A 57,340-nucleotide genomic window follows, 5' to 3' on the forward strand; every position below is an offset into this window, starting at 1 on the left:
TGGCAGCGATGGCAGTTGCAGGCGAGAAGGAAGTCGCCCAGGGCGGCGGTGCGTTCGTCGTTGCTGGTGTAGGGCCGCTGGTAGGCCCATTCGTCGGGCAGGGTGCGGTTGAAGCGTTCGACCTTGCCGTTCGTCTGGGGTCGGTAGGCGCGGGCCGGTCTTCCTGTCGCACCCATCTCGGCGAGGGCCTGTTTCCAGGCCAGGCCCTTGCGGTAGGCCCAGGCGTTGATGCCGTGCGGGTGAGGAAGCCCGCGCAGGTTGCAACCTTCTCGTCACCGTGGATCTCGCTGTAGGCGAGGCGGCTGTGGTCGTCGGCGGCGGAGCGGACGTAGCCGAAGCCCACGCTGCTGCGGGCGGCGCCGCCGGCCTGTCGGCCCAGGACCATGTGGCCGCCGCCTGCCGTGAACGGTCAGCCGGGCATCACGGTGGGACACGAAGACCTCCGTGCGGTGCAGTCCCAGACAGCTCCACCACACCGGAGGTCTTCGCCATGATCAAGCACCGGCGAGTGTCAACAACGCTCGTGATCAATACAGCTAGCGCCGCCGTCACCCGCCCGCACCCGGGCAGCCGGCCACGGCCGCCCACCGCGGACGAGCCGTGGCCGCCCACCTGACGGCCTTTCCCCCAGCCAACTGAAGTCCCCTGGAAAAGAGGACAGGCGCATGACCGACATCGGGATCCTGGGAACGGGCGCCTATGTGCCGGACCGAGTCGTCTCCAACGACGAAGTCAGCGCGGCAGCAGGGGTCGACGACACCTGGATCATCCGCAAGACCGACATCCGCCAACGCCGCTGGGCCGCCCCCGACCAGGCCACCTCGGATCTGGCCACGGCCGCCGGACGCGCCGCGCTGGCATCGGCCGGCATCACCGCCGACCAGCTGTCGGCGATCGTGGTCGCCACCTCCACGCCGGACCGGCCGCAGCCGCCCACAGCCGCCTACGTGCAGCACAACCTCGGCGCGGCCGGCGCGGCAGCATTCGACATCAACGCCGTGTGCTCCGGCGAGGTGTTCGCGCTGTCCGCGGCCGAGAGCGTGCTCGCCCGCCGGGGCGGCTACGCACTGGTCATCGGCGCGGACCTGTACTCGCGCATCCTGAACCCGCTCGACCGCAGGACGGTCGTGCTGTTCGGCGACGGCGCCGGCGCCATGGTCCTGGGCGCGGACGGCCGGGGCGCCCGCATCCGCCACCTCCAGCTGCACACCTACGGCGAACTGGCGGACCTGATCCAGGTGCCCGCAGGCGGCAGCCGGCTGCCCTGCGACCCCGCCGCCATCGAAGCGGGCCTGCACTACTTCACGATGGACGGGCGCGCAGTGCGCCGCTTCGTCGAGGACCGCGTGCCGCAGCTGACCAAGCAGTTCCTGCACGAGGCCGGTGTCGTACCCGACGACATCAGCCACTTCATCCCGCACCAGGCCAACGGCGTCATGCTCGGCACGGTCTTCGCCGACCTGGCCCTTCCCCACGCCACCATGCACCTGACACTGACGCGCTACGGCAACACCGGAGCCGCCTCCGTCCCGATCACCCTGGACGAGGCCGCCCGCACGGGCGCCTTCCACCAGGGCGACCTGATCCTCCTGGCCGGCTTCGGCGGCGGCATGGCAGCGGGATTCGCACTGGTCGAGTGGTGAGAAGAGCCCTGCCTCCCGCCGCGCCCCCCGCACTGTTCGCGGAGACGCAACCGCGCGCGCCGTGACAGAACGGGCCTGGGCATCCGCCCGGTTGAGGGCCTTTCAGGACCACCGGGGCGGGAGAGACGAGCAGCACCGTCCGCAGCTCCTCTCCACACCGCCCCCCGTGACCCGGGCAGATGGGGCGGCACCGCCGCCCCGCACCGCGGCAGCGGCGCGCAAGCGGCGGCCCGCCGGGCGCGGCCCTCGCTCTGTTGCCCGACATCGGCAGAAACGGTAGACATGACAGCGAGACATCGCACGGTGTGCGTGATAGGTGCCGGACCGCGCGGGCTCTGCGTGCTCGAGCGGCTGTCCGCCAACGCCCGCTCGATACCCCAGGGCAGCACCGTCCACGTCCATGTGGTCGACCCCTACCCGCCGGGACCCGGCAGGGTATGGCGCACCGACCAGTCCCCTCACCTGCTCATGAACACCGTCGCCGGACAGATATCGGTGTTCACCGACGCCAGCGTCGACATGCGCGGCCCCCTGGAACCCGGACCGAGCCTGCACGAGTGGGCCGTGGCGCTCACCGCGGGCGAGAGCGGCGACGACCACCCGGCACACGTCCTCGAAGAGGCCCGCGCCCTGGGCCCCGACACCTACCCCACCCGCGCGTTCTACGGCCGCTACCTGCGATGGGCCTACCGGCGCATCGTCGACGGCGCGCCCGCCGGCCTCACCGTCACCTCCCACCGCTGCCGCGCCGTGGCCCTGGACGACGCCCCCGACGGCCCGCACGGCCCCCGCCAGCGGGTGACGCTCGCCGACGGAACCCTGCTGGAGGATCTCGACGCCGTGATCCTGTGCCAGGGACACCTGCCGGCCCGCCCGGACACCGCCGAACAGGAACTGCTCTCCCAGGTACGCCGGCGGGGGCTGTGCCACATCCCTCCGGCCAACCCCGCCGACGTCGACCTGGACGTCCTGGCCCCCGGCACGAAGGTGCTGCTGCGCGGACTCGGACTGAACTTCTTCGACTACCTCGCCCAGCTCACCGTCGGCCGCGGCGGCTCCTTCACCCAGGTCAGCGGCCGGCTCACCTACCACGCCTCCGGACAGGAGCCGCTGATCCACGCGGGCTCCCGGCGCGGCATCCCCTACCAGGCCCGGGGCGAGAACGAGAAGGGCCCCCACGGCCGCCACGAGCCGCTCCTGCTCACCCTCGATCGCATCGCACAGCTGCGCCGTACCCACGACGGCTCCGGAGCCGACTTCAAGGACGACCTGTGGCCGCTGATCTCCCGCGAGGTCGAAGCCGTCTACTACGCGACGCTGCTCAGGTCACGCGGAGACACCCTCCACGCACAGCGGTTCCAGGCCGACTACCTGGGAGCCGGCTGGGGACAGCGGCACACCGACGCCGTCCTCGACGCGTACGGCATCGGCGACAAGGACCGCTGGGACTGGGAACTGCTCGCCAAGCCCTACCGCAACCGGGAGTTCACCGGCCCGCAGGACTTCACCGGCTGGCTCCTGGACTACCTGCGCCAGGACGCCGCGGAAGCGAAGTCCGGCAACGTCAGCGGCCCGCTCAAGGCGGCCCTCGACGTCCTGCGGGACCTGCGCAACGAGATCCGCCTGGCGGTCGACCACGGCGGCCTGCACGGCGACTCCTACCGCACCGACCTGGACGGCTGGTACACCCCGCTCAACGCACACCTGTCGATCGGCCCGCCGGCCCGGCGCATCGAGGAGATGGCGGCGCTCATCGAGGCCGACACGCTGCGGATCGTCGGGCCGGACATCCAGGTGGCCGTCGACCGCACCGGATACACCGCCAGTTCACCGCTCGTGCCCCATTCGGCGGTCCGGGTCGACGCCCTCGTCGAGGCACGCCTGCCCGTGATCACGCTGAACCGCACCGATGACACACTCCTGCGCCATCTGCTGGACACCGGACAGTGCACCGCCTACCGCATCCGCACCCGCTCCGGAGACACCTACCAGACCGAGGGCATGGCCGTCACCGAGCGGCCGTTCCGCCTGATCGACGCGAGCGGACGCGCACATCCGCGCCGCTTCGCCTTCGGGGTGCCCACCGAGTCGGTGCACTGGGTGACGGCCGCCGGCATCCGGCCCGGCGTCAACTCGGTGACACTCACCGACGCCGATGCCATCGCCCGCGCGGCACTCGGCTGCGACACCGCACACGGACAGGACGCTCCCACCGGACAAGGACTCGCACATGCCCAGTGACACCACCCTCACCGCGGACCCGGCCGCCGGCCCGGCCGCGGCGCAGCCGGACTGCGGCCTGCTCTCGCCGGTCTGGGCGGACGCACCCATCGCGGCCGCGGTGTCCGACAGCGCCTGGTTGCAGGCCATGCTGGACGCCGAGGCGGCACTGAGCCGGGCGCAGGCCCGCCTGGGCACGGTGCCCGAGACAGCCGCACGGGTGATCACACAGTCGGCACGGGCCGACCGCCTGGACCTGATGTCCCTGGCCCGGCAGGCACGCCAGTCCGCCAACCCCGTGGTGGCGCTGGTACGGGAGTTCACCGCGCTGGTGGCGGCCCGGGACGCCGACGCGGCCGCGTACGTGCACCGCGGGTCCACCAGCCAGGACATCCTCGACACGGCGACCGTCCTGGTGGCCCGCCGGGCCCTGCGGCTGATCCGCACCGACCTGGAACGCATCGAGCAGGCGCTGGCCGCACTCGCCCGCGAACACCGCGACACCCTCATGGCAGGCCGCACCCTGGCCCTGCACGCGGTGCCGACGACCTTCGGCTGCAAGGCCGCAGGCTGGCGCCACCTCGTCCTGGACGCGGCACAGAAACTGGACCGCCTCACCGGCCGGGACCTCCCCGTCCAGCTCGGCGGAGCCGCCGGAACCCTGGCCGGATACCTCCAGCACGCCCAGGGCGCCGAACCCGCCGCCTACGTCCAGGACCTCACCGAGGCGTTCGCGGCCGAACTGGGGCTGTCCGCCCCCCTCATCCCGTGGCACACCCTGCGCACACCCGTGGTGGACGTGGCCACCGCCGCGGCGTTCACCTGCGGCGCCCTGGGCAAGATCGCCGTCGATGTGCTGTCACTGACCCGCACCGAGGTCGCCGAGGTGCACGAGCCGGCGCCCCCGGGCCGCGGCGCGTCCTCGGCCATGCCGCACAAGCGCAACCCCGTCCTGGCGACGGCGATCAGATCCGCCGCGCTACAGACACCGCAGCTCGCGGCGACCGTACTGGGCTGCCTGCTGAGCGAGGACGAGCGCTCCGCCGGCGCCTGGCACGCCGAATGGGAGCCGCTGCGCGCCCTTCTGCGGCTGACCGGAGGAGCGGCGCACCAGGCGGCGGACCTCGTCTCCCAGCTGTCGGTGGACACGGCACGCATGCGTGCCAACACCCAGATCACCGGGGGACAGATCGTCTCCGAGAGGATCGCCGCCGTCCTCGCGCCGCTGCTCGGAAAGGCGCGGGCGCGGGAACTGCTGAACGAGGCATCCGCCCGCTCGGCGCGCACCGGCGAGCCGCTGGCCGAGATCCTCGGCCAGGACGACCGGGCGTCGGCCGTCCTGTCGGGCGCCTCGCTCACCGACCTGTTCGCGGCGCAGGCGTACACCGGGGCCGCCGGCCCGCTGACGGAGCGCGCGCTGTCCCGGTCACTGCCCCCGCAAAGCACGAAATAGACCAGACCGGGCCGGGTCGGCCCCGCCGGCCGGCGCACGGAAACGGAGAGCCCGGCCGGGAACCCGGCCGGGTCAGTGCCGACGCTGCAGCGCGATCTCCGTGAGCTCCTCTATGTCGAACTCCGAGCGCCCCGGCGTGCCGTAGCGGGTGATCTTCCCCCGGCTCACCCACTTCCGGATGGTCGCCTCGGACACGCCCGCGGCGAGGGCGGCCACATTCGTCGGCACGAGCCTGTGGCGTGGCGGTCTGTTCATGCGGCATCCTTTCGCTGCCGATTCATGAGATGACGCAGGGCAAGCCACTCGTGCATCTCCCATGAATGTCCCGAAGAACAGCTGATGCTGCTCTTTCCCGCACTCCCGCCGCTCTGCGGTGAGGCGTTGATGATCCCCGGGCAGTTGTCCATGACGCACTCCCTGATCAGGGCACGGAGGTTGCCCGGCTCAGGGTCGATGGTGCGCAGCAGCTCAACGTGGAGACTCTCGACCTCGTCCGCGAAGTCTGCCGCCGGAGGCTGGGCGGCAAGCCATTCAAGGTTGAGTATCAGAAAGCGCGCGAGATGCGGAACGGAGCGAGTCGGAAAAACGGTTTCGAGCTCCTCCACGATGATTTCCGACCATGACTCCAGGATGGCGAGAATGTTGTGCCGGGTGTCGAGTGCGGAAACATTCAGATGATCTCGCCTGCGGCTCCCCGACACTTTCGTCGGATTGTTCATCCGCCTGGATGTCGATGCTATGTGGTGCAGACATTCCTGATGGAGCCCGGGAAGTGCGCGCAGGTTACGTTCCACCTGCCTGATGCAAGGGGCGCAGAGGAAGGATCCGGCGGCGGCACGGATTTCCTGGGCATGGCCCCTGGGGCATGAGTGAAACTCCATTGAATCTCCTTCATGAGATGGCTCGCCCCGCAATCGTCATGGATCGCACGTATCCCATACGGATTGCTGCGCAATCAATGCATTATCGGAGCCCCGGGGGAGTGGGCGGTATTTCTTGATCCGCACGCCGAGGTCGCTGGAAGACATCGCGGATGTAAATGAAACGGGCCCGTCCAGAGAATCCCGGAAAGGGTCCTGATCATTCCTGGCGGGCGCAGGCCCAGACGCGTTCCGCGGGCAGGACTGCTCTGCGCGTTCCGTTCCCCCGATACTGCGCAGCCCCCTCCGATGCTTGTCCATGCGAATCTCTGGGATTACTGGGAGAGTTCCATGGGCGCTCAGGGGTGTCAACGTTCACCCCACCAGGACGAGAGCGATAATCTAGCAGTTGTAAATTTCCCTTTTCGTCACTGATCGCCGCCCGGAGCCCGTGCCGCGATCTTGTGGAATGCCCTGGTCGGGCCGTCACCACCGCGACGCCGGCGACGTCACCCCCGCACCCGCACCCGCACCCGCACCCGCACCCGCACCGGGAGAACGCCGCACCCGCCCCCGAACACGCCGAGGAGCGCCGCCATGCCGATCCCGCAGCCGCCCGCGCGCAAGGCCGAGTTCGCCTCCCGGGCCCGGGCCGAGGCCCTCGCCATGGCCGGCGCCGGCCCGGACGTCCACCACCTGCCGGGCGCACTGGCGGCCGCTGCGCTGCGGGCGCACAGCACGCTGTCGGCGGGGACCGGGCGGAGCGTCCCGGTCACCGTGTTCGCGGCGGGCGGCGACGGGGTGCGAGGGCTCGCCGCCTTCCTCGCGGTGTACGCAGCCGAGCAGGAGCGGCAGGAGCGGCAGGAGCGGCAGGGCGTCCAGGGCCTCGGTGCGGCGGCGTGAGCCGGAGCATCGCTGCAGGTGAGCTCGAAGTTCCGCAGCGCGTAAGGGGCTTGTGGATCAGCCGTCCCTAGGGTGAAGCCTGCAAACCCCCCAGCGCGCCCGCCCGCCTCCATCCCCCGAGGGCGGGCGGGCGTACCGACGTGCGCGCCCCCCGGGGGCGGCCGCGGCATCCCTCCCCGGGTCCCCGGCCCCCGGGTCCTCGTCACCCGTCCCCTCTCCCGGGAGGACGGATCGTGAAATCCCTGTTCAAGCAAGCGTTCATGCCGACACCTGGAGGACAAATGCCCGGAACTGCCGGGGTGGAAGAGGTCTACGCGGCCATCGAGGAAGCGGCCGCACTGCTGAACGTGCCCTGCTCACGTGACACGGTCGGGCCGATCCTGACCGCGTTCGCGCCGTTCGAGGGCGGGGTCATCTTCAGCGCATCGGCGGGCGAGCGCCACGCGGGAGACCTCGACCTCACCATCCAGGTGCCCCGACGGATCGCTGATCCCTACGCCCATGCTCTGGCGAACGGCTTTCTCGAGAAGACCGACCATCCCGTCGGCTCCCTGCTCTCGGACCTCCATGAGCGGTGCTCCATCGACGAGTACCTCATCGACTTCGGAGTCGTCGGCGGGTTCAACAAGGTCTATGTGCACTTCCCCCGTGACGTGCAGTCGGTGTCACAGCTCGCCGCCGTCCCGTCCATTCCGCCCGCTCTGGCCGAGAACGCCGGGTTTTTCGCCCGGCACGGCCTGGACGACGTCGCGATGATCGCGATCGACTACCGGAACAGGACGACGAATCTGTACTTCCAGGTCCCCGGCATCGAACCGAAGGTCATTCTTTCGATGCTCCAGGAGCTGGGTCTGCCGGAACCGGAGCAGGAGCTGCTGGAGTCCGCCGGCAAAACGTTCAGGGTCTACGTCACCCTCGGCTGGGATTCTTCGAAGATCGAGCGGATCAGCTTTGCCCGAAGCCTGGACCTGCCGGTGATCCAGGCCCGGGTCGAGCCGGAGATCAAGCGGTTCGTGACAGGCACCCCGTACACGTACGAGGGGGAGCGTTTCAGCATTTCGATCGTCAAGTGGTCGCCTGACGGTGAATGGTTCAACGTCGGATCGTACTATCAATTCGGTCCGTTGCAGTGGGAGGTTCTGCGGAAAATCCTCAGGTGACAGCCGGCGCGCACTCCCATGGCGGCGCCGGGCCGCCCGGACGCCGCGGAAACCGAGGGGCGCGAGGCCCTCGGACCGTCAGACCCTTCCCACAGCAAGGAAATCATCGGGCCCATGACTGATCAGAGTGATGACACAGACCTGCCGCAGGCGGCGGACCCGGACGAGCAGCGCCGGCATGCCGTTCGCGTCGTGCACGCCTTCTACGGCGCCCTGGAGGCCAAGGACCTCGACGCGTTCGCGGAACTGTGGACGGCGGACGCCGTGTACCGGGTTCCCGTCACCCCGTACGGCGTTCCCGGGGAGTTCGCCGGGCGGGACGCCATCGTGGCCGGGCTCCGCCAGTTCTTCGCCCTCTTCGGCACGACACGGTTCACCTGGGACGCCGAACCGATGGCCGATCCCCGGCGGGTGCTGGCCACCTGGACGCTGGAGATCGAACTGCTCGGCGGAGGCACCTACCGCAACCGGGGGGCGTCGATCTTCCGGCTGGAGCACAACCGGATCGCCGAGTTCACCGAGTACGTCGACACCGCCGCGTTCCTGGGCGTCTTCGCCGCCAAGGTCGGCACGGCGCACCGGTTCTTCGAGCTGCTGAACGCCAAGGACCTCGACGCGTGGGGCGAGCTGTGGCACGACCAAGGTGTGCTCACCGTGCCGTACTCCCCCCAGGGGAGCCCGTCCCCGACCGAGGGCAAGGACAAGATCGTCGCGGCGTACCAGGAACTGTTCGCGGTGTACGAGACGTTCGGCACCGAACTGACCGGTGTCCACCCCGCCGTGGGCTCCGACGCGATCTGCGTGCAGTACAGGGTCCGCGCGACACTCGCCGGCGGAGCGGTGTACACCAACGACAGCATCGCGGTCTTCCGGTTCCAGGACGGGCTGATCAGCGCCTGCCACGACTACTTCGACCCGCGCCGCTTCCAGGACGTCCTCGACGCCCTCGGGTGAAACCGGCTCTGCGGCGGCACCGTTCCCGCCTGTTTACGCGAGGGACACCTCTCAGCCGCCGCAAGCCGGATCCTTGACGGAATCTCAAGCTCCCCTTCAGCGGTTTCTGACGGTGAAAGAGAAACTCACACACTGCTAGACGATTGCTCTCGCTCCGGTAGAAAGAACGTTGACACCCCCGATCGCCCGTGGAAATCTCCCAGTGCCCCGAGTCACGTATGGGCACACAACGGGGGATCTGCGCAACAACGGGGGAACGGAACACGCATGACAGCCGTATTCACTGAACATGTCAGGGCCTGCACCCTCCAGCATGGATCCGAATAACCTAGCCACCGGAAATGGGCTCCGCTTCCGCATTGCTGTCAGGAGGTGCAAGTTGTCTCTGACCGAGCAGTTGACATATCCGACTGCCGATCTCGACGAGATCGAGTCGTCGGCGATCTGGATCGAATCGCACCCGATCACCCGCGTACGGATCGGCTCGCTCGTCTTCGAGGACTCTCCCCGTCTGGACGGAGAGGACCAGGACCACGTACGGATGCTCGCCGAGGCCGGGGACGCCCTGCCCCCCATCACCGTGCACCGCCCCACCCTGCGCGTCATCGACGGCGCCCACCGGGTGCGCGCGGCCCTGCTCAACGGCCGGGGCGGGATCGCCGCCCGGCTGCTGGACTGCGACGAGGCCGCCGCCTTCGTCCTGTCCGTGAAGGCCAACGTCACCCACGGTCTGCCGCTGTCGCGGGCCGACCGGGCGGCCGCGGCGGCACGCATCATCCTGACCCACCCGCGGTGGTCGGACCGCGCGGTCGCCGCCGCCACCGGGATCTCCGACAAGACCGTCTCCCGCATCCGTTCGCAGTCCTCCGCAGAACAGAGCGGGCAGTCCGGCACCAGACTCGGCCGGGACGGCCGGATGCGCCCCGTCGACAGCGGCCAGGGCCGCCGCCGAGCCGCAGCGATCTTCCTCGACCGGCCCGACGCCGGTCTGCGCGAGGTCGCCCGCGCCACCGGGCTCTCCCCGGCCACCGTGCGCGACGTGCGCCAGCGCATCGACCGCGGCGAAGACCCCGTCCCGGGCCGCTACCGCAGCGTCCGCGACACCCGGCCCGCCACGAACCGCCCGCGCCCGCCCGCCGCCCCCGCCGACCGCGAAGTCGCCCCGGTGGACCGGCAGAAGCTGCTCGCCAAGCTCAGCGAGGACCCCTCGCTGCGGCTCAACGAAGCCGGCCGGCGCGCGCTGCGCTGGCTGCACCACTACTCCGTCGACGGCGACAGCATCGAGACCCTCGAGCAGGGACTGCCCTGCCACTGGGCTCCCGAGGTCGCCGACCTGGCCCGCAGCTGCGCGGCCGCCTGGAGCGAACTGGCGGCACAGCTCCAGCAGCGCGCCGAATAGCCCCCGCGCACACCGCACCGGCACACCGCACACGCACCGGCCGGGCAGCGGACACACCGCCGCCGCGTCCGCCGCACCCGCCCCGTCCCGCTGTGCTCACGCCCCGGGTGAAGCCGCTGCTGCGGCCGGCGGGGATCGGCTGACCGGCCGCGGATGTCACATTCGCGGGCCCGGCGGTGTCTTCATGTTGCACAGGCCGACAGGCCACCGATTAAGGAGAACACCATGACACTGCGTATCCCCAAGGTAGAGCTCCCCACCGAGCTGAGGGAAAGCCTGCTCAAGCAGCTCGGCGCCGTGCCCGAGCCCGTCGAGGTGGTGTACAACGCCCCCGACGTCGCCACGTCCAACCAGGAGTTCTCGGCCAAGGTGGCCCAGTGGGACTACGCCGACGCGGGCCTGAAGACATTCGCCCACATGGCCGTCGCGGCGCAGGTCGGCTGCAGCTGGTGCCTCGACATCAACTACTTCGCGGCACTGCACCAGAGCCTCGACATGACCAAGGCGAGCCAGGTCCCGCGCTGGCGGGACTCGGACGTGTTCACGCCGCTCGAGCGGGACGTGATGGAATACGCCGAGGCCATGACGAACACGCCGCCGACCGTCACCGACGAGCTGTCGGCGAGCCTGCTGGAGCGGCTCGGCGCGGCGGCGCTGGTCGAGCTCACCGTGTTCATCGGCTACGCCAACCTGGCCACCAGGATCAACACGGCGCACGGGATCACCTCGCAGGGCTACTCCGAGGTGTGCGAGATTCCGCTGGCCCAGCGTGCGCAGAGCCCCGCCGTAGCATGACGCCATGACCGATGATCCGTTCGTCGTCCATCGCAGCCTGCTGTTCACCGTCGCCTACGAGATGCTCGGGTCGGCGGCCGACGCGGAGGACGTGCTCCAGGAATCCTGGCTGCGATGGGCCGACGTCGACCCCTTACAGGTGCGTGACCCGCGGGCGTACCTCGTCCGCGTCGTCACGCGGCAAGCGCTCAACCGGCTGCGGACACTGTCACGCAGCCGTGAGGAATACGTGGGCGAGTGGCTGCCGGAACCGCTGCTGACCAGCCCCGACGTCGCCGAGGACGTCGAACTCGCGGAGAGCGTCTCCATCGCCATGCTGACCGTGCTCGAGACGCTCGGGCCGACGGAGCGGGCGGTGTTCGTACTCCGCGAGGTCTTCGACATGCCCTACGGCGAGATCGCCGAGGCCATCGGGAAATCCGCGGCCACGGTACGGCAGATCGCCCGGCGGGCACGCGAACACGTGGCGGCCAAGCGGCCACGGGTGCAGGTGAGCCAGTCCGAGCGGCAGGCCGTGGTCGAGCGGTTCCTGGCCGCGCTGCGCACCGGGAAACTACAGGAACTGCTGGAGGTCATGGCGCCGGACGTGGTCCTGGTCGCCGATGGCGGCGGGCTGGTCGCCGCCGTTCTGGCCCCGGTCCACGGCGCCCAGCCGGTGGCGGAACTCCTCGCACGCGCGAACCGGGTGGTGGCCGCGTTCGAGACGACGGCCGTATGGCTCAACGGCGCGCCGGCGGGCCGCATCGAGTTCGACGGCGAGCCGGCCGCGGTGAGCCTCGAGGTGGAGAACGGGCGGGTCACCCGGGTCTACGTGGTGCGCAACCCGCGGAAGCTGACGCGGATCGACGAACTGGCCGAACTCGCCCGGTAGCCGCCGCCCGTACCCGGCCGGCCCACGGCAGCGGACCGCCCGCCGCAAGAGCAGCGGGCGGTCCACCGGCGGCCGGGTCAGACGGCGGCCGGGAACTTCAGCAGCTCGCCGGTGGTGTCGATGTCGTTGGTGACGTAGACGTCACCGTTCGCGCTGACGTCCAGCCCGAAGGGCACCTTCAGCCGGCTGCCGGTGTCGATCGGGGTGAGGGCGCCCGTCTTCTTGTTGATCCGGGTCAGCGCACCGGGACCCAGGGCGGACGCCGGGCCGGTGCCGTAGGACAGGGCGATCAGGTCGCCGTTGGGGGCCAGGGCGAGGTCGATGACGTCGGTCAGGCCGGTGACGAAGACGGTCGGCGCACTGCCGGGCACATAGCGCCAGATACGGGTGAGGTCCTTGTTCATGCCGCTCATGGTGGAGATGTAGAACGCCCCGTCGCGGCCGCGCACGATGCCGGTCGGCACCGCCTCGGTCTGGCCGGCCGGCGCCGCCAGCACCGTGGCGTCGGCGGACGACTGCGCACCGGAGGCCGAAGCGGCGGCCGGCAGCACGTTGTTGGGGAAGACGAACTCGGTCGTGGTGGTGCCGTCGGGGTGGACCCGGATCAGGGTGTTGCCGGCGGCGTCGGTGACCAGGAAGTCCTTGCCGTCCCGGGCGAAGTCGTGCGGGTTGGAGAAGACGTCGTTGTTGCCGAGCACGGAGTCCGGGTCGAGCCGGCCCTCGTGGTCGGCCAGGTCCCCCAGCACCCTGCCGCCCGCGATGCTCAGCGTGCCCAGCGGCGCCGCGTCCGCGCCGAGCGCCGCACGGTCCGCGGGGACGCCGCTGAGGCCGTAGACCACACGGTAGGCGCCCTTCGCGGTCGCCTCGCTCTGGATCGCCCCGTTGACGCGGGTGAGGCCGTCGCTGCGGACGATCTGCTCGGAGGGCAGACCGGTGACGATACGGCTCTGCGTGGAGCCCTTCACCTGGTAGAGGGAGCCGGTGAAGCCCAGGCACCGGGCCAGGGGGGCACCGACCGGCGGTGCCGCGCAGGGGGCCCCCGAGCCGCTGCCGACCTCGGTCACCACGACCGAGCCGTCGGCCTGGACCCGCACGCCCCGCGGGTTGTGCAGACCGCTCGCCAGGACCACGGGGGCGGCCGCGGCCCTGGGCGCCTGCGAGCCGGCCGCGGCCTGGGCCGGGACCACCGTCGCCGTGAGGCCGGCCACGACCGTCGCCGCCAGGAAGGCCCCCGCCCAGGACTTGGATGCTTTCGACATGACACTCCTCAACTTGACGCCCCCGCAGTCAGGGACGAATCCAACCGGCGACACCACAAATACGAGAGTTCTGCCGGAACGCGGTGTGCAACATCGCGGATTCCGCGATTACCTGCGGCCACGGAGATGAAGAACCAGTGGCCCTTCTGCGCCGTGCGCAGACAAGGACACAGCGCGGACGACAGGATTCCGGAGCGGCTCGGGTGAACAACTCTCCGCCTTGCACAGACACACAAGCCGGCGGATTACCGCGCACGTTGCCGCACGGGGCGCCGCCTTTCGCGTGAAAGGAGGCGAGTTGCTGCTCGGAGTTGAAGGGTTGCTGATTTCAGCCTCGGTGGCCAGTGTTCAACCGCGGAATGTCCGGTGTCGCACACTGCGTTCCGGTGAACTCCTGCGTCTATGGTGACCGCCGGTTGGATTCGCCCCTGACTCGCGGAGGGCGTGCCAAGTTGAGGAGTGACATGTCGAAAGCATCCAAGTCCTGGGCGGGGGCCTTCCTCGCGGCGGCCGTTGCGGCCGGCCTCACGGCGACGGCGATCCCGGCCCAGGCCGGGACCCGGGCCGCGCCCGCCGCCCACCCGCCCAAGGCCGCGCCCGTGGTGGTGGCGAGCGGCCTGCACAACCCGCGCGCGGTCCGGGTCCAGGCCGACGGCTCGGTCCTGGTGACGGAGGCCGGCAACGGCTCGGGAGGCCCCTGCACGACGCCGGGCACCCGGTGCCTGGGCCTCACCGGCTCCCTCTACCGGGTGAAGGGCTCCCGGCAGGGCCGTGTCGTCACCGGCCTGCCCTCCGAGATGGGCGTCCGGGCCGACGGCAGCACCGCGGTCAACGGGGCGATCCAGGCCGAGGCCACCGCGAAGGGCACCTACCGTGTGGTCTACGGCCTGAACGGCACCCCCGCCATCCGTGCGGCCCTCGGCCCGGACGCGGCGCCGCTGGGCACACTGAGCATCGCGGGCGGCAGGGCCCTGGGGGACCTCGCCGACCACGAGGGCCGGCTCGACCCCGACTCCGTGCTCGGCAACAACGAGGTCTTCTCCAACCCGCACAACTTCGCCAGGGACGGCCGCGACTTCCTGGTCACCGACGCCGCCGCCAACACCCTGATCCGGGTCCACCCCGACGGCACCACCACGACCGAGTTCGTCTTCCCCAACAGCATCCTGCCCGCCGCCTCCCCGGCCGGTCAGCCGCTGGCACCGGCCGGCCAGACCGAGGCGGTGCCGACCGGCATCGTGCGCGGCCGCGACGGCGCCTTCTACCTCGCCACCATGGGCGGCATGCACGAGGGCCTCAGCCGTGTCTGGCGCTACGTTCCCGGCAGCCGGCCGACCGTCTTCGCCACCGGCCTGACCGACGTCACCGACCTCGCCCTGGCCCCCGACGGCGACCTGATCGCCCTGTCCTACGGCACCAGGACCTCGCTCCCGCCGGCCGACCCGGGCCCCGGCGCGCTGACCCGGATCAACAAGAGGACGGGCGCCCTCACCCCGATCGACACCGGCAACCGCCTGAACATGCCCGCGGGCGTGACCGTCAGCCGCAACGGTGACATCTACGTCACCAACAACGCACTCGGCACCAGCGGCCAGCTCCTGAAATTCCCGGCCCGCTGACCGGTACAGCTGCCCTTTCCCCGCCACCACGGCACCCACCGCGCAATACACCGGCGGCCACGCCGCGCAAGGCGGGGGAGCCGCTCCCCGGACCACGCACGGAATCCGTTCGTCCGCACTCCGCCCTCACCCGGCGCACGGCGCCGGACGGTTACCGATTCCTGCCCGTGCGGCCGGTGCGCCCACACCCCCCTTTCCGATGTTGCACAGTGCGTTCCGGTCAACTCCTGCGCCTATGGTGACCGCCGGTTGAATTCACCCACTTCTTGTGGGGGCGTGCCGAGTTGAGGAGTGACATGTCGAAAGCAAGCAAGTCCTGGGCGGGGGCCTTCCTGGCGGCGGCGGTCGTGGGCAGCCTCACGGCGACGGTGATCCCGGCCCAGGCCGGGACCCGGGCCGCGTCCGCCGCCCACCCGCCCAAGGCCGCGCCCGTGGTGGTGGCGAGCGGCCTGCACAACCCGCGGGGCGTCACGGTGCAGCCCGACGGCTCGGTCCTGGTCGCGGAGGCCGGCAGCGGCCCGGCCACCCCCTGCACGGCGTCGCCCGGCGCCATCACCCGGTGCCTGGGCTTCACCGGCTCCCTCTACCGGGTCAAGGGCTCCCGGCAGAGCCGTGTCGTCACCGGCCTGCCCTCCCAGCTGATCTACCGCACCGACGGCTCCAGCCTGGTCACCGGAGCACTCCGGTCCGAAGCCGGCCGCAACGGCGCCTACCGGGTGGTCTACGGCCTCAGCGGCCTGCCCGCGGACCGTGCGGCGCTCGGCGCGGGCAGCGGGCCGCTGGGCACGCTGAGCACGGCCCGGGGCAAGGTGCTGGGGGACCTGGCCGGGCACGAGGCCCGGCACGACCCGGACTCCGTGACCGGCAACAACGAGGTCTTCTCCAACCCGGCCGACTTCGCCAGGGACGGCCGCGACTTCCTGGTCACCGACGCCGGCGCCAACGACCTGATCCGGGTCCACCCCGACGGCACCACCACGACCGAGTTCGTCTTCCCCAACAACGTGCTGCCCGCCGCCTCCCCGGCCGTCCAGCCGCTGACCCCGGCCGGACAGGCCCAGGCGGTGCCGACCGGCATCGTGCGCGGCCGCGACGGCGCCTTCTACATTTCCGACATGAGCGCCCTGCGGCAGGGCCTCGGCCGTGTCTGGCGCTATGTCCCCGGCAGTACGCCGACCGTCTTCGCCACCGGCCTGACCGACGTCATCGACCTCGCCCTGGCCCCCGACGGCGACCTGATCGCCCTGTCCTACAACACCGGAACCTCGACCGCCCCGCTGCCCGGCGCGCTGACCCGGATCAACAAGAGGACGGGCGCCCTCACCCCGATCGACACCGGCAACCGCCTGACCGTGCCGCTGGGCGTGGCTGTCGGCCCGCGCGGTGACATCTACGTCACCAACAACGCACTCGGCACCAGCGGCGAACTCCTGAAGTTCCCGGCCCGCTGACCCGGTTCACCCACCCGGGAATCGCCGCAGGAGGCTGCACCGCGGTGCAGCCTCCTGCGGCGCCCGTACCGGCACACCACACCGCCGGTCGGGCGCCCCGTGACGGGGAAGAAGCACACCGAACGGCCGGCCGCCGAGCGCGCAGCGCAGCGCCCTGTACGCCCGGAAGGCCGCGGGCGCACCTCGCCCGCGGCCTCTCACCCGCCCCGGCCGGACATCAGCAACCCGTCCGGCCCGGCGGCCGCTGCCTCACTCTCCCTCGACGGCGATGGCCTGCACCGGACAGGCCCGTACGGCCTCGCGCACCAGCGGCTCACCCGCGCCGTCCTCACGCCCGGGCAGGATCTCGCTGAGACCGTCGTCGTCCTGCGTGAAGACGCCCGGGACGGTGAGCGCGCACATGCCCGCGCCCATGCACCGGTCCTTGTCGATGTGGATCCGCACGCTCATCACCTACCAGGTGGCCGGGAGTTCGATCATGCCCTGCAGAGTGGTCCCCGGTTTGAAGGGGATCTCCCGCGCGGGCACCGCGAGCTTCAGACCGGGCAGCCGCTCGAACAGGGTGCGCAGCGCGATCTCGATCTCGGCCCGGGCCAGGTTCTGCCCCAGGCACTGGTGCATGCCGAAACCGAACGCGAGGTGGTGGCGGTCCGGGCGGTGCCAGTCCAGCTCGTCGGGCTCGCTGTGGACCGCGGTGTCACGGTTGATCAGGGACGTCGACATCATGACGCCGTCGTTGGCGCGGATCGTCTGCCCGCCGAAGTCGATGTCCTGCGTCGCCACCCGCATCCCGCCCTCGGCGACGGACAGGAAACGCAGCAGCTCCTCGACGGCCGCGGGCATCAGCTCCGGGTCCGCGCGAAGCTCGGCGAGCCGGTCGGGATGTTCCAGCAGCGTGAACGTCCCAAGAGAGATCATGTTCGTGGTGGTCTCGTGCCCCGCGACGACCAGCAGGGCCGCCAGCGCCATCAACTCGTCGCGCTTGATGACCCCTTCGGCGAGCTGCTCGTGGATCAGCTCGTCGAGCAGTCCGTCACCGGGCTCGCGCTGCTTGTGCTCGATCAACGCGCCCAGGTAGGCGTCGAGCCGCTCCCCGGCCTGCTGCGTGTCCGCGACCGTCGGGCCGGCCAGCAACCGCCGCGACTGCTCCTCGAAGAACTCGTGATCGGCGTACGGCACACCGAGCAGGAGGCACATCACCTGGGACGACACCGGCAGCGCGAAGGCGCTCACCAGCTCGGCCTGCGGCCCCTGGGCGATGATGTCGTCGATGAGCCGGTCGACGATCTCCTGGACGCGCGGGCGCAGAGCGGAGATGCGTTTGGCCGTGAAACTGGGAATCACCGTCCGCCGCAGCGCCTTGTGCTCGGGGTCGTCCATGCCCAGGAGGGAGAGACGGCGCCCGCGGACGCGGTTCTTGAAGCCCTCGGTCGGCGAGGGGAACGCCTCGTTGTCCTGGTCGGCGGACAGCCGCGGGTCGCTGAGCAGCTCCCGGGCCGCGGCGAACCCGGTGACGAGCCACACCGAGCGCCCGTCGTAGAGCCTGACCCGGGACAGCGGACGGGCCGCACGCAGCGGGTCGTACCCGGCCGGCGGGTGGTAGGGACACGTACGGTCCTGGGGGAAGGCGACGAGTGGTTCCGTCACGGCTTCTTGCGTCATGGATGCCTCGCAACTGTAGAAGCAGGTGAACCGGGGGCAGGCGGCCGGAACTTCAGCGGCACCCCCGCCGGCGTTCGGCGGGTCGCCGCTGACGTGGACGGCGCCGCGCGGGCCGACGGCCGGGCGGCCGCTGTGCCGACCGGGGTGCGGGCGCCCGCCGTGCGGCCGGTCCGGGTCAGGGCGCCGGGCACGGCTGCCGCTGCCGGGAGGACCCCGCCCAAGGCATGTTTGCTCTCGACATGGCGCTCCTCGACTCGGCGTGCCCTCCGCCGCCGGGGGCGAATCCAACCGGCGCCACCATAGACGCGCGAGTCGGCCGCGACGCGGTGTGCAACATCGGAACCTCCGCGCTCGGACACCGGCCGCACGGCCGGGAACCGGCGCCGTCGCGGCACCGTGCGCAGGTGAGGGCAGGTCCACGCGAACCGAACCCGTCAGGGGCTTCGGGCAGCGGCTCTCCACCGCGTTTCCACCGGCGCGAGACGGTGCCTCGAACGGCGGCCGGCGGTCGCTGTCAATCGGGGCTGTCTCCTCAGGTGATCTCCAAGTCCCCCCAGGTAAACTGAGGCGACGCGCCGCCCGGGTATGACGCCTCGTCACACCGGTGGGGAAAGGCGCGGCCGAGGGGGGCGGCGACACCATGAGCGTGCAGTCCGATTTAGGAGACGGCCGGCTCGATCCGGCTCTGAGCGCGGTCCTGAGCGAGCGGCGTCAGCTGATCAATCTCGCGTACCGGTTGCTCGGCTCCGTGGCCGACGCCGAGGACGTCGTCCAGGAGACGTACGTCCGCTGGTACGCCATGTCCCCACGGCAGCGGGAGGACATCGCGTCTCCCGGCGGCTGGCTGACCAGGGTCGCCGGCCGCATCTGCCTCGACCTGCTCGGCTCGGCGCGGGCCAAGCGCGAAATGTACGTGGGCGAATGGGTGCCGGAGCCGCTGCCCGACCGTATGGAGTGGTTCAGCGGGCGGTCCGGCGGCGCCGTCGACCCGGCCGACCGGGTCACCCTCGACGAGTCGGTCAACATGGCCTTCCTCATCGTGCTCGAGTCGATGACCCCGGCCGAGCGCGTCGCCTTCATCCTGCACGACGTCTTCCACTATTCGTTCGCGGAAGTGGCGGAGATCGTCGGCCGGACGCCGGCGGCATGCCGCAAGCTGGCCTCGTCGGCCCGCCGCCGTATGCGCGGGCAGCAGGCTCCCGAGACCGCGGCAGCCCAACGCGCGGGCATCGTCAGGGACTTCAAGCAGGCATGGGAGTCCCAGGACATCGAAGCCCTCATCGGCCTGCTCGATCCCGATGCCACGACGATCACCGACGGCGGCGGCCTGGTCGGGGCTCAGCTCCACCCCGTCGAGGGCGGCGAGCAGGTCGCCCGCTTCTTCATCGATTCCGCGGGCACCGCACCCGACCTGACGATCCTGGAGTGCAAGGTCAACGGCCAGCCCGGTCTGGTGCTGCAACGCGACGGTGTCGCCCTGTCGGTGCTGGCGTTCGACGTGGCAGGCGACCGGATCAAGCACATCTGGGCGGTGCTCAACCCCGACAAGCTCCGGTCCTGGACGCTCTGACGGAGCATCTGCGTGCCCTCGAGCCGGCGCGGGCCGTACGCACTGCGAGACGGCCCGCGCCCGCCGCCCGGTGCGCTCACGGCGTCCGCTGCGCACGGGGCACGGCGGATCGCCGGGTGGGACGGGAAACGCCCCGGGCCGCGGTGTGCGGCGCCCGGGGCGTCCTTGCCGCCGCATGACGCGGCGTCCGTCTCCTGCTGGTTAACCGAGCTGGCCGGGCTGGTAGCTGCCGCCCTGCTGCCGGGTGATGACGCCCAGACGGTTGGTGGCGTTGATGAGGGCGATGAGCGTCGACAGGGCGACGAGCTCCTCCTCGTTGTAGTGCTTGGAGGCATCGGACCAGGCCTCGTCCGTCACACCGCCGGCCGCGTCGGCGATGCGGGTGCCCTGCTCCGTCAGCTCCAGGGCGGCGCGCTCGGCGTCGGTGAACACCGTGGACTCGCGCCAGGCCGCGACCAGGTTGACCCGCACCGTGGTCTCCCCGGCGTGCGCGGCGTCCTTGGTGTGGATGTCGGTGCAGAAGCCGCAGCCGTTGATCTGGCTGGCGCGGAGCATGACCAGGTCCTGAGTTGCCTTCGGCACCGTCGTGCCGTCGAAGATCGCCTTGCTCGCCGAGGCGATGTACTTCAAGGCCTTGCCTGCGAGCGGGCTGGCGGAGAGGTTCAAGCGGGCTTCCATGACGCATCCCTAAATGTTTGTCGGCAGGTACACCTCTACGACGAGACAGCCCCGCAAAATGTGAGGCCGGCGAATGTGACGCGCGTCTCCCCGCGGTGCCGCGGGTGTGCACGGCCGCCGCCGCGCCACCGCCTCGCCCCCCGGTCCTGCGCCGGGCCGACGGGCGCCCGGGCGCCGGGAGCGGGGCCTGCCGCTCCCGGCGGGGTCCGGTGTCAGGGCTGTAGACGGGTGACGGACCACCCCTGGTCCGTGCGTTCGTAGCGGAGCCGCTCGTGCAGCCGGTCGGTGCCGTCGGACCAGAACTCCAGGCACTGGGCGTCCAGTTCGAAACCGACGAAGGTGTCGGGACGCGGGTGCGGAGCCGAGCCGGCGAGCCGGGCCGCGCGCTCGCGCAGCTCCGCCGCGTCCGCCAGCGGCTCGCTCTGCCGGGACGCCACCGTCATGGCGTGGGTGAACACCGGCCGGGCCGCCCACAGGGCGTCCGACGCCGCGTCGGACACCCGCCGTACCGGCCCGCTGACGCTGACCTGACGGCTGGTCTCACGCCAGTACAGAAGACCCGACGCCCACGGGTTCTCGCGCATCTCCCGGCCCTTGCGGCTGCCCCGGTGGCTGGCGAAGAGCAGACCGCGGTCGGTCACCCGCGCCAGCACGACCGTGCGCACCGACGCGCGGCCGCGTGCGTCGGCCGTGGCGAGCGCCATCGCGGCCGGCTCCCGTACGTTCAGTTCCCGCGCCTCCCGCAGCCACCCGCGCAGCAGTACGACCGGGTCCGCGACCGGGTCCTCGTACTCCGGGAACGGCACCTGGAGGGTGCCGGTGAGGCTCTCCGACCTGCTCGCTGTCATGTCCTTCCTTTCCGGCCACGCGGGCCGCTCAGACGAGAAGGGTCCCGCGGGCCACGATCACGCAGTCACCGCCGACCTCGACGCTCGTGAAGTCCTCGCCGCTGCCGCCGATCCGGGCGAGCATGCGGGAAGGGCGGCCCATGTCGACGCCCTGCGTGATCTCGGCGCTCCGGCCCTGGGTGAGGGCCCCGTGCCGCAGCAGATGGATGACCAGCGGGCCGGCGGCCGACCCGGTGGCCGCGTCCTCGACCACCCCGTAGGCGGGCGAGAACATCCGGGTGCGCCAGTGGGCCCCCGAGCCGGCGAAGCAGTTGGCCGCCAGGTCCTCGAAGCGCGACAGGGCGCGGTGGTCGGGGCGCAGCGCGGACAGCGCGGCCGTGCTCTCCAGGCCGACGAACACATGCCTGGGCCCGTTGCGGTAGATGTCCACCGGGAGCGTCGACTTGTCCACGCCCAGCGCGCCGAGGAGTTCACCGGCCCGCTCGAACGGCTCCCAGGTCGGTATCGGCTGCCGCATCCGGGCACCGGTCACCCGGCCGTCCCGGCGGTGCAGTTCGAAGGGGATCGTGCCCATGGCCGTCTCCAGGCGCAGCGTGTCGCCGTCGGTGCGTTCACCGAGCGCGGCGGCCGTCCCCAGCAGCGGATGGCCGGCGAACGGCAGCTCGTTGACCGGGGTGAAGATACGGATCCGGGCGTCGCCGCCGTGCCGCGGGCGCAGCACGAACGTGGTCTCCGAAAGGTTCATCTCCCGCGCGATGCGCTGCATCACCGACGCGGACAGGTCGTCGCCGTCGAAGAAGACCGCCACGGGGTTGCCCTGAAGGCGCACACGGGTGAAAGCGTCCACGACGAGATACGAGTGCATGCCGCTCACCGGGTCCCGGTGCCGGATTCGCGGTGCTGTCCCTGCGGCCGGGTCATCGCGGCCACCCCCGCGCGGTGGTGCAGGCCCGTCCTCGCACCGGCCAAGCCGGCGACCGGGCGGGCCGCGTCGACTCCCAGCGCCGTGCGCACGGCCTGCGCCAGCAGCCCGGGGCCGTCCGGGGTGAGCACGGACTCCGCGTGGAACTGCATCGACGCGAAGTGCGGGCCGCGCAGCGCGTGCACCTCGCCGGTGGCCGGGTCCCTGGCCGCCTCGACCAGCCCGATACCGTCGACGAGCACGCTGTCGCTTGCTCCGTGTGCCGCGTACGTGTTGTAGAAGCCCACCCGCACCCGCTCCCCGAAGAGGTCGATCTCCTTCTGCACACCCTGGTTGGGCAGCTCCCGGCGGATCAGCGCGAACCCCAGGCGCAGGGCGAGCATCTGATGGCTGAGACACACCGCCACGAACGGCCGCCGCCCCTGAAGCAGGGTGTGCACCGCGCCGCGCAGGCTCTCCATACGGGGGTCCCCCGGCTCGGCGGGGTCACCCGGGCCCGGACCGAGCACCACCAGGTCGTATCCGTCGAAGGTGTACGCCTCGTCGAACCGCCGCACCGTCACGACCAGACCCAGCGCCCGCAGCTGATGGGCGATCATCGCGGTGAAGGTGTCCTCCATGTCGACCACGAGGACGGTACGCCCGGCCAGTTCCGGCGGCGAGACGACCGCCGTGCCGCCCGCGTGCAGCCAGAACGGCGCCAGCCGGTCGTTGCGCCGCTCCAGAGCGGCACGCACGTCGGGATGCTGCGCGAACGAGATGCTGTCGCCGCCCGCCTCCAGAGCGGCGATCAGCCCGGCCGCCTTGGCCCGGGTCTCGGCCGCCTCGGCCTGCGGCCAGGAGTGGCGCACCAGCGTGGAGCCGACGCCGATCCGCAGCCGGCCGCCGCCGTCGATCTCCGCGGTACGGATGAGGATGGCCGAGTCCAGCGTCCGCGCGCCCCGCCCGTCGTGGCCGATGAGCGCGGCGACCCCGCTGTAGTAGCCGCGGCCCCCCTGTTCGTACCGGGCGATGATCCGGCAGGCGCTCTCCAGCGGGCTTCCGGTCACGGTCGGCGCGAACATCGTCTCGCGCAGGATCTCGCGCGGGTCACGGCCGGTGCGGCCCTCGATGAAGTACTCGGTGTGCGCCAGGCGGGCCATCTCCTTGAGGTACGGGCCCCTGACCTGGCCGCCGGACACGCAGATCCGGGCCATCATCTTCAGCTCCTCGTCGACCACCATGCACAGCTCGTCGGTCTCCTTGGCATCGTCCAGGAAGTCCATGACGCCGGGCAGGGTGGGCCCGGTCGGCGGATAGCGGTAGGTCCCGCTGATCGGGTTCATCACCGCCAGCCCGTCCTCGACGCTGATGTGCCGCTCCGGCGACGCCCCCACGAAGGTGCGCTCGCCGGTGTGGATGACGAAGGTCCAGTACGCGCCCGACTCGCTCTCCAGGAGGCGGCGGAAGACGGCCAGGGCACTGTGCGGCCCGTAGCCGGTGATGTCCGCGACGAAGGACCGCCTGATGACGAAGTTCGCGCCGGCGCCCGTGCCGATCGCCTCCCGCACGACGTCGCGCACCGTCTGCGCGTAAGCGTCGTCGTCCTGGTCGAAGGACCCCGCCGACAGGGGGGTCGCCACCCGCGGCAGCCGGCTCAGCGCCTCGTACAGGGACACCGTCTCCTGCCCGGTGACCGTCATCGACAGCAGCGGCGCCCCGTCGTCGGGGCAGGCGTAGCCCAGTTCGGCGATCTGCCGGTAGGGCACGACCACCAGCTGCTCGTGCCGGGCGCCGGAACCGGCCAAGGGCGGCTCGGCCAGCGGGATCTCCGCCAGCGTCGCGGGCCGCGACACCTCGCCCGTCAGGACGTCGAGGCGGTCGGGCCCGGTGGCCTCGGGCCGGTACAGCAGAGCGTACGCGGCGGGCGGCGCCGTCAGGATCCGCTCCAGCAGCGCGCTCACCTCACCACCTCCTTGGTCGTCACGACCCTGGCGCACAGCGCCGCGGCGTACTCGAGCGCCTGACGGTGCTGCCGCTCGGAGAAGTCGGCCACGGCGTCGGCGACGAGGAACGTCTCGATGTCGTGGCTGAACGCGTCGACCGCGGTGGCCAGGACCCCGATGTGGGCGTACACGCCGCACAGCACCAGCTGGTCGCGGCCCTGTTCACGCAGCCAGGCCGACAGCCGGGAGCGGTGGAAGGCGCTGTAGCGCCATTTGGCGAACACCGGGTCGGCGGGGCCCGGTTCCAGTCCGGCGACGATCGCGCGGTCCTCGGCGGAGGTGCGCATGCCCGGACCCCAGAAGTCCTTGAGCAGGCCGCGGTCCTTCGCGCTCATGCCGCCGGACTGGGCGGTGTAGGCGACGGGCACGCCGAGCAGCGCGCAGTGCTCGCGCAGCCGGACGGCGTTGTCCAGCAGCTCACGGCGCAGCGGGGCGGGCAGCGCGGCAAGGAAGTAGCGCTGCATGTCGTGCACGAGGAGCACCGCGCGTCCGGGGTCGAATTCCCAGGGGGCGGGGCCCGCGGGCAGCTGGCCCGTGGTCGGAAGCGGATAGGCGGAGATGGCCGGGATGCCGGTCATGGACGGGCTCTCCAGTTCCTCAGGTGGGAATTCCGGCGCGCCTGATCTCCGGTACGGGGATGCCCAGCGAGCGCAGCTGCTCGAAGGGGTTCATGAACTCGCGGTTCTGCACGATCTTCCCGTCGTCGAGGGCGAAGGAGTGCAGGAAGTGGTTCTCGTAGTAGCCCTCCGGGTAGCCCGGGAAGCAGATCTTGCCGTGGCCGTCGCACTCCACCCAGAAGAAGCCGGGGTCCTGCGTCTCGAAAACCTGGATGTTGTACCACTCCCAGTCCGGGAAGCACTTCAGCGACCAGACGCCGTGCTCGGCCAGGCGGTCGCGGCCCCGGATGACGATGGGCGCGCCGGTGTCGTTGGTCCACAGGCCGCCGCTGCCGTCCTCGACGAACAGTTCGTGCCGGCGCAGGCGGCTCTCGCCCTTGGTGTCCGCCAGGTACTTCTCGACGGTGGCACGGTTCTTGCGGCGCAGTGCGGCGGCGTCGGTGAAGCCGTGCGGTGCGGCGTCGGCCATGGGATCCCCTCGCGGCGTAGGTGTGCGCGCGGCGCCGGAGGACGGCACCGCGGCCGAAGGACGAAAAGACGAAAAGACGAAAAGCCAGAAGACGAAAAGCCAGAAGGCGAAAAGACGAAAAGACGGAAGGCGGAAGACGGGGGTCGAAAAGGTCAAAGGGTCGCGGGCAAGCATGTCCTCCCCGACTCGGCCAGGGCTCGGCGGCCGGTCGAGGACGGCTCGACAGCCGCCGCCCGCCCGGCGCACCGGCGCCGCAGCGGGGGCGGCGTCCGCCTGCGGCTCAGGCGCTTTTCGACCGGACCGCGATGCGCGCGGCGCAGGCTGGGGCACGAACGGATCCGGTTGATGTGCCTCGTGAGAGGCAGGAGAGAGGCGAAGCGCCCGATGACAGCTGTTGACCCCGACGCCGCGGAAACCTTCCCCAGCCCGGCCGGCGCGGAAGCGGCCGGCTCCCCGGGCGCCCCCGCCGACGCGGCCGGCGCCCTCGGGGAGCCGACCGAGCAGCTGCTCGAACTGTCCCTGGGCTACCTGTACTCGGCGGCGCTGCACACCGCGGCCCGCTACGACATCGCCGACCTGCTGGCCGACGGCCCGCGCACCCCCGCGGAGCTGGCCCGCGCGGCCGGCGTCGACGGGCCGCAGCTGTACCGGGTACTGCGCTTCCTCGCCACCAAGGGCGTCTTCAGCGAGGACGAGGCCGGCCGCTTCCACCTCACACCGCTCGCCCAGCCGCTGCGCACGGACGCGAAGCGCTCACTGCGCGACTACGTCCTGGTACGCGGCGAGGAGGTCTTCTGGCACTCCGCGGCCCGGCTGCACGAGGCGGTACGCACCGGACGGACCGCCTTCGAGGGCCTGTACGGCGTCCCCTTCTACGACTACGTGGCGGCCGACCCCGAACTGGGGGCGGCGTTCAACGCCAGCATGGCGGCCTTCTCGGAGACACTCACCAACGACGTCGCGGCGGCCTGCGACCTCGACGGCGCCAAGAGCGCCGTCGACGTGGGCGGCGGCCGCGGCGGCCTGCTGCGCGCCCTCCTGCGGCGCCATCCGCAGCTGACGGGCACGCTGTTCGACCTGGAGTCCGTGGTCAGCGCCCATGTGCTCGACACCCCGGAGCTGACGGGCCGCTGGCGCGCCGAGGCGGGGGACTTCTTCACATCGGTCCCCCCGGGGGCCGACGTCTACCTCCTCAAGCACGTGCTGGCCAGCTGGCCGGACGAGGAGTGCGTACGCATCCTGCGCAGCTGCCGCCGGGCGATGCCCGGGCACGGCCGGCTGCTCGTCATCAACGCGCTGGTGCCGCCGGGCAACGAGCCGCACCCCGGCAAGACCATCGACATGGTCATGATGACGGTGCTCAACGGCAAGAGCCGCACGCGCGCGCAGTACGAAGCGCTGCTCGCCGAGGCCGGGTTCGCCGTGGTGAGCGTGGTGGAGGCCTCACCGCACGCCTCGGTCGTCGAGGCAGCCGTGCGGCATTGACGCCGGCCGGGCCCCTCACCAGGTGACGGGGAGTTCCAGCAGCCCCTGCGTGGTGTCGCCCGGTTTGAAGGGGATCTCCTGCACGGGGACGGCCGGCCGCAGCGCGGGCAGCCGCGCGAACAGGCTGCTCAGGGCGATCTCCAGTTCCGCGCGGGCCAGATTCTGGCCCAGGCACTGGTGGATGCCGAAGCCGAACCCCAGATGATGGCGGGCGGGGCGGTGCCAGTCGGGGGCGTCGGGCGCGTCGTACACCGACGCGTCGCGGTTGATCACCGACAGCGCGAAGAGGACGCCCTCACCGGCCCGGATCGTGACACCGGCGACCTCGATGTCCTCCAGCGCCAGGCGTGCCAGTCCGTCCGAGATCGACAGCATCCGCATCAGCTCCTCGACGGCCGCCGGCCACAGCGCCGCATCGGCGCGCAGCTCGGCCAGCCGCTCGGGGTGGGCGAGCAGGGTGAGCGTGCCCAGGGAGATCATTCCGGCGGTCGTCTCGTGGCCCGCGACGAGCATGAGCAGGGCCAGCGAGACGAGTTCGGCCCGCTCCAGGGTGCCCGCGCGCAGCTGGTCGCGGACGAGGTCGTCCAGCAGGCCCTCGCCGGGCGCGCTCTGCCGCTCCTTGCGGTCGATGAGGTCACCGAGGTACTCGTCCAGCCGGCCGCGGGCGTCCCGCGCGTCGGCGCCCGTGGGGCCGCTCAGCATCCTGTGGCACTGGGCCGTGAAGAACGCGTGGTCGGCGTAGGGCACGCCGAGCAGGCCGCAGATCATCGTCAGCGACACGGGCAGCGCGAAGGCGGAGACCAGCTCGGCGGGCGGGCCCTGCGCGATCATCGCCTCCAGCAGCGTGTCCACGGTCCGCTGGATGCGGGGCCGCTGTGCGTTCACGCTCCTGAGGGAGAACGACGGGATCATCATCCGCCGCTGCACCTGGTGTTCGGGGTCGTCGGTGCCGAACAGGGCGGGGCTGCGGTCGCTCTGGATGGCCGCGAGGCGGGCCGACAGCTGGGGGAAGCCGGGGCGGCAGCGGTCCGAGGACAGCCGCTGGTCGGCCAGCAGCGCACGGGCTGCGCCGTGGCCGGTGACCAGCCAGACCTCGCGGCCGTCGTAGAGGGCGACGCGGGACAGGGCCGGCCCGTCACGCAAGGCGGCGTAGGCGGCGGGCGGTTCGTAGGGGCAGCCGCGGTCCTGGGGGAAGGCGACAGGCGCGGCCGCTCGGGTGATGCCGGTCAGTTCCGTCATGAAGACCTCGCAGACGAGAGGAGCCGGATGAGCCGGAGGAGCGAGAGGAGAAGGGTGAGAAGGGTGAGAAGGGTGAGAAGGACGTGTCCCGCGGCCGGTGCCCCACGCCGTGTGCGGCACGGACCCGCGGGGACCGGCCTTCACCCGGGAGACACCGCACTCCCGGCGGACCGCGGCGCCTGCGGCTGCCTTCCGGCGCCGCCGGGCGCCTCAGGGACGCACCCTCCCGGGCCGGCGTGGCCCGCCCGGACCGGCCTTCGCCGGCGGAGCGCCGTACTCCCGGGCGGACCGCGGCGCCTGCGGCTGTTTTCCCGGGCCGCCGGGCGTCTCAGGGACGCACCGGTCCGGGCCGCCCGGACCCGCCCGGACCGGACCCGCCCGGACCCGACCTGCCCGGACCGGCCTCGGCAGCCTGGCCCGCCCGCCCCGCATGGCCCGCCCCGCCCGCCTGGCCGCCCGCCTGGCCGGCGGTCTGGCCGGTGGTCTGGCCGGTGGCCTGGTCGTCCAGGCTGACCCGGCGGCTGCGGACCCGCAGCCCGCCCTGCGCGCGCACCAGGACGTCCTCGCAGACACAGACCTGGTGCACCCGGGAGGCGCCCCCGATCCGGGTGGCGTAGATGACGGTGTACGCGCGCACGTCCAGCGCCCCGTCCGGGCGTTCGTCGATGACGAACATGCCGGTGACGTGGCGGCGGCGCTCCCCGGCGGCCGCGATCGCGGCCGCCGCCGTACGGGCGCCGCTCTCCAGGGCCGCGCGGCCGCGCATCGGCTCCGGGCGTGTCGGCAGGTGGAAGAGGGCGTCCTCGGTGAAGGTGGCCGCCCACCCCTGTGCGTCGCCGCTGTCCAGGCGTTGCATCTGACGGGCGTAGAACCCCGACACCTCCGGGTACAGCGCCGCGCTCGGTGCGGGCGCGGCGTCGGGTCCGGTCGGCCAGGTCATGGGGATCTCCGTTCACTGCGCGCGGCTTGCCGTGCCGCTGTCGTTGCCGGGCCCGTACAGGGGGAGCGCGGCAACGCTTCCACAGCGCACCTGTGACTTGATCGAGAGCCCGTGGAGTGCGGGCGGAAGCGGTCACCAGCAGCACCTGGTCCTCCAGGGGCAGGCTCCGGCGTCGGCCTTCGCGCACCGGGCCCGCGCCCTCGCGGCGTAACGCAGTGATCAGCTTGCGCAAGCAGCGCGTGCTCGGCGCGGAGTACGTAGCTGTCCAGGGTGCTCCGACGCTGTCAACCGGATCGGCACGGGATCCGTCTTCTGGCCCCCGTCGTATTTTGCGAAATCCTGCGGCAGCGCACCACTGAGCATCGTCAAGGACTACATCGACAACCAGAAGCGGCCGACCTGACCGTCACCCCAAAGACGCAGAGAACTCCGGCGCTTCGCGCCTGCGGGCCGAGGATCGCATTCCCGCCCGGCCTGAAGGCCGGGATTCCCTGCGAAGAACAGGGGATGGGCAACGCAGTGTCCGTAGAAGTCCGCGCGCACTCCGAGCACCACCGGTAGGCCGTCTGCGGCGCTGCGGCACAGGCCCTCGATGAACGCCTCCCGTTCGGACTGCTCCTGGCACAGCGTGAACAGCTCCTCGAACCGGTCCACGATCACCAGCGCGTAGGACTCCAGCGGCCGTCGCACGGCCTGGCCGCGCAGCTCGTCCAGCGGACGCCCGGTGGGCGCAGATACAGCACTTCGCAGGCGCCCGGCTGCCACTCCGGCAGGGCCCCGCGGGCCACTGCCGCGGCTACGCCGGCGCGCAGGAGCGAGGACTTGCCGATCCCGGACGGTCCGATCATCGGAATCGAAGCCGAGCACCACGGCAAGCGACTGCCCACGGCGATCAGGTCCCGATGACCGTCGGCATCACACGCCCCGCCGCAGTCCTCCCAGCCATCCCCGCGGGCGCGGGGAGCGGTTGGCCAGCGTCTCCAACGACGGCACGATCCGCCTCTGGGACCTCGACGAGCAACGGGTACGCCGTGCGCTGTGCACCCGCGACCTCGAGCCCGGACATGCCGACTGGGGCCGCTACGCACCGCACATCCGGCCGCCCGCGAACTGCGGTTGACGGAAAGGGCAGAAGACCAGGATCAGGACGACGGCGGCAGGGCGGGGGACCTCTTCGCCGTCATACGGGCCGAGAGGCCGTAGCCCCGGCGGCCCGGAACCGAGCAGGTCCGCCGCCCCGCTCCAGAGCCCGACAGCCGGCGGGGCGTGGGACGTTGCGCCCGCCGCCGGGCGCCCGGCCCACCCACCGCCGGCCCCGCCCGTCGGCCACCTCCCGCACTGGTCGACATGGCGCCGCGGACGACAACACCAAGCCCGCGTCCGTCACTGCCCACGACGCGGACACAGCCCACGACAACGGCCCGGCGCCCAGAACGAGCACGGTTGCAGTACCAGGAGCGCGGCGCACTCGAATCCCGCCGCAACCCTGCTCGGCAGCGGGTCGAACCGCGCTCACGGCGCGAGCGGGACACGAGTTCCTGGTGCTGGACTTGAGCCCGCCACTTCACCTTTTTTCCGGCACGCACCACAGGAGGACACATCATGGTCGCCCGACGCCGTGTGCTCGGCGCAGGACTCGCCATCGGCGGCACGGGGTTCACCGGGGTCTCCCTTCTCCCGGTACTCAACGCGCGCGACGCCTCCGCGGCGGCGCCGCAGCAGGCCGCGGCCCCCGTAGTGACGCCGTTCAGCGTCCCCATGCCCCTGGTCCCCGTGCTCTCACCCGTGTCCACCAGCGGCGGCGTGGACCGCTACGAGGTCACCATGCGCGCGACGAGCAAGGAGATACTCCCCGGTCTCACGACCGACCTGCTGACGTTCGACGGCCACTTCCCCGGCCCCACCATCAAGGCGCGCCGGGGCCGCCCCGTCGTCATCCGCCAGCGCAACGAGACCGCTGTGGACACCTCCGTCCACCTGCACGGCGCCTCGGTGCCGCAGAACAGCGACGGCAGCCCCATGGACGTCATCGCGCCGGGCGCCGAACGCGTCTACACCTACCCCAACAGGCAGCGGCCCGCCTCGCTCTGGTATCACGACCACGCCCACCACGTGGAGTCCGAGAACGTCTACCGCGGCCTGCACGGCAGCTACCTGCTCAGCGACGCCGACGAGGCGGCGCTGCCGCTGCCCAAGGACGCCTACGACGTGCTGATCGGCATCCGCGACGCGCACTTCGACACCACGACCGGCCAGCTCATCTACACCATGAGCGACCGGGCCCGCAGCACCATCCTGGTCAACGGCGCGCCCTACCCGTATTTCGAGGTCGCCGCCCGTAAATACCGGCTGCGCTTCGCCAACACCTCCAACCAGCGCTTCGTCGAGCTGGGCCTGGAAGACGGCAGCGACATGATCCAGATCGCCTCGGACGGGGGACTGCTGCCCGAGCCGTACACCACCAAGACCGTCTACCTGTCCTCGGGCGAACGCGCCGACGTCGTCATCGACTTCTCGCGCTACCCGGTCGGCACGAAGATCGTCCTGAAGAACACCGCGGGCTTCGGCCCGGTCGAGGAAGTCGGCCAGGTGATGCGCTTCGACGTGGTGCGCACGGCGGACGACCCCAGCTCCGTACCCTCCACGCTGCGCACCCTGCCGCCGCTGCCCCAGCCCACCGCCGAGCGCACGGTGGTGCTCAGGATGGACGAGGACGGACGCGTCGACCCGAAGGCCTACATCGACGAGAAGCTCTACGACCCCGAGCGCGTCGACGCCCGCATCCGCTTCGGCGCCAGTGAGATCTGGACGGTCACCAACGCCAACGCCAAGGCCTCGCACAATTTCCATCTGCACCTGGTGCAGTTCCGGGTCCTCGAACGGGCCGGGGCGGCACCCGGGCCCGCCGAGTCGGGCCTGAAGGACACCGTCGTGCTCAAGCCGGGGGAGACGGTCAAGCTGCAGATGACCTTCGACAGCTACCGGGGCACCTACGTGTACCACTGCCACATGCTCGACCACTCGGCCATGGGCATGATGGCGACGATGAAGATCTGCTGACCACGAGCGCACACAACTGCCCATGGAACAAGGCGAGTCGAGCAGGGAGAGCGAGGGTGGCCACCACAGCCGGTGAGGCGACGGGCAGCGCGCACCAGCAGCGCGCACAGCGCCGTGACAGGCGCCGCGCCCTGATCCCGCTGCTGCTCGCGATGCTCCTCTCCCAGCTCGACAACATGATCGTGGGCACCGCGATGCCCACCGTCGCCGGCGACCTCGGCGGCGTGCGGCACCAGACCTGGGTGGTCACCGCCTACACCCTCGCCACGGCCGCCGTCACGCCGGTCTGGGGCAAACTCGGCGACCTGCACGGACGCAAAGGCGCCTTCCTCGGCGCAACCGCCGTCTTCCTCACCGGCTCCGCGCTGTGCGGCCTGGCCCAGGACATGGGCCAGCTGATCGCGTTCCGGGCCCTCCAGGGCATCGGCGCGGGCGGCCTGATGGCCGGGGCCGTCGCGATCGTGGGCGAGCTCGTACCCCCGCGCGAACAGGGCCGCTACCAGGGCCTGCTCGCCGCCACCATGGGGGCCGCCATGATCGGCGGCCCGCTCGTCGGCGGCACGATCACCGACCACCTCGGCTGGCGCTGGGCGTTCTGTATCAACCTGCCGATCGGCGCGCTCGCCCTCGTCCTGACCACGTCGGTGCTGCGGCTGCCCCACCGGCGCTCCCCGGCGCGCATCGACTACCTGAGCGCGGTGCTCCTGATGGCCGGCATCACCGCGATCGTCCTGCTCACCACCCGGGCCGGCGCCCCGTACGCCGGGAACCCGGGCACCCTCGTGGCGCCGGCCGCGGGCGGCGCCCTGTGCCTGGCCGCCTTCGCCGTCCGCCAGAGCAGGACCGCCGTGCCGGTCGTGCCGCTGCACATCTTCCGCAGCCGCAACTACGCGCTGATGTCGGTGATCGCGTTCCTGACCGGCTTCGTGCTGTTCGGCGCCGTGCTCTTCCTGCCCCTGTACCAGCAGGCCGTACAGGGCGCCTCCGCGACCGGCTCCGGGCTGCTGCTGCTGCCGATGCTGGTCTCGATGACCGCGGTCGGCGCGTTCGCGGGCCGGGTCGTCACCGGCAGCGGACGCTACAGAATCTTTCCCGTCGCGGGCGGCGGGCTGCTGCTCGCCGGGACGGTACTGCTGTCACAGATGGACACCACCACCTCCCGGCCGCAGTCCGCGCTGTGCATGACGGTCCTCGGCGCCGGCCTCGGCTGCCTGGTCCAGATCGTGACGCTGATCGCGCAGAACAGCGTCGACAGGAACGACATCGGGGCCGCCTCGGCCGCGGTCACCCTCTTCCGCATGCTCGGCAGCTCGATCGGCGTCGCCCTCATGGGCGCCCTGTTCAACAGCCGTGTCCTGGACGCGATGGCCGAGCGCGCCCCCGGCCGCCCCGCGCTCGACCACGCCCGGCTGGACGCGGCGAGCCTGTCCGCGCTGCAGGCACCGGTGCGCGAGGCCTACCGGCACGCCACCGCCGCCGGCACCCACGCCGCGTTCCTCGCCGCCGCCGGCGCCGGCGCGGCCGTCCTCGTCGCGGGGCTTTTCATCAAGGAGACCGCGCTGCGCCAGACCGTGTCCCCCTCCGACAGACCGACCCCCGCGGCCGCCCCACCCGATGGCGGGTGAGCACGGTACGCGGGGAGTGCCCCTGCGACGCGGGGCCGGGCCCGGCCCGCCCGCCGGTTCCCGCCCCGCCCGCAACCGGCCTTCGGGGCACCGCCGCGCCACTGCGCCCCGCCCCGGCCGCCCCGCCCCGGGCCCCGCCGGCGGGCGCACGTACCGACGCCGTACCGACGCCGCACCAGCCGCCCTGCCCGACCCGGCCGGAACGCGCCCAGGCAGCCGGCCCACCGGCCGGCCGGACGCTCGCCGGCCCGGGCGACCCCAGCTGAGGAATTGAGGTCATGTCTTTCGTGACTGCCGCCGTTCACGGTGCCGCGGGCGCCTGCCCGCCGCCTGACGACCCGAAGGCCGAATCCTGGCGGAGCCGGCCCGCCGCCCACCAGCCCGACTGGCCCGACCCCGCCGCCCTGCGCGCCGCGGTCGACGCGCTCACGGCCCGCCCGCCGCTGGTCGCGGCCCGCGAGTGCGACCTGCTCCGCGAGCGGCTGGCGGCCGTGGCCCGGGGCGAGGCCTTCCTGCTCCAGGGCGGCGACTGCGCGGAGACCTTCGACGCGCTCACCGCCGACCAGCTCGACGGCAAACTCCACACGCTCGGCCGGATGGCCACGGCGCTCACGTCCGCGACCCGCCTTCGCGTCGTCACCGTCGGCCGCATCGCCGGCCAGTACGCCAAACCGCGCTCCAGCCCGACCGAGACCCGCGGCGCCCTGACCCTGCCCGCCTACCGCGGCGACGCCGTCAACGACCGGCGCTTCACCGCCGAGGCCCGCACCCCGGACGCCCAACGGCTCACCCGCGTGTACGACGCCTCCGCCGCCACCCTGAACTACCTGCGCACCCGCCCGGCCGCCCGCCCGGACGACCCGCCCGGGCAGCTCTTCACCAGCCACGAGGCGCTGCTCCTGGAGTACGAGAGCGCCCTCACCCGCTTCGACGCCCGCACCGCAGGCCGCTACGCCACCTCCGGGCACATGGTCTGGATCGGCGAGAGAACCCGCCGGCCCGACGGCGCCCATGTGGAGTTCGCCAGCCGCATCCGAAACCCCGTCGGCGTCAAACTCGGCCCGCGCAGCACCGCCGACGAGGCCCTCGCGCTCGCCGACCGCCTCGACCCCCGGCGTGAACCCGGCCGCCTCACCTTCATCGTACGGATGGGCGCCGCGGCCGTCCGCGACGTGCTGCCGCCCCTGGTGGAGAAGGTGACGGCCGGCGGCGCCCCGGTGGTGTGGGTGTGCGACCCCATGCACGGCAACACCGTGCAGAGCCCCAGCGGCCACAAGACCCGCCACTTCGAGGCGATCGTGGACGAGGTCAGCGGCTTCTTCGAGGTGCACCGTGCGCTCGGCACCCACCCCGGCGGCGTGCACCTCGAACTCACCGGCGCACCCGTCACCGAATGCGCGGGCGGCACCCTGGCCCCCGTGGCCGCGGCCGACGTGGGCCTGCGCTACGAGAGCGCCTGCGACCCGCGGCTCAACCACGGCCAGTCGGTGGAACTGGCCCACCGGGTGGCCCACCTGATGGCCGACCGATGACCGAACCAACCGCCACCCCACCGGCCATCACGCCAGTGGCCGTCGCGCCCGCCGCCGTCACCCCATCGGCCGTCACGCCAGTGGCCGTCGCGTCCGCCGCCCTCACGCCATCGGCCGTCACGCCAGTGGCCGTCGCGTCCGCCGCCGTCACCCCATCGGCCGTCGCGTCCGCCGCCGTCACCCCACCGGCCACCACCCCGCCGGCCGTCAGGCCACGGCGGCGCCCGCCGACGATGACCCGCCGACGACGACCGGGTGGAACATGGCTGGCGCCGCCGGGTTCTTCCGCTGCTCCCGGGCCCGGCCGGGCCGCCCGATGGCGGGTGAGCACGGTACGCGGGGAGTGCCCCCGCGACGCGGGGCCGGGCCCGGCCCCGCCCGCCGGTTCCCGCCCCGCCCGCAACCGGCCTTCGGGGCACCGCCGAGCCGCCGCGCCCCGCCCCGGCCGCCCGCACACCGCCCCGCCGCCGCAGCGGCCCCCGTCCGGCGGCCTGCCGCGTCCTCGACGGCCGCCGGAGTCCTCCTCGTGAATCCCTCGACGTCCGCTCGAACCCCCGCCCCGGAACCGGCGCCGTGCACGGGCGCCGTCCGGCGCCCGCGCACGGCGCCGGACAGGCGCATCCCACCAGGCACATCGCCGCTGCACACCCCCGGCGACCCGCCGTCCCCGCCGCGCCCACCACAGCACCGCCCCCACCCGGCGGCCCCACCGGCCGGCCGGACACACCCTGCCGCACGGCCGGCCCCGCACCGCATGATGCAACCACAACACACAGGGGGGAAAGCCGAGTTGAGTCTGGACGCACGCGCCGTCGACGCAGGCGGCCACGGCCACGCCGTCGTGATCGGCTCGAGCCTCGCCGGGCTCACCGCGGCGCGGGCCCTGGCCAACTTCATGGACCGGGTCACCGTCATCGAACGCGACTGGCTGCCACGCGGCCCCGGGCGCCGCCGCGGCGTACCCCAGGCACGGCACCCGCACAGCCTCACCACCACCGCCCAGCACGGCCTGGAGCAGCTGTTCCCCGGCATCGGCCGGGACCTCACCCGCGCCGGAGCGGTCCGCGTCCGCATGCCCCAGGACATGCTGCTGCTCGGCCCTGCCGGCTGGCTGCCCCGGTTCGACTCGGGCCTGTCGATGCTGAGCGCCGGCCGCGACCTGATCGACTCGGTGATACGCGACCGGCTGCGCGCCGACCCCAAGGTGGCCTTCCTGCCGGCCCACGAGGTCGTCGCCCTGCGGGAGGGCGGCAACGACACCGTCACCGGCGTATGGGCCCGCGGCCGGGACCGGCAGGCCCCCGACGGCTGGACACCCCGGCGCCTGATACCCGCCGAATTCGTGGTGGACGCCTCCGGGCGCGACTCGTCCGCCCCCCGGTGGCTGGCCGAACTCGGCTACCAGCCGCCCGCGCAGTCGGTGGCCGCCGCCCGCACCGTCCACACCACCGCCGTGTTCGCGCCGCCCGTCGGCCATGTCGCCGACTTCAAGAGCCTGTTGCTCATGCCCTCGGCCGGCAACCCGCGCCAGGGCGTGCTCAACCCCGTCGAAGGCGGCCGCTGGTCGGTGTCGCTCAGCTCCAGCGACGGCACACCCCCGCCCACCGACCACGAGGGCCTGCTGCGCGCCGCGGCCGCCCTGCCCCACCCGCTGCTGCGCGACCTCCTCGAGGCCGCCACCCCGCTCGGCCCGCTCTACGGCTACGGCCCCGGCGAGCACCGCTGGCGCCACTACGAGAAACTGCGCCGCTGGCCCGATCAGTTCCTCGTCGTCGGCGACGCCCTCGCCACCCTCGACCCGGCCCACGGCCACGGCATGACGCTCGCCGTGCAGTGCGCACTCGTCCTCGACGACCTGCTGGCCGGCCACGGAACAGCCGTCGGCCTCAGCTACCGGCTGCGCCAGGCCCTCGCCCACCGCGTCGCCCCCGCCTGGCGGGCAGGCATCCGCAGCCTGAACGCGGCGCAGGCGGCCCAGGGCCTGCCGGCCGGACTGCGCGCCCGGCTCGGCAGACGGTACGCGGCCCGGATGGCGGCCGCCGCGACCACCGACCGGCACGCGGCGACGCTGCTGCTCCACCAGCACCAGACGGCCGCCCCGCCCGCCGCCGCGCTGCGGCCCCGCCTGCTGCGGGCCGCGTGGCGCCCCGCGCACGGCCCGGCCCCGGCGGCACCGCCCAGCCTCACCCACGGCCCCGAAGCGCGAAGGCGCCGCCCGGCCGCGCCGGACGTACCGGCCACCGGGCCCGCCGCCCTGGCCGCCCGGCCGCGGCCCACGGGCCCGCAGGCTCCCTGGCCGGCCGCGGCACCCGCAGGCGACCAGCGGCGGCCGTGAACCCCCCTGGCGCACCCGCGTGTTCGAGCCGTACGGCGGATTCGGCCCCATCGCGCGCCGAAGCGGCCCGGACCTACGCTGCGCACATGACAGGAGTGGATCAACCAGCCGCCGACCAGGCCCACTTGAGTGAAGAGGAACGCTCACGAACCGCCAACCCGGCCGTAAATCAAGGCCTGTTGTGGCCGCCGGCCGCAGACCGGATCCCGTCCGGCTCCCAACTCGCCCCGGAATCAACCCGGTACAGACTTGAGTCTCGCTTGAGCGCGGTTGTTCGCCCTCCTCACGCGTCGATAGCGTTCGATCCGCTCCAGGGCACGGGCCCGCTTGCGCCGCGGCAGGCCGCCCCCACCCCCGACCGCTCACCGGCCGGGCGGGGTGTGCCTGTGACGGCCGAGCGGCGACGGGAGGGCGCGCGGGTATGAGCACGATCGAGGAGGCTCCGCCGAGCGGGCGCACCGAAGCGCCCAAGGGCGAGCGCATCGCCGACTGGGCCGACGGACGGCTGGGGATCTACAACTTCGGATTCCTGGCCCGCAAGGTCTTCCCCGAACACTGGTCGTTCATGTTCGGCGAGATCGCGCTCTACAGCTTCATCATCCTCATCCTCACCGGAACCTGGCTCACCCTGTTCTTCGAGCCGAGCATGGCCGAGACCGTCTACCACGGCTCGTACGTCCCGCTCCAGGGCATCCCGATGTCGAAGGCCTACGCCTCCACGATCGACATCAGCTTCGAAGTACGCGGCGGCCTGTTCATCCGCCAGCTGCACCACTGGTCGGCCCTGACCATGATCGGCGCACTCTGCCTGCACACCCTGCGCCACTTCCTCACCGGCTCGTTCCGCAAGCCACGCGAGGTCAACTGGCTGATCGGCTTCGTGATCCTCGTCCTGGTCATCCTCGAAGGCTTCGTCGGATACTCACTGCCCGACGACCTGCTCTCGGGCACCGGACTGCGCATCGCCGAAGGCGTCACCCTCGCCATCCCCGTGGTCGGCACCTACGCGACCATGTTCCTCTTCGGCGGCGAATACCCCGGCCAGGACGTCGTCCCGCGGTTCTACAGCCTCCACATCCTGCTGATCCCCGGCATCATGCTGGCCCTGACCGTCATCCACCTGATCCTGGTCTTCTACCACAAGCACACCCAGTTCCGGGGCCCCGGCCGCACCGAGAACAACGTCGTCGGCCAGCCCCTGATGCCCCACTACACGGCCAAGGCCGGCGGCTTCTTCTTCCTGGTCTCCGGGGTCCTCGCCCTGACCGCGGGCATCGCCCAGATCAACCCCGTGTGGACCTACGGCCCCTACCGCTCCGACCAGATCTCCCAGGGCTCCCAGCCCGACTGGTACATGGGCTTCCTCGAAGGCGCCCTGCGGGCCTTCCCCGCCTGGGAATGGACCGTACCGGGCGGCTACACGGTCAACTTCGGCGTCCTGATACCAGCCGTCATCCTGCCCACCCTCATGATGCTCGTCCTCGCCCTGTGGCCCTTCCTCGAAGCCTGGGTCACCGGCGACAAGGACGAACACCACCTCCTGGACCGGCCCCGCGACCACCCCACCCGCACCGCCTTCGGCTGCGCCTTCGTCGCGCTGTACCTGGTCCTGCTGTTCGGCGGCGCCAACGACATCCTCGCCGAGCGCTTCCACCTCTCCCTCAACCAGATCACCTACGCGGTACGGATCGGGTTCTTCCTCGTCCCGGCACTGACCTACGTCATCACCAAGCGGATCTGCCTCGGCCTCCAGCTGCGCGACCGCGACAAGCTCCTGCACGGCCGCGAGACCGGAAAGATCAGAAGGCTGCCGCACGGCGAGTTCGTCGAGGTCCACGAGCCCCTCGACCGGGGACAGGAGTACGCCCTGCTGTCCAGGGAGGTCCGCGAGACGGCACCGGCGCCCGCGGCCGAGCACGACGGTGTGCCCAACCCGCGGGCCCGCAAGGAGATACTGCGCCACCGCCTCAGCCGCTGGCTGAACAGCGGCCAGATCCCCCACCCGACACCGCAGGAAATGCAGCAGGCCCGCGCACACCTCGACCACGCCCCGGACGGCCACGCCTCGCCGAACGGACACCTGGACACCGCCCGGCCCGGTGCCCTCCAGCCAGGACGCGAACCGGACCAGGAACTGCACTGACCCGGCGGCGCGGGCGGTCAGGGGACAGACCACCCGCGCCGCCCCCGTGCCGCCGGCCCGCACCGGCGGCACAGGCGAACACCCGCACCGCGCGGGCCCCCTCGGCCCCGCTCCGCAGAGAGCCCGCAGGGAGCCTGCTCCGCCCTCTTTTTCCGGCCATCCGGCACTCGAGCCGGAGCGTCCACGGAGGCCCTGATGCGCCGAACCCCCTGGCACCGGCACGGCCCCCGCCCCGAGTCCATCACCCAGGCCCGCACCGGCCTGACCCAGGACGTCCGCGGCCGCCAGCGCCGCTACCTCGCCGCCATGCTCGTACGCAGCGCCTGCGTGGTCGTCATGGCCGCCACCTGGAACCGCTGGCCCGCCCTCGCCCTCTGCGCCCTGGCCGGCGCCTTCCTCATCCCCTACGTCGCCGTGGTGGCCGCCCAGGCGGGTTGGCGCCAGCAGCGGGGCGCACGCCCCGCCCTGACCCGGATCCACGAAGAGCCCGCCGCCGCCCGCGTGCCCCTCGAACCCACCCTGATCCTGCCGCCGGAACACAACACCGCGGCCTGACCCGGCAGCCCACCGCACCCCTACCGGCGGACCGGACCGGCCGGCAGCCAACGAGTGTCCCCGGCCCGCATCCCGCGCTGCCTTTCCAGGCCAGGCCAAACCAAACCGCGGCGGCACCGTCCCGGCACGGCACCTCGGCGTGGCGGCGGCGTTCGGCTCCCGTCGGGCGGTAAGGGTTGCGGGCGGGGCCCGTGCCGGAGCGACGAGAGTGGGAGTCGGGCGTGACGATGGTCGGACTGTTCTGGATCACTCCGGACGCGGTGTACGTGGGGTCGCCGCCGACCGCCGTCGGGGGTGGTGTCCGGCTGACCGCCGACGGGCTGGAAGCCCTGGACCCCGGCGGCTCACGGACGTGGACGTGGGAAGGACTGCGTTCCGCGGTCATCGAGGACGTGCCCACCGAGAACCCGTCGGGCCGTGTGGCGAAGCTCCTCGGCTCGGTGGTCTCGGCCGCGGCCGGCGCCTTCATCGGCGAGGGCCCGACCGCGATGACGCTGCGGCTGGAAACGGAGGACGGGCCGCAGCAGGTGACGGTGTACTCGGCGGCGGCCGGAGGATACGGCGCCGAGGAGACGGCGCTCTCCCAGGACCTGCTCGCCCGCTTCGTGGCAGGAACCGCGGACCTGCGAGCCCTCGAGGCCTGGGGCTGTGAGCACGGCCAGGAGGCAACACCGAAGCCGCACGCGCGCAAGGCCCTGCTCCAAACCTGGACGCAGGAATGAACCGAGCAACCGCCGCGCCACGACCTCGCCGGCCACAGCCACGAGGCGGAGGGCCGGCACCGGCCCCGGGCGGTCTCCTCCCGAACGGCCCGGCACTGTGCGGTACGCCGGAGTGGGCACGTTCACGTGTACCCGGCCGGCCGCTGTCGCGCGTTCGCGGACACGCCCCCACAGACCGAAGCTCCGGGGTCCGCAGCACGCATGACAGGCACCCCGGTCCACAGGTTCCCGGCCCCTGTTCCTGAGCCGATGAACCGGGCAGCCGGGGCAGCTGGTCGGCGGTGCCTCGGCGGCCGTGCAGCGCCCGTTCCCGAGCGGCGTGCCGCGCCCCGGCTTCCTCGTTCTCAGCCGGCTGCGGCCAGGGCGGCAACAGCCCCGGACACGGTGGGCGGGCTCCCGGCGATCACGTGCACAGACGGTCCGCCGCATGGCAGGATGACGGCCGGCCGGAAGACCGATGCCGTGCAGACGTCCGAAGAGGGCTGCGCGCAACGCGGCGGGCCGGGGGAGCGCAGACATGGTCGCCTTCCACTCCTCCGCGCTGAACGGAGTCGCCGCCAACCCCGCCCTCCCCACACCGCTGCTGCTGCGGCTGATCGCCTTCGACGGCGCGGGCGCCAACCCGGCCCTTCCCCCGGACGCGATGGCCGTGGTCATGAACGAGGCCGGGGTGCCCGCCTGACGACGGGCACCCCGAAGCGACGCGGCCGGATGCCCGGGCCGGGGTCAGGAGGCGGTGGTGCCGAGGCGGTGGAGGGTGATGGGGACGCTGGTGCGGTTCCCGGTGGTGTCGATGCCGAAGCGCCCGGTGGCGGCGGGGACGGCGCCGTCGGTGAGGGCGTAGAGGTGGTTGAGGACGGCGTACCGGTTGGGGCGTGCGGTGGTGGGGGTGGTGGCGTTGCGGATGGCGGTGGTCGCGGTGAGGACGGCGTCGTGGGCGAGGACGGGCCAGTAGCCGCGGGTGGCGTGGCCGGCGGGGAACTTCTGCCCGTGGTGGTCGCCGGCGAAGGCCTCGAGGAACTTGTCGTACAGGTTGTGGTCGCTGTTGCCGGGGCCGCGCAGCGCCGCGGCGGCGGGCAGGGAGGCGTACAGGACGGCGATGGGTGCCTCGCCCTCCTGGTTCAGGCCGGTGAGGGTCTTGGGGTCCAGGGCCGCCGTGTCGGACCCCGAGACGACGGTGATGGGCCGGCGGTGGCAGCTGCGCCGGCCGAGGGCCTGGAGGAAGTCGGGCAGGTACTTCTCGCGGGCCGCGAAGTACACGGTGTCGACGGGGCGCTGGGTGTTGCACAGGTTCTGGCCGATGGTGTCCAGGATCGAGGCCGCCCCGCCGCGGGGGTCGAAGAAGAAGTCCGCCGCGGGGTCGAGGTGTTTCTTCAGCCCGCTGACGGTGCGGAAGTCCTGGTAGAGGGAGTCGGTGTAGAAGTCGCGGGTTCCGTTCGGGGTCACGTCGGTGCGCACCAGCGCGGCGGTGCGCGTGTCGCCGGCCAGTTCCTCGCCGAGCGCCTTGAGCTGGGCTGCGTTGGTCAGGGTGACGCGGACCAGCCCGTTGATGCGTTCCGGTCCGCTCTGCGGGCTGTCGATGGTGCCGGTGGTGTCGAATCCGTCGGCGGTGATGAGGTCGGCGACCATGGGGATGTCCTTCTTGCTGAGCGCACGGGCGGCGTCGACGGACTCCTGCTGGCTCAGTCCCATCCCGGTGACGGCGACCAGGTTCTCGACCCCGTCCAGCGCCTCGACGGTGTCCTTCCAGTGCAGTTCGCCGCTGCCCATGTTGGCCAGGACCAGACGGATCTTCAGCGGGCCGTCGTCGGTGTTGGCCCGTTCGACGGCCGTGTAGGCGCCCTCGACCTCCCCGACGAACTGGTCGAGCGTCAGGTCCTTGGCCTTGCCGGCCTGGCCCACCGAGGTCAGCGGCGCCAGGAACGCGATGGTGACGTACTGGCCGCCGCGGGCCGCCCGGTGGTTCTCCGCACCGATGGCCGTCAGCACGGGCTCCAGGGCGGAGCCGAACACGTCGGAGCGGTCGAGGCCGTCGGTCACTCCCGTGCACTCCCCGCCGGCCTCGGTCACCAGCGCCGGGTTCAGGGTCCCGCAGTGCTCCTCGCGGAACTTCTCCTGCCGCTGCCTCTCCTCTTCCAGCTGCTTGCCGCGCCGCACACGCTGATCGTGCTGGTCGACGGCGTACACCCCGGCGGCCACCGCGAGCGCGAGGGCGGCACAGACCGCCACGGCGGCCCGGCGGCGCGCCAGCCCGGCCCGCCACGCCTTCCACCGGCCGCCGTCGGCGGGCGGGATGTCGTCCGGGGACTTGCCCGGCGGCTTGCCGGGGGGCGCTGCCGGAGGCGGCGAAGGCACCGGGGGAGGGGAAGGCACCGGGGGAGGAGACGCGGCTGCTTCCGAACCACCAGGGTCCCCAGCCCCAGCCGGAGTCGGAGCAGGGGCCTGGGCCGGGGCCGGGACGGAAGCCTGGGTCGCGGACACCGCGGCCAGCTCCCGCCAGGCCTGCTGCCAGGGCTGGCGCTGCGCCTCGTCCAGACCGCACGCGGCCAGGAAATCGGCGACGAACTCCCACTCCGGCAGCCTGTCCCGCGACAGCACATTGGAGACGGTGGCCGGCGGGAGCCTCTTGCCCTGCCGCTGGCTGGCCTGCTCGAGCTGGGCGAGCGACACACCGAGCCCGGTGCGCAGTCTCGTCAGTTCCTCACGGAACTGCTGCCGGCTGCCGATCCGCGGCGGCACGGTGTCATGCGCCGCCTGCCGCCTGCCGGGCACCTGGTCCCACGCCATCACACACCTCCCGCGCCGGCGGCACCGGCGGTGGCCGTGCCGATGCCGAGCGCGCCGGCCGGGAACTGCTGCCGACGGAGAAGGCTGTATCGATGCAGCATGAACGAATTCCTGTCTTCCTGGGAGCGACGCCAATTCGCCGCACGGAGCACCCCGTGTCCGGTTACCGGCCGGGACACGAGGCGTTTTGGATTCCCCGACCCTGGAGGTGAAGACGTTCCGCGGCAAGGCTGTTATGCGAGCGGAACTCAAGAAAGCTCGGGGAATCTCCTGCCGCATCAGGATTCCGCTTTTCCGTTACCGGCTGACGGGTATTCCGATCTATTTCTGAAGTCTTCGGTCCGTGTCGCATACTGACCGGCTTCTTGCCGCGCCCGCCGGCGCACCCGGCCGCAGCACAACCCCACCATCCCGACCCCCACCGCTGTGACCTGCATGTACGGCGTTCCGAAACTCCGGCGCCCCTTCCGAAGGCTCCCGAAGAGGCGAACGATCTTGTGGTCACGGCGGTTCGGTGATGAGCTGGGAGACAGCGGCCCGGCCGCACCCCGTAGGAACTGTCCTGTCTTCCTGTCTTCCTGGGACCGGCAGCACGACGTCGGGGATCGAGGGGGTTCCTGTTACCGGCGGGAACCCCCTCCGCGTGCCCGTACGGCCCCACGGGACGAAACCTGTGGATCACGTCGAGTGAGAACGGCTGACGCAATGAGCCGGGGTGGTGGAAATCGGGCTGTGGTCATGCAGGCAACCCTCGGGTGTCCTTGAGGACGGCACCATCGAAACCCGCTGTCGACAGGTTCTTCGCCCCGGTGAGGTCGGCGCCGGTAAGGTCCGCTCCGGTGAAGTCCGCGTCACGGAGACCGGCTTGCCTCAAGTCCGCTCCGCGCAGGATCGCGCCGGGCAGGCTGGCACGGACGAGGCTGGCCCGCTTCAGGTCGGCATCCTCCATTTCAGCCCCAGTCAGGTACGTGTCGTCGAAGTGCGCCCCGGCCGCCTGGATCCGCCTCAGGTCGGCTCGCACGAGGTGCGACCGCGCCGGATCCGCATTGGTCAGGACGGCGTCCGCCAACTGGGCCTCATGCTGCACAACGACATCGCCTGGCAACTGCTGTCCTTGGAGCCGGAGTTCGGCTCGGGCCGGACCTGCCGGCGGTGGCTGGAGCGGTGGCCGCTGCGGCCGTGCGAGCCATCATCGGGGCCCCGGTCACGGAAACGCCGTGACCGGGGCCCCCGGGGTCAGCTACCGCGGAAGGTGTCGACCGCCGTCAGTTCCGGTACCGGAACACGATCCGGCCGCGCGTCAGGTCGTACGGCGGGAGCTCCACCAGTACCCGGTCTTCCAGCATGATCTTGATGTAGTTCTTGCGGATCTTCCCGCTGATGTGCGCGAGCACCTGGTGGCCGTTCTCGAGCTCCACGGTGAACATGGCGCTGCGCAGGCACTCGACGACCTTGCCCTCGACTTCGATGACGTTCTTGTTCTTCGTCATCGCACCAGCTCCAGGTTGCTGTTCATCGGCTGGGCGCCGATGCCCTCGAACAGCGCCGAGGCTGCTTGGTTGGACTCGTGGACTTCCGTACAGGCCGCGACGAACCCGGAGCGGTGCAGTGTCTCCAGCGCGTGGGCCAGCAGCGCCCGCGCGATGCCGCGGCGCTGCTCGCCGGCCCGGACCGCGACCAGCCCGATGCGCGGCCGGTTCACCGTCACCACCCGGATCAGACCCAGGTAGCGGTCCGGCGCCGCGGCCACCGCGTACTTCGACGGGTCGACGATGGTGTCGCCTTCGGGGCGGCGAATCACCTCCGCGGGCATCGACTGCCACCCGACGCTTGCCTCGACTTCGTCGCGGATCGCGCGGTCCACCGCCCGCAGCAGACTCTCGTCCGCCTGCCCGGCGGGCACGATCGTCACGCCCGAAGGCGGCAGGACTGCTTCGAGCCCTGTGACCTGCGGGTCGGTCGGCACGACGTACTCCCACTCGCGGCGCCGGATCGAGAAACCGGCCCGCCGCCAGCCGGCCGTCAGCTCGGCGTCGGCTTCGTCGACCACCGTGTACAGCGGCGCCGGCAGTTCCGCCAGCATCGCCTCGGCGAGCCGGTCGAAGGCGGCGTCGTGCCAGGCGTCGATGCTGACGAACAAGCGTCCGTCAGGCCGGTGCTCCGCATGCCCGCGGCCGACCACCAAGTCGTCATCCAGTGCATGCCATTGCCGGTCCGCGACGCGCGTGATCATCACCGCGTTCTCGCCCAGGCCAGATGTGAAAGGCTTCGTGTTCATCGGAGTCCCTTTCCAGGAGTGCCTCGATCTCAGGCGCTCCTGGCGACACCGAACGTCAGCCGCCGGACCGTGACGGGTTGAGGGAGCACCCATGGGTAACTGTGTTCACGGGGCTCACCTCCATACGACGACTTCACGGTCCATCACGAAAGTAGCAGCGGGGCGCCGCCTCGCTCAAATCCTTTCCTGCGAGCTCATGACGCGATCATGATCCGGTCTTCCTGAGGCGTCTCCAGCAGCTCGTTTGGCAGCAGGCCGAGAGTGTCGGTGACCAGGAACCGCTCACGGCCCTTCGGACCGACCTGCTGACGGTCTCGGCCACGCTCAAGTAGCGTAAGCAGGACGGGCGTTGGCAGCTCGCGCTGCCCGATGGCGGAGCGTTGGGCAGCGATCAGGACCAGGGCCTGTCCTGTCGATCTCGGACGTCAGCGGTCACACTCCGATGAAGCTCACCGTTTCCGTCATGTCCGCCCGTCCGGTACGCAGCCGTGGCACGCCTTCCTTCTCAAATCCCACTGAGATGCCGCAGAACAGCACGCGCTCGTCATCGGCTCCGACGGTTCGGCTGACGGTCCTGCGGTACATGGTCCACATCACCTGGGGGCAGCTGTGCAACCCTTCCGCCCTCAGCAACAGCATGACCGTCTGCAAGTACATCCCCGCATCACCCCACTGTCCGGGCCCCATCGTCCGGTCGAGGTAGCAGAACAGGACGACCGGCGCCCCGAACGCCTCCGAGTTCAAGGCAGCGATCTTCCGGGGCCGGTCGGGGGCGTCGCGCTCAATCCCCAGCGCTTCGTACCGCTGGGCCGCCGCCGCGGAGAAGCGGTCCAGATACGGCGAGGTCAGTTCGTCTGGGTACATCGGATACTCCCGCTCATCGCCCGGGTCTCCCGACAGCGCCCTGCCGGTCGCGCGCCTCTTCAGTTCGGCCAAGGGTTCGCCGGTCACGACATACAGATGCCACGGCTGGAGGTTTCCGCTGGACGGAGCCCGCGTCGCTGCGTTCAGTACTCGTTCGAGCACCTCCTTGGGCACCGGATCATCACTGAACGCCCGAACGGCCCGGCGGCTGTCCACGGCCTCATACACATCCACGTCTTCGCGTCCTCTCATTCCACCGGGCCCCTCCACCGTATTCAGCGGTCAGCACCGAGCATCGCCGTGGGCCGGACGGCGTCCCGACGCAGTCAGTCGTTGATACGACTACGGGGAGCAGGAGTGATCTGATTCCTGCCAAGGCATGGGGGCGCGGACACGCCGCCGAGGCGTGCGCGGCGGCAGGGATGCCGGCGGTCTTGCCGCAGCGGGCGGCCAGGCCGCGCCCTTGTCGATCGCCGGAGGTGCGGTGGCCGCGCCGGTCCGGGTGCGCAGACTGACCGATCAGGCGCGGCAACGGCCGGCAGCAGATGGTGCGTTGGGGCAGCACCGGCTCGGTGCACCACGGGCGAGCGACGATGCCGGCGGCCTCGGCCGGCGGGAACGGAAGCCGGTGATCGCCCAGTTGGTGCAGGCCGACGAGGACACCGTGCCGCCTACCCGCCCGCAAAGTCCACCGCCCCAGAATCGGCTCACGGCATGGGCAGTCGAGCTGGGACGAAGAAGTGCCCGAACAGGTGGTCCTGGTTGCCGGACGGAAGCCTCAACGCCGCGCGTGGCGGATCTTCAGCCGTCCGAACCCCATGGCCCCGGAGATCCGGATCCTCGGCCCGCCGGGGCGGGAGCTCCGCGGGGGCCTGTACCGCGTGTCCTTCCACCCGGTGTGCAGATCCTCGTACTCGACGATCGCGTCGCGCGGCACCGTGATCTTCGCCCTGCCGGTGCCGAGCTGCAACTCGATGTCGACCACCGGATGTTCGACGACCGCCCGGGACAGGTCCAGAAGCACCCTGGCGAACGCGGACTCGACCTTGAGGAACCGAGGTACCCGCCATGCCCCGCCGCGCTTGATCCGTCCGCCGGCGGCGGCGATCGTGGACGTGGTGCCCGCATCCTCCTCCGGCAGCGAGGCCAGAGCCGCCACGAGCTCGCCGTGCGTTGTGACGGTGAGCACCCGGTGCAGGCGTTCGTCCAGATCCTCGTGCGAGAGGTGACCTTCGGCGTACGCCTCCCGCAGGCGCCGCACGGCCGTGTCGCGGTCGTCTTCGCCGATCAGCGGCGGCCGGTCCTCCGGCAGAGCGGTCACCTTTTCACCCTACTGCCGTGCCGGCGATGCGAACCCGGTCCGGTGCGCCCCGTCGGTCGGACGTCCGGAACGCAGGCAGCCTTCAGCCGGGCTGCTCGGCCGGGGCGACGATGACGCCCTCGGGGCCGCGGACATGACAGAGCCGGTGGCTGTTCTCGTACTGCCCGACCCCGCCCACGAGTCCGGGAGGACCCGGCTCGCCGTCCGGCGGGCAGTCGCGCGCCGTCGAGGCCGTCGCGCCGGGCGATCAGCACACCGGGGTCGTGGCGGCCCAGGGCGTCCGGCCCGGCGAGGTGGAACATTCCGGCCGCGCCGGACAGCGCGATCTCCCACAGGGCGGCGGCCAGGTCGTCGACATGGACGGGGCAGCGGATGTCGTCGGTGAACAGGACCGTGTCGCGGGTGCCGTCGGCCAGGGCGTGCACCGTGCGCTCGTGCACGGACCGGCCGTGTCCGGCGATCAGCGAGGTCCGGGCGACGGCGGCGGCCGGCATCAGCAGCCGCACCGCCGTCTCGGCGGCGGCCTTCGCGGCGCCGTACGGGGTGAGCGGATCGGGCAGACAGCGCTCGTCGTAGCGGACGCGCGCCCCGGAGAACACCGCGTCGCTAAAGACATGGACCAGGCGGCAGCCCTGCTCGGCGGCGGCCAGCGCCACGCGGACGGCGCCGTCGGCGGTGACCGCCCAGTCGGCGCCGCTCGAGGCGGTGATCACGGCGGAGGGGGCCACGTCGGCGATCACCGCGGCGACACGCGCGGGGTCGCGGATGTCGAGCGGACGCCAGACCACACCGTCCGAGGCAGGGCAGGGCAGGGCAGGGCCGGGACGGGACGCGAACGTCGCAGATGTCTGACGCCCCGCCGCGGCGGCCTGCCGGATCATGCGCCGCCCAGGAAACCGCTGCCCCCGGTGATCAGGACCGTCATGGACCGCCACGGTAGCGAACACGCCGTCCCCGGTGCGCCGCGCCCTTGTTGCGGCGGCGCATGCCGCACCAGGGGCTGCGCGGGCCTTTGCGGCCTTCCCGAACTGTGCTGTGTGCAGGCCGCCTTCCGGTCAGAAGGACACGTCGAAGTAGTCGATGTCGTTGAGTTCGACCTCCAGGCCGTCGGCGCGGCGGCCGCCGTCCTTGAAATAGATCTCCTGGAGCCCTTCGGCGACGATGTGGCGCAGCTGCGCGTCGCCGGCCCCGGCGTCGCGCGCGTCGAACAGCCGCCGCGCGTACTGCGGCGGGAGATGGACGGTGAGGCGGCGGTAGCGTCCGTCGTCGGTGGTGCCGGCGGGGGCGCTGTAGCCGAACCGGGCGCGGGTCTCGATGGTGATCCCGGTGGCGCCCGCCGCCTGACTGCGGGCGCGTTGGCGTACGCGGGGCTGCCAGCGGGCGCGTACGGCGTCGTCGACGCGGTCGGCGATGGCCCGGGGCGGCCTCTTGCGCTCGCCCTTGAGGTAGCGCTCCACCGACCGCCGGCTGACCCCGACTTCCGCCGCGACCGCCCGCGTGATGCCGAGCCGGCGCATCAGATAGCCGATCTGCCCCTTGAGGGTCTTGGGCGGCTCCCGGGTGAACGTCTCGCGTCCGGCGCGCTCGAGGGCGTCGTCGATGTCTCCCACGGCCTGTCATTCCCCTTCGTCGTACGCGGCGTCGTGGCCGTCGCCCTTGATGTGCCGGGCGGGGTTGTGGCCCTGCTCCATCAGGTCGACCGCCCACGCCATCTCCTGCACGCCCTCGACCTTCGCCAGGCCCGGGGTGGAACCGATGCGGAAGACGCCGGGCGGGCGGCTCCGGGGGCGCGACGACGGCCGCAGCCGCAGCCGCAGCCGGTGCTGGGGCCGGTGCCTGGGCCGCCGGTGCTGGGGCCTCGGCCGCGGGGGCCGCCTCCTGCGGGGTGCCGGTGAACGTCTCCGGGACCGGGACCGGGACCGCAGCCGAAGCTGCGGCGGGTGCGGGTGCGGGTGCGGGTGCGGGTGCGGGTGCGGCGGGCGCGGCCGGAACGGCAGGGGCCCTCTTCGGGTACTTGGCCGCCCAGCCCTCCAACAGCCGCTGGTAGGCCTCCAGTCGCGGCGGGCGCGGTTCCGTCCTGCCGTTCTCCCAGTTCTTCACCGTCTGGGGCGTCGTCTTCAGCACCTGCGCCAGCCGGGCCTGGGTGATGCCGGCCTCCTCGCGCAGCCGGGCCCGCTCCGCCGGGAGGGGCAGCTGGGGCTCCTCCTCCAGCAGCGCGTCCACCGACGCGAACAGCTCTTCCTGGGTCGCCACGGGGCACCTCCTCGCTCCCGGACACTAGCAGGGCTGGACCCCGGATTTATCTCTGACGAGATGTTGGATTTAACCCTTCCGGGCTAGTCGGAGCCTGGCGCGCACAGCCGTCGATCCGTGTCGATCGATCCGGCCGTGTCCGTGCGTGTCCTGTCCGGCGCATCACTCACCGGCACCGCTGTGCAGGTTGCGTGAAAGGCTGGGTATGAGGCTTGTCCAGGCGGGCGATGGACGGGAGTCGGAGTGGACTGGGGTCGGTTCGCGCAGGAGATGGCCTCGATGGCGCGTGATCTGCTGGCGCAGGATTCGGTCGGTGCCACGCTGGAGCGGATCACGGCATCGGCCACCGAGCTGGTCGACGGCTGTGACGCGGCCGGCGTTCTCGTACTGCACGCCGCGAAGGTGGAGACCCTCGCGCCCACCGACCCACTGGTCGTCGACAGCGACCAGCTCCAGGAACGGCTCGGCGAGGGCCCCTGCTTCGACGCCGCCCACAGCGCGCGCGGAGAGCGGGTCTTCCGCATCGCCGACCTCACCGGCGAGCGGCAGCGCTGGCCCGCCTACGCCCCCAGGGCCCACTCGCTCGGCGTGGGCAGCATGATGGGCTTCCTGCTGTTCACCGAGGACGAGGACCTCGGCGCGCTGAACCTGTACTCCCGCAAGCCCGGCGCGTTCGGCCAGGCCAGTGAGACGGCCGGCTGGCTGCTCGCCTCCCACGCCGCGGTCGCCTTCTCCAGCGCCCGCACCCACGCCCAGATGGAACAGGCCATCGCCACCCGGCACGCCATCGGCGAGGCCATGGGCATCCTCATGGGCCACCACCACATCACCGAAGAACAGGCCTTCGACGTGCTGCGCCGCTACTCGCAGGAGAACAACATCAAACTCCGTGAGGTCGCCCGCCTGGTCTGCGCGGGGGAGCGCCTGCCGTAACCGTGGTGTGAGGGCGCCCCTCCCCGGCTCGTGGGCCGAACCAGCGGGGCCCGGCCCGGCCCGGCCCGGCCGGCCTCCCAGGGGAACGCCACCGAACCCGGCTTGCGCAGTCACGTCCCCTGTCCTGTCCTGTCCTGCGCACACCCCTCACGCCTGGCCGGCTCCGCCTCGAGACCGGCCGGCACCCGGCCCTTGTGCTGCCGCCGCTCCGCCGGCCGGTCACTGGCCGGTGAAGTGCGCTTCGCGGTAGTCGTCGAGTCGGTCGAGGACGAGCAGCAGGATGCCGCGCAGCAGGCTGTCGTGCCGGCCGCTCCGGGCGAGCCCGTCCTGTCCGCCGATCGCCCGGGCCCGGGCGATCGGCTCTGCGGGATCGGCGCCGTCCAGCGCGCGGACCAGTGCGTGCCGCACGGCGTCCAGCAGCGGGCCGTGACCGGCAGAGGCGTTCGCGTCCGAGGCGTGAGCGTCCGAGGGGCCGGCCGCCGGCAGCCCGCCCGCGGTATGCAGCTGTGCGGTGAGACAGTGCAAGGGAGCCGCGGTGCGTTCGGCCAGGTGGATACGGTGTCCGACCTCGTCGAGCGCGGCGGCCGACCGACGGTGCGTCACACTCCAGCGCAGCGCCTGCCGGGCCCGCTCCAGATCCCGCCCGAGGTCATGGGGCTGCTGCCACAGACCCTCCGTCTGCCCCGCCCCCTGCCGAAGCGGGGCCCGGCCGGGACGGCGGCCCAGCTCCTTCAGCAGATGGTCGAGGCGGTCGCGGTAGACGTCGAGCCGGCCGGACAGGAGACGGCAAGGGTCGGGAGGCCACAGCAGGGGGCCGAGGAGAATGACCACCGCGATCCCGACCAGGTTCTCCAGAACGCGCTGCTCCGGATAGCCGGAGACGGGCACACCGAAGACGAGCACGGCACTGACGAGCACCTGCTGGCTGGGAACACCGTCGATACGCAGCAGGAGACTGGCGAGGTATCCGGCGCTCACCACCAGGGCGAGGGAGAACATGGACACGGCAAGCCGTCGAACAGTCGTATACAACCTGCGCGCACACTTGGTGTTCGTCCAACCCCGGCGTCGCAGGCCGCTTCGACGGCTGCCCGGTGCTGGCCGGCGCGGCGGGCGGAATCCAGCTCGGGGGAGGAGATCAGCAGCAGCCGGTCGGCTCCCTCGAACGCCGTGCGCAGCGTCGCCGGGGCATCGTAGTCATCCAGGCGGACCTCGACCCCGCGAGCGGCGAGATCCGCGGCCCCGTCGGGATGACGCACCGCGGCCACGATGCGGTCGGCGGGGCGCCGGGCCAGCCGCCGGTCGATGACCAGCCGTCCGAAAGCCCCCGAAGCGGCCGACACGACAATCATGCACAACTCCCTCACCGCGTGGCAGCCGCCGCCGGCACGGCGGTTCGGGCCCTCCCGACCCGAATGTCCGGCCCGCCATCGGCGACCGCGAACCACACGTCAAAGCCTTTTCCGGCTCCACCCTCGCCTTCACCGACGCAGGGGTTGGGACTCGGGCTCAGCCCCCGGACCTAGGTCGGTGACCCGATGTGCGCGGGGCCGGAACATGCTTGGCTGCCGGCATGACCGAATTCACCGCGACCGAACGCGCGTACCTGGTGGCACAGCGGCTGGGGCGCCTCGCGACGGTCGATGCGTCGGGGCAGCCGCAGGCCAATCCCGTGGGGTTCTTCCTGCAAGAGGACGGCACGATCCTGATCGGCGGGTTCGCCATGGGACAGACGAAGAAGTGGCGCAACCTGCGCAAGAACCCGAAGGCCGCGCTCGTCGTGGACGACATCGTGAGCCTGCGGCCCTGGACGGTGCGCGGGGTGGACATCCGAGGGGACGCCGAACTCCTCATCGGCCCCCACGAGTTGGGCCCGCACTTCAGCGAGGAGGTGATCCGCATCCACCCGAGGCGGATCCACAGCTGGGGGCTCGAGGACTAGCCGGACCCACCTCTGCCGCTCCTGTCGGCTCCAGGCCCCCCCGCGGCAGGCGCAGGCACTGCTACAGGCCCGTGGCGGCGTCAGGCACGGGCCCGTGTGATGCTGGCGCAATGACCGATCAACACGAGGTGGTCATCGTCCGCCGGCCGGGCCAGGGACCTCCAGCGGACCGGCTGGCCGAGTTGTTGGCGGCCTACCACCTGCGGACTCAGGCCGAGAAAGGCGAGGCCGTCGCCGATGCGGACGCGCTGCCGGACCGCTACCGGACAGAAATCTCGGACCCGCGGGCCGCGTTCGCCGACGACACCGTGCTGATGGCTCTGAGCGGCGGCACAGCCGTGGGCTGCCTCGTGCTGACCGCCCCCGCCGACGGACACTCGGAGATCAAAAGACTCTGGACCGACCCGGCATTCCGGAGCCGGGGTATCGCGTCCGGCCTGATCGGCGCCGCCCTCGCGCATGCCGCGGAAAACGGCGTCGGCACGGTACGCCTGTCGGTGTGGAAATGGCGCACAAGCGCCATCGCCCTGTACGAGCGGCTCGGCTTCACCACCGCCGAATCATGGGAGACACGGGATCAACTGCTCTGCATGGAGCGCGCCGTGTGAGCGGCCACACCAACGCGTTGCCGCCGTTCACGCATGCCCCGTACACCCTGCCGGCACGGACCCTGCCCGGCCGGATGCGCGGCCGGCCCCGACCAGTCGGGCCACCGGGACGGCCGTCGGGCAACGCACCGGCCGGGCGTGGCCGCTCCCTCCGCCGTGCGTGCGCACCGAGCCGGACTTCACCGAACGAACCAGGAACCCGCCCGCGCCCAGACCCCGCAGCGCCTGACGCATCCGTACGCCCACGGCGCGGGAATGCCGCCACGCCCGGCCGCGTTGTCCAGGACGTGGTCGTGAGGGGGACAGTGTCCCCGGGCCTCACCTATTGCCTGCGGGGACGATCGTCCGGGCTGAAGCCCCGCAGAGCCTTTCGCCGCGCAGGCGACCGCCCCTTCACGACCGCACCCTTCGTCCCCGCCCCTGGCCCCGGCCCGAGCCGGCGGGCCCCGGCAAGTCGCCTTCCGGCGCCGGACATTGACCGGGGTGAGCAGGCTGCGCGTCTACTACAGTGCGGTGTGGGCCGTGACTGGCGCTGAGGTGGAGCACCACCGGGGAGCGGTCTGACGAGACGTCGTTGCCGTGCGCCTGGGCGAGTGGTCGGCCACACCCGGAGGCAACGATGTCCGCGACTCAGACGGCCCAGCTCATGGACGGCACCGGTCTTGCCGGACGCATCGTCGAAGAGGCTGCCGCCAGGGCGGCACAGATCTCACAGCACACGGGGACCAGCCCCTGCCTGGCGACGGTGCTGGTGGGGGAGGACCCCGCGTCGGTCACCTACGTCCGGATGAAACGGGCGCGGTGCGCGAAGGCGGGTATCCGGTCCCGGCACATCGCTCTGCCCGCCGCCACCACGACCGCCGAGCTGATCGACACCCTCGCCGGCCTGTCCGACGATCCGGACGTGCACGGCATCCTGCTCCAGCATCCCTGCGGCCCGCACATCGACGAGCGAGCGGCGTTCGAGGCCATCGCTCCGCACAAGGACGTCGACGGGGTCACGGCACATTCCTTCGCCGCCATGAGCTTCGGGCTGCCGGGCTTCGTGTCCTGCACCCCGGGCGGCATCATGCGACTGCTGGAGGCCTACGACGTCGACCTCACCGGCCGGCGTGCCGCCGTGGTGGGCCGCAGCGCGATCCTCGGCAAACCGGTGGGGATGCTCCTGCTCGCCCGGGACGCAACGGTGACCTACTGCCACTCCCGCACGGCGGACCTGCCGGACATCATCCGGGAAGCGGATGTCGTGGTGGCGGCCGTGGGACGGCCCCGGCTGATCCGGGGTGAGGACATCAAGCCCGGCGCGGTGGTGATCGACGCCGGCTACAACCGGGGCAACGTGGGCGACGTGGACTTCGACGCCGCCCTGACCCGAGCCCGCCTGATCACCCCGGTGCCCGGCGGCGTCGGCCCGATGACCATCGCCGTCCTGCTCGCCCAGACCGTCGACGCTGCCGCGGACCAACTCGGCATCGAGCACCACTGACCCTTTCCTCGGGCACGCGCTCTCACCCGCTCTCCCGTCATCGGCCAAAGCCGCCGGATCCCTAACCGGCGGCCGCAGCAGCCGAACGAGACGCCGACGACCGCGAAGCCGGGAGCCGGCGGCCGGCGGGGCACGGGCCGGCCGCCCGCGCCCCGTCCATGACGACCGCGGCCGCCTGACCATTTCCCTTTCTCAAGCACCTGCGTGCTCAGCGCCGGCAACCGGCCGAAGACCGGCCCCCTGCCGCCCTCCGCAGCCGCGAGGTCGCCCGGCCGCCCTGCACCGCAGACGCCGCCGCCCGCAGACTGTCCCTGCGCGCGCCCGGGGTATGGCCGGCCCCGGAGCCGGTGTGATGCAGGCCATAATTGCTGTCGGCCGATCTTGGAATGCGTGGGCATGCGCCACCGCTGCACTGCTTGTGGGCCTTCCCTGCCCTGGGGGGCGCACCGGGCAACGGTGGCCGGCGCGAATGGCCACAGGAGCAGGACACCTCGTGGTCCCGCCTGCTCCGCCACGATCCGGACCGCCGCCCGCGAAAGGTACTTCCGCTCCATGCCACTGGCCCTGCTGGCCCTTGCCCTCGTCGCGTTCGGTATCGGTACGACCGAGTTCGCCACGATGGGGCTGCTGCCCCAGATCGCCGACGGGGTCGGCGTGTCCGTGCCGCACGCCGGCAACATCGTCTCCGCCTACGCGCTCGGCGTCGTCGTCGGCGCCCCGCTCCTGACGGGCATCGGCGCGCGCATCGCCCACAAACGGCTTCTGCTCCTGCTGTCCGCTCTGTTCGTGATCGGCAACGTCGCGTCCGCCCTCGCTCCCGGCTTCGGCCTGCTGTTCGCCGCGCGTTTCCTGGCGGGCCTGCCCCACGGAGCGCTGTTCGGCGTGGGCGCTGTCGTGGCCTCCCGGCTGGTCGCCCCCGAACGAGCCGGGCGGGCCGTGTCGAGGATGTTCCTCGGACTCACCATCGCCAACATCATCGGTGTCCCGGCCGGCACGGCTCTCGGACAGCAACTGGGCTGGCGCTACGCCTACTGCGCCGTCGCCGTGATCGGCCTCGTCGCGCTGGCCGCGCTGGCCGCCTTCGTCCCCCACCAGCCCCGCAGCACCCAGGCCGGCATCCGGCACGAACTGCGCGCCATGGGCAACCGGCAGGTCGCCCTCGGCCTGGCCACCGCCGTCGTGGGATTCGGCGGCTTCTTCGCCGTCTACAGCTACCTGGTGCCGATCCTGACCCACCTGACGGGCTTCTCCGACTCCTCGACCACCTGGGTCCTCGCGCTCTACGGCGCCGGAATGACGCTGGGCACGCTCATCGCGGGCCCGCTGACCGACCGCGCCCTGCGCCCGACGCTGTACGGAGGGCTCGCCCTGCTCGGCGCGTCGCTCGTGACGTTCTACTTCACGGTCCACAGCCCCGTTCCCGCCCTGGTGACACTCGCCTTCATGGGCGCGATGGGCGCGCTGGTCACCACCCCCGTGCAGATGCTGCTCATGGCCAAGGCGAAGAACGCCCCGACGATGGCGGCGGCCTCCAACCACTCCGCCTTCAACCTGGCCAACGCCGGCGGCGCCTGGCTCGGCGGCCTGGCCATCTCGGCCGGCTGGGGCTGGGCCTCGCCCGCCCTGGTCGGCGCGACCCTCGCCGCCGCCGGCCTGGCCCTCGCCCTCCTCGCCGGCCTCACCGACCGCGGGACCGGGTCCTCCGAACTGATCACGTCATCGGCAGCGCAGACCCCGACCGAGGCCCGGCAGATCCCGACGGCCTGACAGCGTGTGCCCGGTGGCGCGGTACCGGGCCACGAGGCCGCAACGAGTCCCGGCCCACGGGGCCGTGAGGCAAGAGGCCCGGCCCCGGTTGCTTCCCACCGGGCCGAGCCGGTGGCCGGGGGCACCT

Annotated in this window: 51 protein-coding genes, 3 pseudogenes and 1 riboswitch (1 of these 55 cut by a window edge); of the genes and pseudogenes, 28 read left to right on the forward strand and 26 right to left on the reverse strand. The window is 72.0% G+C overall.

The features are described from left to right. Positions 1–152: pseudogene (locus G9272_RS46545) on the reverse strand (integrase core domain-containing protein) (its annotated part extends 64 nt beyond the left edge of the window); the annotation flags it as partial. A 513-nt stretch (positions 153–665) separates the two neighbouring features. On the opposite strand from G9272_RS46545, the gene G9272_RS44205 reads away from it, so the two are divergent. The 3 genes from G9272_RS44205 to pcaB all read left to right on the forward strand — a co-directional run bounded on the left by G9272_RS44205 (position 666) and on the right by pcaB (position 5,316). Continuing rightward, positions 666–1,643, forward strand: a complete 978-nt coding sequence (locus G9272_RS44205) for a 3-oxoacyl-ACP synthase III family protein (protein ID WP_171394645.1) — start codon at positions 666–668, stop codon at positions 1,641–1,643. A gap of 282 nt (positions 1,644–1,925) precedes the next feature. Then, positions 1,926–3,884 carry an FAD/NAD(P)-binding protein gene (locus G9272_RS44210; RefSeq protein ID WP_171394644.1) on the forward strand — a complete coding sequence of 653 codons (1,959 nt, stop codon included), beginning with the start codon at positions 1,926–1,928 and terminating at the stop codon, positions 3,882–3,884. Beyond that, complete coding sequence (gene pcaB / locus G9272_RS44215; protein ID WP_171394643.1) at positions 3,874–5,316, forward strand: 3-carboxy-cis,cis-muconate cycloisomerase; 1,443 nt, start codon at positions 3,874–3,876, stop codon at positions 5,314–5,316. Before G9272_RS44210 ends, pcaB begins: the two co-directional genes overlap by 11 nt. 72 nt (positions 5,317–5,388) lie before the next feature. Here pcaB and G9272_RS44220 read toward each other — a convergent pair whose 3' ends face one another. Continuing rightward, positions 5,389–5,571 carry a hypothetical protein gene (locus G9272_RS44220; protein ID WP_142270695.1) on the reverse strand — a complete coding sequence of 61 codons (183 nt, stop codon included), beginning with the start codon at positions 5,569–5,571 and terminating at the stop codon, positions 5,389–5,391. Then, positions 5,568–6,035 carry a hypothetical protein gene (locus tag G9272_RS44225; RefSeq protein ID WP_253267630.1) on the reverse strand — a complete coding sequence of 156 codons (468 nt, stop codon included), beginning with the start codon at positions 6,033–6,035 and terminating at the stop codon, positions 5,568–5,570. The genes G9272_RS44220 and G9272_RS44225 overlap by 4 nt, the downstream gene beginning before the upstream one ends. A 738-nt stretch (positions 6,036–6,773) precedes the next feature. Here G9272_RS44225 and G9272_RS44230 point away from each other — a divergent pair. The 6 genes from G9272_RS44230 to G9272_RS44255 all read left to right on the forward strand — a co-directional run bounded on the left by G9272_RS44230 (position 6,774) and on the right by G9272_RS44255 (position 12,258). Continuing rightward, a complete protein-coding gene (locus G9272_RS44230; protein ID WP_171394641.1) occupies positions 6,774–7,079 on the forward strand; it encodes a hypothetical protein in 306 nt (101 codons plus the stop codon). 233 nt (positions 7,080–7,312) lie between these two features. Next, on the forward strand, positions 7,313–8,239 hold the full coding sequence (locus G9272_RS44235) for an aromatic prenyltransferase (RefSeq protein WP_253267629.1): 927 nt from the start codon (positions 7,313–7,315) through the stop codon (positions 8,237–8,239). A 114-nt stretch (positions 8,240–8,353) separates the two neighbouring features. After that, positions 8,354–9,193, forward strand: a complete 840-nt coding sequence (locus G9272_RS44240) for a nuclear transport factor 2 family protein (protein ID WP_171394640.1) — start codon at positions 8,354–8,356, stop codon at positions 9,191–9,193. Between the two features lie 379 nt (positions 9,194–9,572). Further along, on the forward strand, positions 9,573–10,592 hold the full coding sequence (locus G9272_RS44245) for a ParB/RepB/Spo0J family partition protein (RefSeq protein ID WP_171394639.1): 1,020 nt from the start codon (positions 9,573–9,575) through the stop codon (positions 10,590–10,592). Between the two features lie 225 nt (positions 10,593–10,817). Further along, the gene (locus tag G9272_RS44250; RefSeq protein ID WP_171394638.1) at positions 10,818–11,387 is read left to right on the forward strand and encodes a carboxymuconolactone decarboxylase family protein; all 570 of its coding nucleotides are present in this window, start codon (positions 10,818–10,820) and stop codon (positions 11,385–11,387) included. Positions 11,388–11,391: 4 nt separating this feature from the next. Continuing rightward, positions 11,392–12,258: an RNA polymerase sigma-70 factor gene (locus G9272_RS44255; RefSeq protein ID WP_171394637.1), complete on the forward strand. Its 867-nt coding sequence runs from the start codon at positions 11,392–11,394 to the stop codon at positions 12,256–12,258. A gap of 77 nt (positions 12,259–12,335) precedes the next feature. Here the strand turns inward: G9272_RS44255 and G9272_RS44260 are convergent, their stop codons facing one another. Then, positions 12,336–13,517, reverse strand: a complete 1,182-nt coding sequence (locus tag G9272_RS44260; RefSeq protein WP_171394636.1) for a ScyD/ScyE family protein — start codon at positions 13,515–13,517, stop codon at positions 12,336–12,338. Between the two features lie 464 nt (positions 13,518–13,981). On the opposite strand from G9272_RS44260, the gene G9272_RS44265 reads away from it, so the two are divergent. Next, positions 13,982–15,136 (forward strand): ScyD/ScyE family protein, encoded by a 1,155-nt coding sequence (locus G9272_RS44265; protein ID WP_171394635.1) that lies wholly within the window; start codon positions 13,982–13,984, stop codon positions 15,134–15,136. Positions 15,137–15,432: 296 nt separating this feature from the next. Further along, entirely contained in the window at positions 15,433–16,587 is a 1,155-nt protein-coding gene (locus G9272_RS44270; RefSeq protein WP_171394634.1) for a ScyD/ScyE family protein, read from the forward strand. A 249-nt stretch (positions 16,588–16,836) separates the two neighbouring features. Here G9272_RS44270 and G9272_RS44275 read toward each other — a convergent pair whose 3' ends face one another. Continuing rightward, positions 16,837–17,031 (reverse strand): ferredoxin, encoded by a 195-nt coding sequence (locus G9272_RS44275; protein WP_171394633.1) that lies wholly within the window; start codon positions 17,029–17,031, stop codon positions 16,837–16,839. Between the two features lie 9 nt (positions 17,032–17,040). Continuing rightward, positions 17,041–18,249: a cytochrome P450 gene (locus G9272_RS44280; protein ID WP_171394632.1), complete on the reverse strand. Its 1,209-nt coding sequence runs from the start codon at positions 18,247–18,249 to the stop codon at positions 17,041–17,043. 640 nt (positions 18,250–18,889) lie between these two features. Between G9272_RS44280 and sigJ the strand changes: the two genes are divergently transcribed. Beyond that, entirely contained in the window at positions 18,890–19,819 is a 930-nt protein-coding gene (gene sigJ / locus G9272_RS44285; RefSeq protein ID WP_171394631.1) for an RNA polymerase sigma factor SigJ, read from the forward strand. A gap of 201 nt (positions 19,820–20,020) precedes the next feature. Here the strand turns inward: sigJ and G9272_RS44290 are convergent, their stop codons facing one another. The 6 genes from G9272_RS44290 to G9272_RS44315 form a co-directional block, all read right to left on the reverse strand. Beyond that, a complete protein-coding gene (locus G9272_RS44290; RefSeq protein WP_171394630.1) occupies positions 20,021–20,497 on the reverse strand; it encodes a carboxymuconolactone decarboxylase family protein in 477 nt (158 codons plus the stop codon). 212 nt (positions 20,498–20,709) lie between these two features. Next, positions 20,710–21,345: a phenazine biosynthesis FMN-dependent oxidase PhzG gene (phzG, locus tag G9272_RS44295; RefSeq protein WP_171394629.1), complete on the reverse strand. Its 636-nt coding sequence runs from the start codon at positions 21,343–21,345 to the stop codon at positions 20,710–20,712. Positions 21,346–21,373: 28 nt separating this feature from the next. After that, positions 21,374–22,210: a PhzF family phenazine biosynthesis protein gene (locus G9272_RS44300; RefSeq protein ID WP_171394628.1), complete on the reverse strand. Its 837-nt coding sequence runs from the start codon at positions 22,208–22,210 to the stop codon at positions 21,374–21,376. 5 nt (positions 22,211–22,215) lie between these two features. Beyond that, a complete protein-coding gene (locus G9272_RS44305; RefSeq protein WP_171394627.1) occupies positions 22,216–24,210 on the reverse strand; it encodes an anthranilate synthase family protein in 1,995 nt (664 codons plus the stop codon). Beyond that, positions 24,207–24,830, reverse strand: coding sequence for an isochorismatase family protein (locus tag G9272_RS44310; RefSeq protein WP_171394626.1), 624 nt, complete (start codon positions 24,828–24,830; stop codon positions 24,207–24,209). The genes G9272_RS44305 and G9272_RS44310 overlap by 4 nt, the downstream gene beginning before the upstream one ends. Before the next feature lie 19 nt (positions 24,831–24,849). Further along, complete coding sequence (locus G9272_RS44315; protein WP_142270678.1) at positions 24,850–25,338, reverse strand: PhzA/PhzB family protein; 489 nt, start codon at positions 25,336–25,338, stop codon at positions 24,850–24,852. A gap of 384 nt (positions 25,339–25,722) precedes the next feature. Here G9272_RS44315 and G9272_RS44320 point away from each other — a divergent pair, with 384 nt between their 5' ends. Continuing rightward, positions 25,723–26,823, forward strand: coding sequence for an ArsR family transcriptional regulator (locus G9272_RS44320; protein ID WP_171394625.1), 1,101 nt, complete (start codon positions 25,723–25,725; stop codon positions 26,821–26,823). A 15-nt stretch (positions 26,824–26,838) separates the two neighbouring features. On the opposite strand, the gene G9272_RS44325 is transcribed toward G9272_RS44320, so the two are convergent. After that, positions 26,839–28,062: a cytochrome P450 gene (locus tag G9272_RS44325; protein ID WP_171394624.1), complete on the reverse strand. Its 1,224-nt coding sequence runs from the start codon at positions 28,060–28,062 to the stop codon at positions 26,839–26,841. A gap of 328 nt (positions 28,063–28,390) precedes the next feature. Further along, entirely contained in the window at positions 28,391–29,002 is a 612-nt protein-coding gene (locus G9272_RS46030; RefSeq protein WP_171394623.1) for a nuclear transport factor 2 family protein, read from the reverse strand. Positions 29,003–29,294: 292 nt separating this feature from the next. On the opposite strand from G9272_RS46030, the gene G9272_RS44335 reads away from it, so the two are divergent. Beyond that, positions 29,295–29,405, forward strand: a complete 111-nt coding sequence (locus G9272_RS44335; protein ID WP_437184356.1) for a transposase — start codon at positions 29,295–29,297, stop codon at positions 29,403–29,405. Here G9272_RS44335 and G9272_RS44340 read toward each other — a convergent pair. Further along, positions 29,375–29,767 (reverse strand): nSTAND1 domain-containing NTPase, encoded by a 393-nt coding sequence (locus tag G9272_RS44340; protein ID WP_171394622.1) that lies wholly within the window; start codon positions 29,765–29,767, stop codon positions 29,375–29,377. The genes G9272_RS44335 and G9272_RS44340 overlap by 31 nt on opposite strands. Positions 29,768–29,969: 202 nt before the next feature. Here G9272_RS44340 and G9272_RS44345 point away from each other — a divergent pair, with 202 nt between their 5' ends. The 9 genes from G9272_RS44345 (at position 29,970) to G9272_RS44385 (ending at position 41,656) form a co-directional block, all read left to right on the forward strand. After that, a complete protein-coding gene (locus G9272_RS44345) occupies positions 29,970–30,122 on the forward strand; it encodes a hypothetical protein (RefSeq protein ID WP_171394621.1) in 153 nt (50 codons plus the stop codon). A gap of 482 nt (positions 30,123–30,604) precedes the next feature. After that, positions 30,605–32,062: a multicopper oxidase family protein gene (locus tag G9272_RS44350; protein ID WP_171394620.1), complete on the forward strand. Its 1,458-nt coding sequence runs from the start codon at positions 30,605–30,607 to the stop codon at positions 32,060–32,062. A 56-nt stretch (positions 32,063–32,118) separates the two neighbouring features. Further along, positions 32,119–33,687, forward strand: a complete 1,569-nt coding sequence (locus tag G9272_RS44355; protein ID WP_437184240.1) for an MDR family MFS transporter — start codon at positions 32,119–32,121, stop codon at positions 33,685–33,687. Positions 33,688–33,965: 278 nt separating this feature from the next. Further along, a complete protein-coding gene (locus tag G9272_RS44360) occupies positions 33,966–35,219 on the forward strand; it encodes a 3-deoxy-7-phosphoheptulonate synthase (RefSeq protein WP_171394619.1) in 1,254 nt (417 codons plus the stop codon). A 790-nt stretch (positions 35,220–36,009) separates the two neighbouring features. Beyond that, on the forward strand, positions 36,010–37,554 hold the full coding sequence (locus G9272_RS44365; RefSeq protein WP_171394618.1) for an FAD-dependent oxidoreductase: 1,545 nt from the start codon (positions 36,010–36,012) through the stop codon (positions 37,552–37,554). 421 nt (positions 37,555–37,975) lie between these two features. After that, a complete protein-coding gene (gene qcrB / locus G9272_RS44370) occupies positions 37,976–39,697 on the forward strand; it encodes a cytochrome bc1 complex cytochrome b subunit (protein WP_171394617.1) in 1,722 nt (573 codons plus the stop codon). A 195-nt stretch (positions 39,698–39,892) separates the two neighbouring features. Continuing rightward, positions 39,893–40,252, forward strand: coding sequence for a DUF3099 domain-containing protein (locus G9272_RS44375; RefSeq protein ID WP_171394616.1), 360 nt, complete (start codon positions 39,893–39,895; stop codon positions 40,250–40,252). Positions 40,253–40,473: 221 nt separating this feature from the next. Continuing rightward, a complete protein-coding gene (locus tag G9272_RS44380; protein ID WP_171394615.1) occupies positions 40,474–40,974 on the forward strand; it encodes a hypothetical protein in 501 nt (166 codons plus the stop codon). A gap of 517 nt (positions 40,975–41,491) precedes the next feature. After that, the gene (locus tag G9272_RS44385; RefSeq protein ID WP_171394560.1) at positions 41,492–41,656 is read left to right on the forward strand and encodes a hypothetical protein; all 165 of its coding nucleotides are present in this window, start codon (positions 41,492–41,494) and stop codon (positions 41,654–41,656) included. A gap of 44 nt (positions 41,657–41,700) precedes the next feature. Here G9272_RS44385 and G9272_RS44390 read toward each other — a convergent pair whose 3' ends face one another. The 9 genes and pseudogenes from G9272_RS44390 to G9272_RS44435 form a co-directional block, all read right to left on the reverse strand. Beyond that, positions 41,701–43,761 carry a helix-turn-helix domain-containing protein gene (locus G9272_RS44390; protein ID WP_171394614.1) on the reverse strand — a complete coding sequence of 687 codons (2,061 nt, stop codon included), beginning with the start codon at positions 43,759–43,761 and terminating at the stop codon, positions 41,701–41,703. Between the two features lie 736 nt (positions 43,762–44,497). Next, positions 44,498–44,866, reverse strand: coding sequence for a pentapeptide repeat-containing protein (locus G9272_RS46035; protein WP_171394613.1), 369 nt, complete (start codon positions 44,864–44,866; stop codon positions 44,498–44,500). Between the two features lie 160 nt (positions 44,867–45,026). Next, positions 45,027–45,251 (reverse strand): translation initiation factor IF-1, encoded by a 225-nt coding sequence (gene infA, locus G9272_RS44400; protein WP_010981942.1) that lies wholly within the window; start codon positions 45,249–45,251, stop codon positions 45,027–45,029. Further along, positions 45,248–46,039, reverse strand: a complete 792-nt coding sequence (locus G9272_RS44405) for a GNAT family N-acetyltransferase (RefSeq protein ID WP_171394612.1) — start codon at positions 46,037–46,039, stop codon at positions 45,248–45,250. The genes infA and G9272_RS44405 overlap by 4 nt, the downstream gene beginning before the upstream one ends. 432 nt (positions 46,040–46,471) lie before the next feature. Then, complete coding sequence (locus G9272_RS44410) at positions 46,472–47,137, reverse strand: nitroreductase (RefSeq protein WP_171394611.1); 666 nt, start codon at positions 47,135–47,137, stop codon at positions 46,472–46,474. A 544-nt stretch (positions 47,138–47,681) separates the two neighbouring features. Beyond that, entirely contained in the window at positions 47,682–48,224 is a 543-nt protein-coding gene (locus G9272_RS44415) for a DUF1707 SHOCT-like domain-containing protein (protein WP_171394610.1), read from the reverse strand. A 188-nt stretch (positions 48,225–48,412) separates the two neighbouring features. Next, positions 48,413–49,149: pseudogene (locus G9272_RS44420) on the reverse strand (sugar nucleotide-binding protein); the annotation flags it as partial. 130 nt (positions 49,150–49,279) lie between these two features. Next, complete coding sequence (gene tpg, locus G9272_RS44425; RefSeq protein ID WP_171394608.1) at positions 49,280–49,834, reverse strand: telomere-protecting terminal protein Tpg; 555 nt, start codon at positions 49,832–49,834, stop codon at positions 49,280–49,282. A 433-nt stretch (positions 49,835–50,267) separates the two neighbouring features. Beyond that, positions 50,268–50,477 (reverse strand): annotated as a pseudogene (locus G9272_RS44435) (helix-turn-helix domain-containing protein); the annotation flags it as partial. Positions 50,478–50,720: 243 nt separating this feature from the next. On the opposite strand from G9272_RS44435, the gene G9272_RS44440 reads away from it, so the two are divergent. After that, the gene (locus G9272_RS44440) at positions 50,721–51,410 is read left to right on the forward strand and encodes a GAF and ANTAR domain-containing protein (protein ID WP_253267628.1); all 690 of its coding nucleotides are present in this window, start codon (positions 50,721–50,723) and stop codon (positions 51,408–51,410) included. Between the two features lie 219 nt (positions 51,411–51,629). Here the strand turns inward: G9272_RS44440 and G9272_RS44445 are convergent, their stop codons facing one another. After that, the gene (locus tag G9272_RS44445) at positions 51,630–52,415 is read right to left on the reverse strand and encodes a hypothetical protein (RefSeq protein WP_171394607.1); all 786 of its coding nucleotides are present in this window, start codon (positions 52,413–52,415) and stop codon (positions 51,630–51,632) included. Further along, positions 52,385–52,762 carry an NAD(P)H-binding protein gene (locus G9272_RS44450; protein ID WP_253267627.1) on the reverse strand — a complete coding sequence of 126 codons (378 nt, stop codon included), beginning with the start codon at positions 52,760–52,762 and terminating at the stop codon, positions 52,385–52,387. The genes G9272_RS44445 and G9272_RS44450 overlap by 31 nt, the downstream gene beginning before the upstream one ends. Before the next feature lie 221 nt (positions 52,763–52,983). On the opposite strand from G9272_RS44450, the gene G9272_RS44455 reads away from it, so the two are divergent. The 4 genes from G9272_RS44455 (at position 52,984) to G9272_RS44470 (ending at position 57,213) form a co-directional block, all read left to right on the forward strand. Then, a complete protein-coding gene (locus G9272_RS44455) occupies positions 52,984–53,352 on the forward strand; it encodes a PPOX class F420-dependent oxidoreductase (protein WP_171394606.1) in 369 nt (122 codons plus the stop codon). Between the two features lie 110 nt (positions 53,353–53,462). After that, positions 53,463–53,960, forward strand: a complete 498-nt coding sequence (locus G9272_RS44460; RefSeq protein WP_171394605.1) for a GNAT family N-acetyltransferase — start codon at positions 53,463–53,465, stop codon at positions 53,958–53,960. Positions 53,961–54,472: 512 nt separating this feature from the next. Then, positions 54,473–54,558, forward strand: a riboswitch (ZMP/ZTP riboswitch). 21 nt (positions 54,559–54,579) lie between these two features. Next, on the forward strand, positions 54,580–55,446 hold the full coding sequence (locus tag G9272_RS44465) for a bifunctional 5,10-methylenetetrahydrofolate dehydrogenase/5,10-methenyltetrahydrofolate cyclohydrolase (RefSeq protein ID WP_171394604.1): 867 nt from the start codon (positions 54,580–54,582) through the stop codon (positions 55,444–55,446). Between the two features lie 552 nt (positions 55,447–55,998). Next, complete coding sequence (locus tag G9272_RS44470; RefSeq protein ID WP_171394603.1) at positions 55,999–57,213, forward strand: MFS transporter; 1,215 nt, start codon at positions 55,999–56,001, stop codon at positions 57,211–57,213. Positions 57,214–57,340: the final 127 nt, after the last annotated feature.

Origin of the sequence: Streptomyces asoensis, assembly GCF_013085465.1 — a bacterium.
Taxonomy (GTDB): Bacteria; Actinomycetota; Actinomycetes; order Streptomycetales; family Streptomycetaceae; genus Streptomyces; species Streptomyces cacaoi_A.

Excerpts from the sequence above, each read along its gene's own strand:
- G9272_RS44205 (WP_171394645.1), top strand. The coding sequence starts at position 666 with ATGACCGACATCGGGATCCTGGGAACGGGCGCCTATGTGCCGGACCGA.
- G9272_RS44210 (WP_171394644.1), top strand. The coding sequence starts at position 1,926 with ATGACAGCGAGACATCGCACGGTGTGCGTGATAGGTGCCGGACCGCGC.
- pcaB (WP_171394643.1), top strand. The coding sequence starts at position 3,874 with ATGCCCAGTGACACCACCCTCACCGCGGACCCGGCCGCCGGCCCGGCC.
- G9272_RS44220 (WP_142270695.1), bottom strand. The coding sequence starts at position 5,571 with ATGAACAGACCGCCACGCCACAGGCTCGTGCCGACGAATGTGGCCGCC.
- G9272_RS44225 (WP_253267630.1), bottom strand. The coding sequence starts at position 6,035 with ATGAACAATCCGACGAAAGTGTCGGGGAGCCGCAGGCGAGATCATCTG.
- G9272_RS44230 (WP_171394641.1), top strand. The coding sequence starts at position 6,774 with ATGCCGATCCCGCAGCCGCCCGCGCGCAAGGCCGAGTTCGCCTCCCGG.
- G9272_RS44240 (WP_171394640.1), top strand. The coding sequence starts at position 8,354 with ATGACTGATCAGAGTGATGACACAGACCTGCCGCAGGCGGCGGACCCG.
- G9272_RS44250 (WP_171394638.1), top strand. The coding sequence starts at position 10,818 with ATGACACTGCGTATCCCCAAGGTAGAGCTCCCCACCGAGCTGAGGGAA.
- G9272_RS44255 (WP_171394637.1), top strand. The coding sequence starts at position 11,392 with ATGACCGATGATCCGTTCGTCGTCCATCGCAGCCTGCTGTTCACCGTC.
- G9272_RS44260 (WP_171394636.1), bottom strand. The coding sequence starts at position 13,517 with ATGTCGAAAGCATCCAAGTCCTGGGCGGGGGCCTTCCTGGCGGCGACG.
- G9272_RS44265 (WP_171394635.1), top strand. The coding sequence starts at position 13,982 with ATGTCGAAAGCATCCAAGTCCTGGGCGGGGGCCTTCCTCGCGGCGGCC.
- G9272_RS44270 (WP_171394634.1), top strand. The coding sequence starts at position 15,433 with ATGTCGAAAGCAAGCAAGTCCTGGGCGGGGGCCTTCCTGGCGGCGGCG.
- G9272_RS44280 (WP_171394632.1), bottom strand. The coding sequence starts at position 18,249 with ATGACGCAAGAAGCCGTGACGGAACCACTCGTCGCCTTCCCCCAGGAC.
- sigJ (WP_171394631.1), top strand. The coding sequence starts at position 18,890 with ATGAGCGTGCAGTCCGATTTAGGAGACGGCCGGCTCGATCCGGCTCTG.
- G9272_RS44290 (WP_171394630.1), bottom strand. The coding sequence starts at position 20,497 with ATGGAAGCCCGCTTGAACCTCTCCGCCAGCCCGCTCGCAGGCAAGGCC.
- phzG (WP_171394629.1), bottom strand. The coding sequence starts at position 21,345 with ATGACAGCGAGCAGGTCGGAGAGCCTCACCGGCACCCTCCAGGTGCCG.
- G9272_RS44300 (WP_171394628.1), bottom strand. The coding sequence starts at position 22,210 with ATGCACTCGTATCTCGTCGTGGACGCTTTCACCCGTGTGCGCCTTCAG.
- G9272_RS44310 (WP_171394626.1), bottom strand. The coding sequence starts at position 24,830 with ATGACCGGCATCCCGGCCATCTCCGCCTATCCGCTTCCGACCACGGGC.
- G9272_RS44315 (WP_142270678.1), bottom strand. The coding sequence starts at position 25,338 with ATGGCCGACGCCGCACCGCACGGCTTCACCGACGCCGCCGCACTGCGC.
- G9272_RS44320 (WP_171394625.1), top strand. The coding sequence starts at position 25,723 with ATGACAGCTGTTGACCCCGACGCCGCGGAAACCTTCCCCAGCCCGGCC.
- G9272_RS44325 (WP_171394624.1), bottom strand. The coding sequence starts at position 28,062 with ATGACGGAACTGACCGGCATCACCCGAGCGGCCGCGCCTGTCGCCTTC.
- G9272_RS46030 (WP_171394623.1), bottom strand. The coding sequence starts at position 29,002 with ATGACCTGGCCGACCGGACCCGACGCCGCGCCCGCACCGAGCGCGGCG.
- G9272_RS44350 (WP_171394620.1), top strand. The coding sequence starts at position 30,605 with ATGGTCGCCCGACGCCGTGTGCTCGGCGCAGGACTCGCCATCGGCGGC.
- G9272_RS44360 (WP_171394619.1), top strand. The coding sequence starts at position 33,966 with ATGTCTTTCGTGACTGCCGCCGTTCACGGTGCCGCGGGCGCCTGCCCG.
- qcrB (WP_171394617.1), top strand. The coding sequence starts at position 37,976 with ATGAGCACGATCGAGGAGGCTCCGCCGAGCGGGCGCACCGAAGCGCCC.
- G9272_RS44375 (WP_171394616.1), top strand. The coding sequence starts at position 39,893 with ATGCGCCGAACCCCCTGGCACCGGCACGGCCCCCGCCCCGAGTCCATC.
- G9272_RS44385 (WP_171394560.1), top strand. The coding sequence starts at position 41,492 with ATGGTCGCCTTCCACTCCTCCGCGCTGAACGGAGTCGCCGCCAACCCC.
- G9272_RS44390 (WP_171394614.1), bottom strand. The coding sequence starts at position 43,761 with ATGGCGTGGGACCAGGTGCCCGGCAGGCGGCAGGCGGCGCATGACACC.
- infA (WP_010981942.1), bottom strand. The coding sequence starts at position 45,251 with ATGACGAAGAACAAGAACGTCATCGAAGTCGAGGGCAAGGTCGTCGAG.
- G9272_RS44405 (WP_171394612.1), bottom strand. The coding sequence starts at position 46,039 with ATGAACACGAAGCCTTTCACATCTGGCCTGGGCGAGAACGCGGTGATG.
- G9272_RS44450 (WP_253267627.1), bottom strand. The coding sequence starts at position 52,762 with ATGATTGTCGTGTCGGCCGCTTCGGGGGCTTTCGGACGGCTGGTCATC.
- G9272_RS44455 (WP_171394606.1), top strand. The coding sequence starts at position 52,984 with ATGACCGAATTCACCGCGACCGAACGCGCGTACCTGGTGGCACAGCGG.
- G9272_RS44460 (WP_171394605.1), top strand. The coding sequence starts at position 53,463 with ATGACCGATCAACACGAGGTGGTCATCGTCCGCCGGCCGGGCCAGGGA.
- G9272_RS44465 (WP_171394604.1), top strand. The coding sequence starts at position 54,580 with ATGTCCGCGACTCAGACGGCCCAGCTCATGGACGGCACCGGTCTTGCC.
- G9272_RS44470 (WP_171394603.1), top strand. The coding sequence starts at position 55,999 with ATGCCACTGGCCCTGCTGGCCCTTGCCCTCGTCGCGTTCGGTATCGGT.